At 61.3% G+C, this 55,902-nt stretch carries 58 protein-coding genes and 6 pseudogenes (1 of these 64 only partly in view); 19 read left to right on the top strand and 45 right to left on the bottom strand.

The window, feature by feature from the left end:
• Both mepK and JCM21793_RS00010 read right to left on the bottom strand, forming a co-directional pair.
• A partial coding sequence (gene mepK / locus JCM21793_RS00005) for a peptidoglycan L,D-endopeptidase MepK (RefSeq protein ID WP_025029066.1) occupies window positions 1-760 on the bottom strand: 760 nt, incomplete at its 3' end.
• Between the two features lie 280 nt (window positions 761-1,040).
• Window positions 1,041-2,549, bottom strand: a complete 1,509-nt coding sequence (locus JCM21793_RS00010) for a sigma-54-dependent transcriptional regulator (protein WP_025029067.1) — start codon at window positions 2,547-2,549, stop codon at window positions 1,041-1,043.
• Between the two features lie 154 nt (window positions 2,550-2,703).
• Here JCM21793_RS00010 and JCM21793_RS00015 point away from each other — a divergent pair, with 154 nt between their 5' ends.
• The 12 genes and pseudogenes from JCM21793_RS00015 to JCM21793_RS23265 all read left to right on the top strand — a co-directional run bounded on the left by JCM21793_RS00015 (window position 2,704) and on the right by JCM21793_RS23265 (window position 14,291).
• On the top strand, window positions 2,704-4,563 hold the full coding sequence (locus JCM21793_RS00015; protein WP_007008583.1) for a M3 family oligoendopeptidase: 1,860 nt from the start codon (window positions 2,704-2,706) through the stop codon (window positions 4,561-4,563).
• A 154-nt stretch (window positions 4,564-4,717) separates the two neighbouring features.
• Window positions 4,718-4,861: pseudogene (locus tag JCM21793_RS31360) on the top strand (aminodeoxychorismate synthase component I); the annotation flags it as partial.
• Window positions 4,862-4,929: 68 nt separating this feature from the next.
• A pseudogene (locus JCM21793_RS23260) lies at window positions 4,930-5,712 on the top strand (aminodeoxychorismate synthase component I); the annotation flags it as partial.
• Window positions 5,713-5,725: 13 nt separating this feature from the next.
• The gene (locus tag JCM21793_RS00025; protein ID WP_025029068.1) at window positions 5,726-6,010 is read left to right on the top strand and encodes a YciI family protein; all 285 of its coding nucleotides are present in this window, start codon (window positions 5,726-5,728) and stop codon (window positions 6,008-6,010) included.
• 94 nt (window positions 6,011-6,104) lie between these two features.
• On the top strand, window positions 6,105-7,550 hold the full coding sequence (locus JCM21793_RS00030) for a homospermidine synthase (RefSeq protein ID WP_025029069.1): 1,446 nt from the start codon (window positions 6,105-6,107) through the stop codon (window positions 7,548-7,550).
• 142 nt (window positions 7,551-7,692) lie between these two features.
• On the top strand, window positions 7,693-8,076 hold the full coding sequence (locus JCM21793_RS00035) for an Omp10 family outer membrane lipoprotein (protein WP_025029070.1): 384 nt from the start codon (window positions 7,693-7,695) through the stop codon (window positions 8,074-8,076).
• A gap of 149 nt (window positions 8,077-8,225) precedes the next feature.
• A complete protein-coding gene (locus JCM21793_RS00040) occupies window positions 8,226-9,479 on the top strand; it encodes a phenylacetate--CoA ligase family protein (RefSeq protein ID WP_025029071.1) in 1,254 nt (417 codons plus the stop codon).
• Between the two features lie 191 nt (window positions 9,480-9,670).
• Window positions 9,671-10,666, top strand: a complete 996-nt coding sequence (locus JCM21793_RS00045; protein ID WP_007008589.1) for a DctP family TRAP transporter solute-binding subunit — start codon at window positions 9,671-9,673, stop codon at window positions 10,664-10,666.
• Between the two features lie 103 nt (window positions 10,667-10,769).
• Complete coding sequence (locus JCM21793_RS00050) at window positions 10,770-11,465, top strand: TRAP transporter small permease (protein WP_007008590.1); 696 nt, start codon at window positions 10,770-10,772, stop codon at window positions 11,463-11,465.
• 5 nt (window positions 11,466-11,470) lie between these two features.
• Window positions 11,471-13,087: a TRAP transporter large permease gene (locus JCM21793_RS00055; RefSeq protein ID WP_007008591.1), complete on the top strand. Its 1,617-nt coding sequence runs from the start codon at window positions 11,471-11,473 to the stop codon at window positions 13,085-13,087.
• Between the two features lie 246 nt (window positions 13,088-13,333).
• Window positions 13,334-14,008: a GNAT family N-acetyltransferase gene (locus tag JCM21793_RS00060; protein WP_025029072.1), complete on the top strand. Its 675-nt coding sequence runs from the start codon at window positions 13,334-13,336 to the stop codon at window positions 14,006-14,008.
• A gap of 34 nt (window positions 14,009-14,042) precedes the next feature.
• The gene (locus tag JCM21793_RS23265) at window positions 14,043-14,291 is read left to right on the top strand and encodes a hypothetical protein (RefSeq protein ID WP_025029073.1); all 249 of its coding nucleotides are present in this window, start codon (window positions 14,043-14,045) and stop codon (window positions 14,289-14,291) included.
• Here the strand turns inward: JCM21793_RS23265 and JCM21793_RS00070 are convergent.
• From JCM21793_RS00070 to JCM21793_RS00085, 4 genes and pseudogenes are all read right to left on the bottom strand, one after another.
• Window positions 14,260-15,348, bottom strand: a complete 1,089-nt coding sequence (locus JCM21793_RS00070; protein ID WP_025029074.1) for a nickel/cobalt transporter — start codon at window positions 15,346-15,348, stop codon at window positions 14,260-14,262. The genes JCM21793_RS23265 and JCM21793_RS00070 overlap by 32 nt on opposite strands.
• A gap of 3 nt (window positions 15,349-15,351) precedes the next feature.
• Window positions 15,352-16,017, bottom strand: coding sequence for a DUF1007 family protein (locus tag JCM21793_RS00075; RefSeq protein WP_025029075.1), 666 nt, complete (start codon window positions 16,015-16,017; stop codon window positions 15,352-15,354).
• Window positions 16,018-16,087: 70 nt separating this feature from the next.
• Window positions 16,088-16,988 (bottom strand): annotated as a pseudogene (locus JCM21793_RS23270) (LysR family transcriptional regulator).
• An 11-nt stretch (window positions 16,989-16,999) separates the two neighbouring features.
• On the bottom strand, window positions 17,000-18,187 hold the full coding sequence (locus tag JCM21793_RS00085) for an amidase (protein WP_025029076.1): 1,188 nt from the start codon (window positions 18,185-18,187) through the stop codon (window positions 17,000-17,002).
• Window positions 18,188-18,734: 547 nt separating this feature from the next.
• Here JCM21793_RS00085 and odc2 point away from each other — a divergent pair.
• Both odc2 and JCM21793_RS00095 read left to right on the top strand, forming a co-directional pair.
• Window positions 18,735-19,867 (top strand): annotated as a pseudogene (gene odc2, locus JCM21793_RS23275) (ornithine/lysine decarboxylase).
• 65 nt (window positions 19,868-19,932) lie between these two features.
• On the top strand, window positions 19,933-20,496 hold the full coding sequence (locus tag JCM21793_RS00095) for a GNAT family N-acetyltransferase (RefSeq protein ID WP_025029077.1): 564 nt from the start codon (window positions 19,933-19,935) through the stop codon (window positions 20,494-20,496).
• An 88-nt stretch (window positions 20,497-20,584) separates the two neighbouring features.
• Here JCM21793_RS00095 and JCM21793_RS00100 read toward each other — a convergent pair whose 3' ends face one another.
• The 39 genes and pseudogenes from JCM21793_RS00100 to JCM21793_RS00290 all read right to left on the bottom strand — a co-directional run bounded on the left by JCM21793_RS00100 (window position 20,585) and on the right by JCM21793_RS00290 (window position 52,099).
• Window positions 20,585-20,866 carry an SCP2 sterol-binding domain-containing protein gene (locus JCM21793_RS00100; protein WP_007008599.1) on the bottom strand — a complete coding sequence of 94 codons (282 nt, stop codon included), beginning with the start codon at window positions 20,864-20,866 and terminating at the stop codon, window positions 20,585-20,587.
• 127 nt (window positions 20,867-20,993) lie between these two features.
• A complete protein-coding gene (locus JCM21793_RS00105; RefSeq protein ID WP_244423463.1) occupies window positions 20,994-21,668 on the bottom strand; it encodes a MarR family winged helix-turn-helix transcriptional regulator in 675 nt (224 codons plus the stop codon).
• Between the two features lie 414 nt (window positions 21,669-22,082).
• Window positions 22,083-22,598, bottom strand: a complete 516-nt coding sequence (locus JCM21793_RS00110) for a hypothetical protein (protein WP_025029078.1) — start codon at window positions 22,596-22,598, stop codon at window positions 22,083-22,085.
• Window positions 22,595-22,960: a hypothetical protein gene (locus JCM21793_RS00115; RefSeq protein WP_370671619.1), complete on the bottom strand. Its 366-nt coding sequence runs from the start codon at window positions 22,958-22,960 to the stop codon at window positions 22,595-22,597. The genes JCM21793_RS00110 and JCM21793_RS00115 overlap by 4 nt, the downstream gene beginning before the upstream one ends.
• Before the next feature lie 70 nt (window positions 22,961-23,030).
• On the bottom strand, window positions 23,031-23,576 hold the full coding sequence (locus JCM21793_RS00120) for a rod-binding protein (protein ID WP_025029080.1): 546 nt from the start codon (window positions 23,574-23,576) through the stop codon (window positions 23,031-23,033).
• A gap of 60 nt (window positions 23,577-23,636) precedes the next feature.
• Window positions 23,637-24,026, bottom strand: coding sequence for a hypothetical protein (locus tag JCM21793_RS00125; RefSeq protein ID WP_007008604.1), 390 nt, complete (start codon window positions 24,024-24,026; stop codon window positions 23,637-23,639).
• 2 nt (window positions 24,027-24,028) lie between these two features.
• Window positions 24,029-24,775 carry a flagellar biosynthetic protein FliR gene (gene fliR, locus JCM21793_RS00130; RefSeq protein WP_025029081.1) on the bottom strand — a complete coding sequence of 249 codons (747 nt, stop codon included), beginning with the start codon at window positions 24,773-24,775 and terminating at the stop codon, window positions 24,029-24,031.
• 48 nt (window positions 24,776-24,823) lie between these two features.
• A complete protein-coding gene (flhA, locus tag JCM21793_RS00135) occupies window positions 24,824-26,911 on the bottom strand; it encodes a flagellar biosynthesis protein FlhA (RefSeq protein ID WP_007008606.1) in 2,088 nt (695 codons plus the stop codon).
• Window positions 26,912-27,009: 98 nt separating this feature from the next.
• Window positions 27,010-27,276 carry a flagellar biosynthesis protein FliQ gene (gene fliQ, locus JCM21793_RS00140; protein WP_007008607.1) on the bottom strand — a complete coding sequence of 89 codons (267 nt, stop codon included), beginning with the start codon at window positions 27,274-27,276 and terminating at the stop codon, window positions 27,010-27,012.
• Window positions 27,277-27,279: 3 nt separating this feature from the next.
• On the bottom strand, window positions 27,280-27,678 hold the full coding sequence (gene flgD / locus JCM21793_RS00145; RefSeq protein WP_007008608.1) for a flagellar hook assembly protein FlgD: 399 nt from the start codon (window positions 27,676-27,678) through the stop codon (window positions 27,280-27,282).
• Window positions 27,679-27,681: 3 nt separating this feature from the next.
• Window positions 27,682-28,119, bottom strand: coding sequence for a flagellar biosynthesis repressor FlbT (gene flbT / locus JCM21793_RS00150; protein ID WP_025029082.1), 438 nt, complete (start codon window positions 28,117-28,119; stop codon window positions 27,682-27,684).
• Complete coding sequence (flaF, locus tag JCM21793_RS00155) at window positions 28,116-28,466, bottom strand: flagellar biosynthesis regulator FlaF (protein WP_007008610.1); 351 nt, start codon at window positions 28,464-28,466, stop codon at window positions 28,116-28,118. The genes flbT and flaF overlap by 4 nt, the downstream gene beginning before the upstream one ends.
• A gap of 32 nt (window positions 28,467-28,498) precedes the next feature.
• Window positions 28,499-29,548: a flagellar hook-associated family protein gene (locus JCM21793_RS00160; RefSeq protein WP_025029083.1), complete on the bottom strand. Its 1,050-nt coding sequence runs from the start codon at window positions 29,546-29,548 to the stop codon at window positions 28,499-28,501.
• A gap of 11 nt (window positions 29,549-29,559) precedes the next feature.
• Entirely contained in the window at window positions 29,560-31,020 is a 1,461-nt protein-coding gene (flgK, locus tag JCM21793_RS00165) for a flagellar hook-associated protein FlgK (protein WP_025029084.1), read from the bottom strand.
• Window positions 31,021-31,057: 37 nt separating this feature from the next.
• Window positions 31,058-32,314, bottom strand: a complete 1,257-nt coding sequence (locus tag JCM21793_RS00170; protein ID WP_007008613.1) for a flagellar hook protein FlgE — start codon at window positions 32,312-32,314, stop codon at window positions 31,058-31,060.
• Between the two features lie 100 nt (window positions 32,315-32,414).
• Window positions 32,415-33,089, bottom strand: coding sequence for a response regulator transcription factor (locus tag JCM21793_RS00175; protein ID WP_007008614.1), 675 nt, complete (start codon window positions 33,087-33,089; stop codon window positions 32,415-32,417).
• Between the two features lie 138 nt (window positions 33,090-33,227).
• On the bottom strand, window positions 33,228-33,782 hold the full coding sequence (locus JCM21793_RS00180; protein ID WP_025029085.1) for a transglycosylase SLT domain-containing protein: 555 nt from the start codon (window positions 33,780-33,782) through the stop codon (window positions 33,228-33,230).
• On the bottom strand, window positions 33,754-34,452 hold the full coding sequence (gene fliK / locus JCM21793_RS29430; protein WP_162175201.1) for a flagellar hook-length control protein FliK: 699 nt from the start codon (window positions 34,450-34,452) through the stop codon (window positions 33,754-33,756). Before fliK ends, JCM21793_RS00180 begins: the two co-directional genes overlap by 29 nt.
• Before the next feature lie 194 nt (window positions 34,453-34,646).
• Entirely contained in the window at window positions 34,647-35,030 is a 384-nt protein-coding gene (locus JCM21793_RS29435; protein WP_162175202.1) for a hypothetical protein, read from the bottom strand.
• Complete coding sequence (locus JCM21793_RS00195; RefSeq protein ID WP_025029087.1) at window positions 35,027-36,307, bottom strand: MotC family chemotaxis protein; 1,281 nt, start codon at window positions 36,305-36,307, stop codon at window positions 35,027-35,029. The genes JCM21793_RS29435 and JCM21793_RS00195 overlap by 4 nt, the downstream gene beginning before the upstream one ends.
• Window positions 36,304-37,638, bottom strand: a complete 1,335-nt coding sequence (locus tag JCM21793_RS00200) for a MotB family protein (protein ID WP_025029088.1) — start codon at window positions 37,636-37,638, stop codon at window positions 36,304-36,306. The genes JCM21793_RS00195 and JCM21793_RS00200 overlap by 4 nt, the downstream gene beginning before the upstream one ends.
• Complete coding sequence (locus tag JCM21793_RS29860) at window positions 37,635-38,024, bottom strand: hypothetical protein (protein WP_244439592.1); 390 nt, start codon at window positions 38,022-38,024, stop codon at window positions 37,635-37,637. Before JCM21793_RS29860 ends, JCM21793_RS00200 begins: the two co-directional genes overlap by 4 nt.
• Before the next feature lie 256 nt (window positions 38,025-38,280).
• Window positions 38,281-39,921, bottom strand: coding sequence for a flagellar basal-body MS-ring/collar protein FliF (gene fliF / locus JCM21793_RS00210; protein ID WP_007008621.1), 1,641 nt, complete (start codon window positions 39,919-39,921; stop codon window positions 38,281-38,283).
• Window positions 39,922-40,039: 118 nt separating this feature from the next.
• On the bottom strand, window positions 40,040-40,909 hold the full coding sequence (locus JCM21793_RS00215) for a flagellin N-terminal helical domain-containing protein (RefSeq protein ID WP_025029089.1): 870 nt from the start codon (window positions 40,907-40,909) through the stop codon (window positions 40,040-40,042).
• A gap of 203 nt (window positions 40,910-41,112) precedes the next feature.
• A complete protein-coding gene (locus JCM21793_RS00220) occupies window positions 41,113-41,982 on the bottom strand; it encodes a flagellin N-terminal helical domain-containing protein (protein ID WP_007008624.1) in 870 nt (289 codons plus the stop codon).
• Between the two features lie 203 nt (window positions 41,983-42,185).
• Entirely contained in the window at window positions 42,186-42,923 is a 738-nt protein-coding gene (gene fliP, locus JCM21793_RS00225; RefSeq protein ID WP_025029090.1) for a flagellar type III secretion system pore protein FliP, read from the bottom strand.
• Complete coding sequence (locus JCM21793_RS00230) at window positions 42,920-43,423, bottom strand: flagellar basal body-associated FliL family protein (RefSeq protein WP_025029091.1); 504 nt, start codon at window positions 43,421-43,423, stop codon at window positions 42,920-42,922. The genes fliP and JCM21793_RS00230 overlap by 4 nt, the downstream gene beginning before the upstream one ends.
• A gap of 24 nt (window positions 43,424-43,447) precedes the next feature.
• Window positions 43,448-44,152, bottom strand: a complete 705-nt coding sequence (gene flgH, locus JCM21793_RS00235) for a flagellar basal body L-ring protein FlgH (protein WP_007008627.1) — start codon at window positions 44,150-44,152, stop codon at window positions 43,448-43,450.
• A complete protein-coding gene (locus JCM21793_RS00240) occupies window positions 44,149-44,661 on the bottom strand; it encodes a MotE family protein (RefSeq protein WP_025029092.1) in 513 nt (170 codons plus the stop codon). Before JCM21793_RS00240 ends, flgH begins: the two co-directional genes overlap by 4 nt.
• Window positions 44,662-44,670: 9 nt before the next feature.
• On the bottom strand, window positions 44,671-45,774 hold the full coding sequence (locus JCM21793_RS00245; protein WP_025029093.1) for a flagellar basal body P-ring protein FlgI: 1,104 nt from the start codon (window positions 45,772-45,774) through the stop codon (window positions 44,671-44,673).
• Window positions 45,771-46,238, bottom strand: a complete 468-nt coding sequence (gene flgA / locus JCM21793_RS00250; protein WP_007008630.1) for a flagellar basal body P-ring formation chaperone FlgA — start codon at window positions 46,236-46,238, stop codon at window positions 45,771-45,773. Before flgA ends, JCM21793_RS00245 begins: the two co-directional genes overlap by 4 nt.
• A gap of 6 nt (window positions 46,239-46,244) precedes the next feature.
• Window positions 46,245-47,033 carry a flagellar basal-body rod protein FlgG gene (gene flgG / locus JCM21793_RS00255; protein WP_007008631.1) on the bottom strand — a complete coding sequence of 263 codons (789 nt, stop codon included), beginning with the start codon at window positions 47,031-47,033 and terminating at the stop codon, window positions 46,245-46,247.
• A 12-nt stretch (window positions 47,034-47,045) separates the two neighbouring features.
• Complete coding sequence (gene fliE / locus JCM21793_RS00260; protein WP_025029094.1) at window positions 47,046-47,354, bottom strand: flagellar hook-basal body complex protein FliE; 309 nt, start codon at window positions 47,352-47,354, stop codon at window positions 47,046-47,048.
• The gene (gene flgC, locus JCM21793_RS00265) at window positions 47,351-47,770 is read right to left on the bottom strand and encodes a flagellar basal body rod protein FlgC (RefSeq protein ID WP_007008633.1); all 420 of its coding nucleotides are present in this window, start codon (window positions 47,768-47,770) and stop codon (window positions 47,351-47,353) included. The genes fliE and flgC overlap by 4 nt, the downstream gene beginning before the upstream one ends.
• A 3-nt stretch (window positions 47,771-47,773) precedes the next feature.
• Complete coding sequence (gene flgB / locus JCM21793_RS00270; RefSeq protein WP_007008634.1) at window positions 47,774-48,151, bottom strand: flagellar basal body rod protein FlgB; 378 nt, start codon at window positions 48,149-48,151, stop codon at window positions 47,774-47,776.
• A gap of 218 nt (window positions 48,152-48,369) precedes the next feature.
• A complete protein-coding gene (locus tag JCM21793_RS23285; RefSeq protein ID WP_244439593.1) occupies window positions 48,370-48,858 on the bottom strand; it encodes a hypothetical protein in 489 nt (162 codons plus the stop codon).
• Window positions 48,855-50,253 (bottom strand): annotated as a pseudogene (gene fliI / locus JCM21793_RS23290) (flagellar protein export ATPase FliI). Before fliI ends, JCM21793_RS23285 begins: the two are co-directional and overlap by 4 nt.
• Window positions 50,250-50,966 (bottom strand): flagellar basal-body rod protein FlgF, encoded by a 717-nt coding sequence (gene flgF / locus JCM21793_RS00285; RefSeq protein ID WP_007008637.1) that lies wholly within the window; start codon window positions 50,964-50,966, stop codon window positions 50,250-50,252. Before flgF ends, fliI begins: the two are co-directional and overlap by 4 nt.
• An 8-nt stretch (window positions 50,967-50,974) precedes the next feature.
• On the bottom strand, window positions 50,975-52,099 hold the full coding sequence (locus JCM21793_RS00290) for a DUF1217 domain-containing protein (RefSeq protein WP_025029095.1): 1,125 nt from the start codon (window positions 52,097-52,099) through the stop codon (window positions 50,975-50,977).
• A 144-nt stretch (window positions 52,100-52,243) separates the two neighbouring features.
• Here JCM21793_RS00290 and motA point away from each other — a divergent pair, with 144 nt between their 5' ends.
• The 5 genes and pseudogenes from motA to flhB form a co-directional block, all read left to right on the top strand.
• A complete protein-coding gene (gene motA, locus JCM21793_RS00295; RefSeq protein WP_007008638.1) occupies window positions 52,244-53,116 on the top strand; it encodes a flagellar motor stator protein MotA in 873 nt (290 codons plus the stop codon).
• 31 nt (window positions 53,117-53,147) lie between these two features.
• Complete coding sequence (locus JCM21793_RS00300; protein ID WP_007008639.1) at window positions 53,148-54,086, top strand: FliM/FliN family flagellar motor switch protein; 939 nt, start codon at window positions 53,148-53,150, stop codon at window positions 54,084-54,086.
• Window positions 54,087-54,111: 25 nt separating this feature from the next.
• Complete coding sequence (fliN, locus tag JCM21793_RS00305) at window positions 54,112-54,498, top strand: flagellar motor switch protein FliN (protein ID WP_025029096.1); 387 nt, start codon at window positions 54,112-54,114, stop codon at window positions 54,496-54,498.
• 39 nt (window positions 54,499-54,537) lie between these two features.
• Window positions 54,538-55,548: a FliG C-terminal domain-containing protein gene (locus JCM21793_RS00310; protein WP_007008641.1), complete on the top strand. Its 1,011-nt coding sequence runs from the start codon at window positions 54,538-54,540 to the stop codon at window positions 55,546-55,548.
• Between the two features lie 81 nt (window positions 55,549-55,629).
• Window positions 55,630-55,902: pseudogene (gene flhB / locus JCM21793_RS23295) on the top strand (flagellar biosynthesis protein FlhB) (it continues 795 nt past the right edge of the window).

Raw genomic sequence — 55,902 nt, forward strand, 5'->3', positions numbered from 1 at the left:
CCGGCTGCCGCGCTGCAACCGTCGTGGTCTCGGCGGTATCCTCTTCCTCGTCGGCACCACCACCGAAGAGCGCGGCCAGGAGACCGCGGCCATTGCCGCCGCCGCCATTGTCACGCGCAACCTGAATGGAGCCGCCGTTGCGCTTGCGCGATTCGTAGGCGGCAACCGCCTGCTTGTATCCCGGCAGAGGTTTGCCATCGGTCGGAACATGCATGGTCTTGCCGTCGGGGAACACGGCCATAAGCTGCTTGCGGCTCATGCGCGGCCAGTGGCGCACACCGCCGACATCAATGTGAATGAAGGGCGAGCCCGAACGCGGGTAATAACCGACGCCGCCGGCTTCGTACTTCAGTGCAGCGTTGCGCAGGCTGGCAAGCTTGACGCCTGGAATGTAGAAGTCGATCGCCTTGCCAAGCATGTGCTGGCTCTTCTTTGCGACACCGTTGGAACGGCTGCGAAGCATGGCGTTGGTCTTGGGCGAGCGGTAGGCGGAAACGACGTGGATGTAATCGCGTGCACCGGTGGCGCGATAGACCTCCCAAAGCAGGTCGAGAACCTTGGGGTCCATATTGGTCGGTTCGTTCTGTCGCCAGTCACGCAGGAAGCGGTTGACCTGTTTGAGGCCGCTCTGGATGTAGCGCCCGTTCCGCTTGTAGGTGATCTCGGCGCGTTCCTTCGTGTGGATGAAGTAAAGCTTCAGGGTGCGTGTTTCGGCGTGAGCAGCGGGCGCGGCTGCGACCAGCGCGCCGACTGCAAGCATCAAACCGGCGAGGAGCCTCACGCGTACAAGCGCAGGCAAGCGCCATCCAAGAACGTGAACGTCGTTTTGTCTCAAGATCCGTGGCCTTACAGGCTGGTGTTTGTCCCCCGAGCCTCAGGCCCGGACTGTGTGGTTCCCACCTTCCGATTATTCTATTTAATGGTTAATTCGATCTTATTAAAGGAGGAATGCGCGAAGAGGATGGCGATATCGTGGCAAAACGTGACAAGCCGCCGCAGGGTAAATGCGGGGTTAATGTCTGGACTGTGTCCCCGGCGCCTCAGTCGTCTTTCGCGCGCGGGCGTTCTGCCGGATCGATGCCCATATCCTTGAGTTTTCGATAAAGCGTGGAGCGTCCAATGCCCAGGCGCCGCGCGATTTCACTCATCTGGCCACGGTAGTGATCGAGGGCAAACCGGATCACATCGCTTTCGATGTCCTCCAGCGGGCGTACATTCCCGTCTTCGTCCAGTGTGGCAACGCTTCCCGGCAGGTCTTGAACCGGAGGCGCTTCCCGATGGGGAAGGTCACGACGGTCTGTCGGGGGCTCTGCCGCAGGGCCATCCTCGGTCGGTATTGTTCCTGTCTGGGCCTCGTATGGATCAATGCCTTCGACCTGAGCGAAGATCTGCGGGAAGTCGGCTGTGTCGAGCACGGTCGTTTCACAAAGCACGACTGCCCGAAAGACGGCGTTTTCCAGTTGCCGAATGTTGCCGGGCCAGTCGTAGCTTTCCAGAAGCGCGAGCGCTCTTCGCGATATGCCGGTGATCCGGTTTGAAGCGCTGTCGCTGAAGCGGGCAATGAATGCCTGCACCAGAAGAGGAATGTCATCCCTTCTGTCGCGCAGCGGCGGCACCATGATCGGGAAGACATTGAGGCGGTAGAACAGGTCTTCACGAAACCGGCCTTCTTTGACGCGCTCAATCAGGTTCTGGTTGGTGGCCGAGATCAGGCGGATGTCGACCTTCTGTGTCCCGCGCCCGCCGACCGTGTCGACTTCGCCCTGCTGTACGGCACGCAGGAGCTTGACCTGTACGTCGAGGGGAAGGTCGCCGATCTCGTCCAGGAAAAGGGTTCCCGTATCGGCCTCGGCGAATTTGCCGATGCGCTTTTCCGTTGCGCCGGTGAAGGCCCCTTTTTCGTGGCCGAAGAGAATGCTCTCCACCAGCGTATCGGGGATCGCGCCGCAGTTGACGGTGACGAAAGGCTTTCGGCGGCGCCGGCTTTCGCTCTGGATCGCGCGGGCGATAACCTCCTTGCCGACACCGGATTCACCTTCGATCAGGATGGGTATGTCACTGGCGGCTGCCTTCTGGCCCAGCATGATGATCCGTGCCATGGACGGGCTGTTGGTGACCAGATCATCGAAAGAGGATGCCTCGGCCGGTTTGCCGCCACGGCGCTGGCGGGTCTCCATGGCGCTGACCCTGAGGGCGTTTTTTATGGCTGCACCAAGTCGGGCCGGGGCAACGGGCTTGACGATGAAATCGAAGGCGCCGGCGCGCATGGCTTCGACCGCCGTGTCGATGCTGCCGCGCGATGTCTGCACGATCACCGGAATGTCCGAGCCCTCACCGCGAAGGCGTTCGAGCATTTCGAGCCCGCTCATCTGCGGCATGACGAGGTCGAGCACAATGGTACGCGGGGCCTGCTCGGCGCGTTCCAGCACACCCAGCGCCTCCTGACCGTTCTCTGCAAGAAGCGGCGTGTGACCGAGTTTCTCCACTGCAGCCTGAAGAAGGCGGCGCTGGACCGGGTCATCGTCGACTATGAGAACGGCTTCGGACATGTCGCAATTATGCAATGGCGTTACGATATCGCGCGCAGTTTTCCGGCGCGGGCTGGATCAAAATGGCATAGGCTTCTAAACAAGGTTCAAGAATCCCGGTGAACGAAACCTTTCGGCACCGTGGACGGACAGCGATTTCGGCAACGAGGATTACATGGCCAACAACACTGACAGGGCCCGTCGCCCTGCGGCAACGGATGCGGCGCTAGCGGCTGAAAACGCGTTTTCGGAACTCGGCAATCTGCCGGAGTGGAATCTCGCCGATCTGTATCCGGCAATCGAGTCACCCGAACTGAAGCGCGATCTCGATCGTGCCGCCGCGGAAGCGGCCGGTTTCGAAACCGCCTGGAAGGGCAAGCTTGCGGACGAGGCTGCCAGGGGGCCGGAAGGCAGGCTGGGCGAAGCGGTTGAAGCCTATGAAGGCATTGAGGAACTGATGGGCCGCATCGTCTCCTATGCGGGGCTTCTTTATGCGGGCGATACGTCAGATCCGAAGCGTGCCAAGCTTTATGGCGACGTGCAGGAGAAACTCACGGATGCAAGCGCACATCTCATCTTCTTCACGCTGGAGCTGAACAAGATCGAAGACGCAGTGCTCGACGCAGCGCTGGAAGCCGATCCAAGGCTTGCGCACTACAGGCCCTGGGTGCTCGATATCCGCCGCGACAAACCCTACGAACTCGAAGACCGGGTCGAGCAGCTTTTCCACGAAAAGTCGGTGACCGGGCGTGGCGCCTGGAACCGCCTGTTCGACGAGACCATGACCAGTCTGCGCTTCACGGTGGACGGAGAGGAACTGGCGCTGGAGCAGACGCTCAACCTGTTGCAGGATGCGGATGGTGAGAAGCGCCACCGGGCGGCGCAGGCGCTGGCCGATACTTTCTCGAAGAACCTGCGCACATTCACGCTGATTACCAACACACTGGCCAAGGACAAGGAAATCTCCGACCGCTGGCGCGGGTTCGAGGACATTGCCGATTCCCGCCACCTGGCAAACCGCGTGGAACGGCCGGTCGTGGATGCACTGGCGGAAGCCGTGCGAACAGCCTATCCGAGGCTATCGCATCGCTACTACGCCATGAAGGCCAGGTGGCTGGGCATGGATGTGCTGAACCACTGGGACCGCAACGCGCCGCTGCCGGAGACACCGCAGGCGGTGATCGGCTGGGACGAGGCGAAGAATACGGTGCTCGACGCCTATGCCGCGTTTGATCCGCGAATGGCAGAAATCGCGGGCCGCTTCTTCGATCACAACTGGATCGACGCGCCAGTGCGTCCGGGTAAGTCGCCGGGGGCGTTTGCTCACCCGACCGTGCCCTCCGCGCATCCCTATCTGCTCCTGAACTATCTCGGCAAACCGCGTGACGTGATGACGCTGGCGCATGAGATGGGGCATGGCATTCACCAGGTGCTGGCCGGAAAACAGGGCGCGCTTATGGCGCCGACGCCGCTCACGCTTGCCGAAACGGCCTCGGTTTTCGGCGAAATGCTCACCTTCCGCTCGCTGCTCGACCGAACGACCGAAAAACGCGAACGCAAGGCCATGCTGGCGCAGAAGGTGGAGGACATGCTCAACACCGTGGTGCGCCAGATCGCCTTTTATGAGTTCGAGCGCAAGGTGCATGCGAAGCGCCGCAGCGATGGTGAACTGACCTCCGATCAGATCGGCGAATTGTGGCTCGACGTGCAGAAGGCGTGTCTCGGTCCGTCGGTGAAGCTGCGCGAGGGATATGAGACGTTCTGGGCCTATATCCCGCACTTCATCCACTCGCCTTTCTATGTTTATGCCTATGCCTTCGGCGACTGTCTGGTGAACTCGCTCTTCGCCGTTTACCAGCAGGCTCCGGAGGGGTTCCAGGAACGGTATTTCGCCATGCTGGAGGCCGGTGGCACGAAGCATCATTCTGAGCTTCTGGCGCCTTTCGGCCTCGATGCGAGCGACCCGGATTTCTGGGGCAGGGGGCTTTCGGTGATCGAGGGGCTGATAGACGAGCTTGAAACGCTCGACGGCTAGGACAGGTTTCTCAGACGCGATGCCCGTCGATATTCGGGGCCAGGTTCTGATCCGCGACGACGCGGCCGGTCGGGAGCTTTGCTTCTCCCGACCGCGCGCTCTTCTGACCGCGAGAGATGCCGAGACGTTCGAGATCATGCTCGACCGGGCAGAGAGGGCGCGGCGCGACGGTTTCTGGCTTGCCGGATACATGGCCTATGAGGCCGGTTATCTGCTGGAGCCGAAGCTCAGACCGCTTCTGCCTGGGGGACGGCGTGGCCCACTCCTTTGCTTCGGCGTCTTCGACCTCCGGAGGATCGCCCGGTTTCCAGACCGGCGGTGGCGGATGCTGCGCTCGTCGATGCGAAACCGGCATGGAACGGCTCCGACTATGAACGCCGTTTTGAATGTCTGCACGGGCATCTGCGGGCAGGCGACTGCTACCAGGCGAATTTGACCTTCCCCATCCAGGCCAGGTGGCACGGGGAGCCTGCGGGGCTGTTCGATGCGCTCGGCGCACGCCAGCCCGTGCGGTATGGGGCGCTGGTCGAGCTCGGCTGGCCGGTGATCGTTTCCCGTTCGCCGGAACTGTTTTTCCAGGTTTCGCGAGACGGCTGGATCGAGACCCTGCCGATGAAAGGCACGGTGCCGCGCGGTGCGACGCCCGAAGAGGATGCGGCGCAGAAGGCGTTTTTGCGCAACGATCCGAAGAACCAGGCGGAAAACCGCATGATTGTCGATCTCCTGCGCAACGACATTTCCCGCATCAGCGAGGTGGGAACGCTGGAGGTGCCCGAGCTTTTCCATGTGGAAACCTATCCCACGGTTCATCAGATGGTGAGCCGGGTCCGCGCGAGGATCAGACCAGCGACGGGTCTGCGTGAAATCTTCGCGGCACTCTTTCCCTGCGGCTCGGTGACGGGGGCGCCGAAAATCCGCGCCATGGAGATCCTGCGGGAACTGGAGACCGGCCCCCGCGAAGCCTATTGCGGTGCGATCGGCTGGGCGGCGCCCGACGGTACGATGCGGTTTAACGTGGCGATCCGTACGGTTTCGCTCTTTGCCGACGGGGAAGCAATCTACAATGTGGGTGGTGGCGTGGTGTTCGATTCCACAGCCGATGGCGAATATGAGGAAGCGCTGCTCAAGGCGCGCTTTGCGATGATCTAAAAAGGGACCGGTGATGTTTATCGTTTCGTTGCGCTATGTGGTGCCGATCGAGGATGTCGAGCCGCATATGGAAGGGCATATGGCCTGGCTCGAGAAATACTACGCGAGTGGGACATTCATTGCTTCGGGGCGCAAGGTGCCGAGGACGGGCGGTGTCATTCTCGCGCGCGGCGACCGCGAAGCCCTCGAAGCCTGTCTGTCGGAAGACCCTTTTGCGGTGTATGGCATCGCCGAAGTCGAGATCACCGAATGCGCCATTTCACGCACGGCGGAAGGGCTTGACGCACTTAGGCAATAGCAGGGCCTTTGCGGACCGGAACCGTATTTGCGCTTTATTCTGACACGCTTCTGTGTTTTGGAGGCTCAATCGTTCTGTTTTGGAGAGGCGCGTAATGGCTGACAGGAAATGGCCCATCCATGGTGAAATCACCGGCCCGATCGTGATGATCGGCTTCGGCTCAATCGGGCGCGGAACGCTGCCGTTGATCGAGCGCCATTTCAGGTTCGACAAATCGCGCATGGTTGTGGTGGATCCGAACGATGCGGATCGCAAGCTGCTCGACGAACGGGGCATCCGTTATGTGCAGGCGCATGTCACGAAGGACAACTACAAGGACCTGCTCAAGCCACTCCTGACGGATGGCGAGGGGCAGGGCTTCTGCGTAAACCTATCGGTCGACACGTCTTCGCTCGACCTGATGAAACTGTGCCGCAAGCTTGGCGTGCTCTATATCGACACGGTGGTGGAGCCCTGGCTCGGCTTCTATTTCGATGGCAAGGCTGACAATGCCTCGCGCACCAACTATGCGCTGCGCGAGACGGTGCGCCGGGAAAAGGCCAAGAATCCGGGCGGCACCACAGCCGTTTCCACCTGCGGCGCCAACCCCGGCATGGTGTCCTGGTTCGTCAAGCAGGCGCTGGTGAACCTGGCGACCGACCTGGGGCTCGACTTCGATGAGCCGGGTGTCGAGGACCGCGAAGGCTGGGCCAAGCTGATGAAGAAGTGCGGTGTGAAGGGCATTCACATTGCCGAACGCGATACGCAGCGGACCAAGAAGCCGAAGCCCATGAACGTGTTCTGGAACACCTGGTCGGTGGAAGGTTTTATCGCTGAAGGATTACAGCCGGCCGAACTCGGCTGGGGCACACATGAGACATGGAAACCCCGGAACGCGCGCAAGCAGAAGAAGGGCAACAAGGCGGCGATCTTTCTGGAGCAGCCGGGTGCCAACACGCGGGTGCGCAGCTGGTGCCCGACGCCGGGGCCGCAATATGGCTTCCTTGTTACCCACAATGAGTCGATCTCCATCGCGGATTTTTTCACCGTACGTGACGGGAAGGGCAAGGTCGTCTACCGGCCGACCTGTCACTACGCCTATCATCCCTGCAACGATGCGGTGCTTTCGCTGCACGAAATGTTCGGTGCCGAAGGCAAGGCGCAGCCCGAGCAGCACGTTCTTGACGAGAACGAGCTGGTGGACGGGATGGATGAACTCGGCGTGCTGCTCTACGGGCACCGGAAGAACGCCTACTGGTTCGGTTCGCAGCTCACGCTGGAAGAGGCGCGCGAACTGGCGCCTTATCAGAACGCTACAGGTCTTCAGGTGACCTCCGCCGTGCTTGCGGGAATGGTGTGGGCGCTGGAGAATCCCGAAGCCGGTATCGTCGAGGCCGATGAGGTGGACTATCGCCGCTGTCTTGAGGTGCAGTTGCCATATCTGGGGCCTGTGAAGGGCTACTACACGGACTGGACGCCGCTCGAGGGCAGGCCTGGGCTTTTCCCCGAGGACATAGACGAATCCGATCCGTGGCAGTTCCGCAACATTCTCGTGCGTTGAGCGGGGATGCGCGCGCTGCGCTTGCAATGACGTCGAAATCGGGCAATTGAAATGGGTATTGCCCGGCCCTGATGGGGGCGGGCCGTTTCCAAGGCGGTGCGCTGTCGGTGCAGTACCGTAGGCGCAACAGGAGGCCAGAACCATGAAGACAGGCAAAATTCTGACGCTCACAACGGTTTTCTCGGCGCTAGCGCTGGCTGGTTGCCAGACGGGTATGCCCGATGGCGGAGGACAGCGCGCTGCGCGCCAGACGGGGGTCGAAGGGCAGTGGATGGGCACGGACGGCGTTGCGGTGTCGACACTGCATGGCGGTCGTTTCAGCTCGCGTGCGGTGGAGACCGGCGAAGTGCTGACCGAGGGCTCCTATTCGCATCGCGATGCGACCACGATCGAGCTCTCCTTCTATTCGCTCAAGAGCCAGCAGCAGACGGCCGCGACATGTCTTCTCGCATCCAGCGATCAGATGAACTGTACGCTGGCAAACGGCACCAATTTCGTCCTCACGCGCGCGGCGCGCGTCTCCTGATCCATGGCGCGATGATGGCAGGTCGTACAGGAAGCTTCCTGCCCCTGTTGCGTTTTTCAACGCCGGCTCTCTCATGCATGACCTTGGTCGGTCTTGCTCCCTGGGTGTGATTGTTGCGATAACATGCTCAAAACCCTTTGGGAGGAGCCATGTCACCGCATTTCGACGCGCTGGAAATTCGTGATCCGGCGGAGCGTGAGCGTGACCTGTTTTCGGTCCTACCGCATTTTTTGAGCGGCGCCGTGGCCAAGGCGGAGGGGCTGGCGGCCTGGCTTTCCGGGTACGATCTGTCCAAAATTGTTGATCGTGCGGCGCTTGCGCGGCTGCCGGTCCTGCGCAAACCGGAGCTCCTGGAACTACAGCAGGCGAAGCCGCCTTTCGGTGGCTTTGTCGATCCAGACGCGCTCGAGGGAGCGCGTGTCTTCATGTCACCGGGGCCGATCTGGGAAATTCAGGGGGCGGGCGCCGATCCCTGGCAGGCGGCACGCGCCTTTTTTGCTGCCGGCGTTCGGCCCGGTGCGCGCGTTCACAACGCGTTTGCCTATCATATGACGCCGGGCGGTTTCGTGCTGGACACGGGCGCGCGGGCGCTCGGATGCAGCGTGTTTCCCGCGGGCACCGGCAATACCGACATGCAGGTGGAGGCGGCCGAAGCCTTCCGGCCGGATGTCTATGCCGGCACGCCGGATTTTCTGAAGATCATGCTCGAACGGGCGGATCGTGATGGCAGGGACCTGTCATCATTCCGGATCGGTCTGGTTTCGGGAGGGGCGCTGTTTCCTTCACTGCGTGAGGAATACCGCGCACGGGGCATAAATGTACTGCAGTGTTACGCCACCGCCGAGTTTGGCGTGATCGCTTATGAATCGACCGGGCCTGACGGTGCACCGCTGCCGGGCATGGTGGTCAACGAAAACCTGATCGTCGAGATCGTGCGGCCGGGCACGGACGATCCGGTGCCGGAGGGAGAGGTGGGTGAGGTTGTGGTGACCTCGCTTAACCCGGCTTATCCGCTGGTGCGGCTTGGAACCGGCGATCTATCCGCAGTGCTGCGGGAAAAGAGCCCATGCGGCCGTACCAATATGCGTATCAGGGGCTGGATGGGACGTGCCGACCAGCGAACCAAGGTCAAGGGCATGTTTGTCGATCCCAAGCAGATCGCGGAGTTGACGCGCAGACACGGCGAGATTGAACGCGCCCGGCTTGTGGTGACCCGCGATGGCGCGAGCGACGCCATGGCCCTGCATGTCGAGACAATCACCGGCACCGCTCCGGACACGACCGCGATCGAGACCACGCTGCGCGAAGTCACGAGGGTCGGCGGGCGCGTGGTGCTGGCTGAGCCGGGCAGCCTGCCGCGCGATGGCAAGGTGATCGCCGACGAGCGGGAATATTCAGACTAAAGCATAAGGGAGAAAAGCGGGCCGCAATTCGCGTCTCGCTTGATTTCACGCCACCCGTATCACAGGATATGGTTGCAATGTCGCTGGACGCTGGTGATCGTCCGCGCCGTGCCAGAAAAGAAACAGGCGGTGACAGGCCGCGATTGTTCGTCCGCAGCGTGATGCGGGCTGTGCAGAGTGGAGGAGACCCCATGCGACTTTTGATCGGTGCCGTCTCGGCGCTTTCCCTGACCGTGCTTGCAGGTCAGGCCCAAGCCCAGTGCGACGATGGAGAAATGGTTATCAAGTTCAGCCACGTGGTTGCCGAAAAAGGCCATCCCAAGGGCGATGCAGCGACGCTTCTGGCGGAACGGGTGAATGACGAGATGAACGGAACCGCCTGTATGGAGGTGTTTCCGAACTCGACGCTTTATGACGACGACAAGGTGATGGAGGCCCTGCTTCTGGGCGACGTGCAGCTTGCCGCACCTTCGCTGGCGAAATTTGAGGCCTATACGCTCAAATACCGCCTGTTCGACCTTCCGTTCCTCTTTCCCACACTTGATGCGGTGAACAAGTTCACCACCTCGGATGATGGTCAGGGCCTGCTGACAGTGATGGAAGACGAAGGCTATACCGGCCTTGGTTTCTGGTCGTCGGGTCTCAAGCAGTTTTCTGCCGGCAAACCGCTTATGGAGCCGCAGGATGCGGCGGGGCTGAAGTTCCGCGTGCAGACCTCTGACGTCGCCGTGGCCATGATCGAAGCTATGGGCGCATCTGCGCAGAAACTTGCTTTCAAGGAAGTTTACGGTGCACTGCAGACCGGTGTCGTGGATGGCCAGGAAAACAGCTGGTGCAACATCTACACCCAGAAATTCTTTGAGGTGCAGGACGGGATCACGGAGACCAACCACCAGCTTCTTGCCTATCTTCTCGTGACCTCGACAGAATGGCTGGAAGGTCTTGATCCGGCAGTGCGGGACCAGTTCGTCTCCATTGTCCAGGAGGTGACGGAGACAGCCAACGCCAATGTTGCCGACCAGGAAGGAACCTGCCGACAGAACATACTCGACGCCGGTGGCACGATCCGTGAGCTGAGCGCTGAGCAGCGCGCGACCTGGGTCGAAACCATGAAGCCCGTCTGGGCGAAATTCGAAGGTGATATCGGCAAGGAACTGATTGATTCGGCCGCCGCAAGCGGCTCCTGAGCTTTCAGTCTTTCCCGACGCGGCGTCTCCCCTCGTCGCGTCATGCAGGGCCGTCCGCTGCGTGCGGGCGGTCTTGTGGCAGGTGATCTTCGGGAGGGAAATCATGGTTCTGATATGGCCGGCGCTCGGGCTTGCGGCAATCGTGGCCGCCATGTTCCTCCTGGAACGGCGTTTTCCCGATGCGGTCGGGCGGTTTGAAGAAAACGTGCTTGCCATTCTTCTGGCAGCCATCACGTTCGTCTCTTTCACGCAGGTTGTCGCCCGATACGGTTTCAACAGCGGTTGGGGCGGTGCGCTGGAGTTTACGCGCATCCTGTTTGCCTGGATGATCCTGTTCGGGATGAGCTATGGCGTGAAGAACGGGATTCATCTGGGTGTCGATGCCTTTATCAGGCTGCTTCCTTCACGGCTCTTCAAAGCGGTGGCGATCTTTGGTGCTGTCTGTGTCTTCCTCTACGCTTTCATTCTTCTCTATGCAGGCTGGATGACGCTGGTGGGCGCCGATGTATCCACCAACTGGCGCCAGACCGGCGCCATCGGCTACTGGAAATTCATGTTTGACCGGGGCACCGGGCTCGATGATCTGCGGTATCCGCTGTGGATGCAGGAGGCGTTCGGTCTGCAGGATCGTGTGCAGCGCTGGGTGGCCTATCTCATGCTGCCCGTCGGCCTGGCACTCCTCGCGTTTCGCGCCCTACAGGGCGTGGTGGGGATCGCCAGGGGTGAGCGCGACCTGATCATTGCCGGCCACGAGGCGGAGGACCTCGTCGCTGAAAACAAAGATGCCCTGAAGGAGTAGCGGCGATGGAACCAGCCATTCTCTTCGTCCTTGTTCTGCTCCTGCTGTTTCTTGGGGTGCCGGTGGCGGTGGCTCTCGGGCTCTCGTCGCTCATCATCATCGCCTTCTTCTCCAGCGATTCCATCTCTTCCGTCGCGCTGCAGCTTTTCACTGCCTCGCAGAACTACACGCTTCTGGCGATCCCGTTCTTCATTCTGGCTTCGGCCTTCATGTCGACGGGCGGCGTGGCGCGGCGCATCATCCGGTTCGCCATCGCTTCCGTCGGCCATTTTCGCGGCGGTCTGGCAATGGCGTCTGTGCTGGCCTGCATGATGTTCGCGGCCCTTTCCGGCTCATCGCCGGCAACGGTGGTTGCCATCGGCACCATCGCCATCGCGGGCATGCGGCAGGTGGGCTACTCCAAGGAATTCGCGGCCGGCATCATCGCCAATGCCGGCACTCTCGGCATTCTGATACCGCCATCCATCGTGATGGTTGTCTATTCGGCGGCGACGGACGTCTCGGTCGGGCGCATGTTTCTGGCCGGTGTGGTGCCCGGGATCGTCGCCGGACTGATGCTGATGGTTGCCATCTATGTGATGGCACGGGTGCGCAACCTGCCGGCGGAAGAGTGGAAAGGGTTTCACGAGATCGTCGCGGGCGGCAAGGAGGCCGGCTGGGGGCTATTTCTGATCATCATCATTCTTGGCGGGATCTATGGCGGGGTGTTCACGCCCACGGAGGCGGCGGCTGTTGCCGCTGTCTATTCCTTCGCGGTGGCGCTGTTCGTCTACCGCGACATGGGGCCGATGAAGGATGAGCGGTGGGTGAAGGAGGACGACGGCAGGCGCGCGCGGGTGGGGTTTTCCGCCACTGTCTATGCACTCGCGTTTTTCTTTGTCTGGATGATCCTCAGCTTCTTTCTGACCGCCGACTGGGAAGGGGTCACCTTTGAGGGGCGCACGCTTACGGGGCTCGTCCTGTCTCTGGTTGCCATGGTGGCTTACGCGCTGTGGCGCGGCGGGGGCGGGGTGGCGGCGCTGCCGGGGCTGCTCGCTGCAAGCCTGCCGATCTGGCGGCGCAATCTGAGCCTGATGGGCCGAAATTTCCTGCGCGCCTTCTTCAATGAAGAGACGCGCAAGGTGACCGTGGATGCCGCACGCACCACGGTGATGCTGATGTTCATCATCGTCAACGCGCTGCTTTTCGCGCATGTGCTCACGGCCGAGCGCATTCCCCAGGCGATCACCGGTCTGATGGTCGATGCGGGGTTCACCTGGTTTACCTTCCTGATTGCCGTGAACCTGCTTCTGCTCTTGGGCGGGCAGTTCATGGAACCCTCGGGCCTGCTTCTGATCGTTGCGCCGGTGGTGTTTCCCATCGCCATGGAACTGGGTGTCGACCCGGTCCATCTTGGCATCATCATGGTGGTGAACATGGAAATCGGCATGATCACGCCGCCGATCGGGCTCAATCTGTTCGTGACGAGCGGCATAACCGGCATGAGCCTGATCCAGGTGGTGCGCGCGGCGGCGCCCTTCGTACTGGTTCTGTTTATCTTCCTGATACTGGTTACCTATATGCCGATTATGTCAACATGGCTGCCATACAGCCTTATGGGGCCTGAGATCGTGACGAGATAGATGCTTTTTGAGGCTTTTCGTTAAGTAAACGTTAACGATTTGATGGTTAGGCTTCCGATTGTCGGATCGGCTTTCCTCCTCCCAAGCACGGTTCGAAACGGGGCGGCCGACCAGTGGCCGCCCCGTCCGTTTCTGCCACCCTTCTCCAATCATTTCTCTGGCGCAGGTCTGCATGCGGTGCTGGGCCTTTTCGGGCATGTGCGGCCGTGCTTTGCAGAGCGGTAGACAAGGCTGGAGAACACCCCTATGCAGACCGACCTTAAAAACTGGACAGCCCGACCGCGCCCGGCGCGCCAGGCTCTGGAGGGGCGCACGGTCCGGCTTGAGCCACTCGATCCTGCGCGCCACGGCGATGGTCTTTATGCCGTTTCCAGCGTTGTCGACGCGGGAGAGCGGTTTCGCTGGCTGGCCGAATATCCGCCGGAAAGCAGGCAGGCATTCACAGCGTGGCTCGAGAAGGCGGCCACCAGCGCGGACCCGTTCTTCTATGCCGTGATCGACAGGGAGACGGGACAGGTCGGCGGCCGGCAGGCGCTGATGCGCATCGACCCCGCAAATGGTGTTATCGAGGCGGGGAGCATCTATTGGGGGCCGGGGATTTCGCGCACCGTACGGGCAACCGAGGCGCTCTATCTCTTCGCACGCCACATCTTCGATGATCTGGGTTATCGGCGCTTCGAGTGGAAGTGCAACAATGCCAACCTGCCATCACGCCGGGCAGCCGAGCGTTTCGGCTTCACGTATGAAGGTGTTTTTCGCCAGCACATGGTGGTGAAGGGGGAGAGCCGTGACACTGCCTGGTTCTCGATACTCGACAGCGAATGGCCTGCGGTAAAAAGTGCATTTGACGCATGGCTTGATCCGGCCAATTTCGATAAGGAGGGCCGTCAAAAGAAACGGCTGGAAGCTTTCAGGGTGTAACCCTGAAGTGCGGCGAACGGACAGGCAGGATCACTTGTCGGAAAATCGCAATGCGGCGATCGCAGCCGCGCTCATCCTCATCGGCTTTGGTCTTGTGGCCTATCTGATGCCACGCATCATGCTGGCAATCGGCGCTTATTCGCCCTGGATCGCGGGCGGGGTCGCGGTGCTGTTCGTGCTGGCGTTCTTCATGGTTTTCTGGTTGCGCCCGCGCTCAGCGGAAGCGCAACAACTGACACGCCCTTCCAGTGTCACGCCGCAAGGCTTGCGGCAAGGAGGGTGAGGCCCAGAACCATGACAAGGGCAGCGCCGCCGATCTCTATCGCGTTGTGAATGCGGTTGCTCGCACGATTGCCGCCTGACAGCGCCACCGCCCAGTTCTTTGCCGTCACCGCAAGTGTTGCCAGAACCGAAACGGTGATTGCCGTTCCAATCGACATGGCGACCACCGACAGAATGCCGCCAAGCCAGAGGCTGTTGAGAAACGCGAAGGTGAGCACGATCAGTGCGCCGGAGCAGGGACGTATGCCCACGGCGGCGATGGCAGAGCCTGCGGTTTTCCAGTCAAAACGCTCACCCGTCAGCATGGCGGGATCTGGCGCATGTGCGTGACCGCAGCTGGGGCAGACCTCGCCGGGACCGTGATCATGCGAATGTTCGTGCCGGTGCCCGTGCCCGTGCCCGTGGTGATGGTCATGTCCACACGCGTGTTCATCCGGATGGTGATGGTCGTGATGGTGTGTGTGCTCATGGACATGCGCTGCCGAAAGGCTGTGCATGGGCTGCGGAGCGGGCGCGCTGGTGCGCATCAGGCCCGAGGTTTTGCGCCACAGGAGCCAGGCGCCGAAAGCCGCGATCAGGCCGAAGCTGACGGTTTCCAGAAACCAGGCGGCGTCGGTCATGGAGATCGAGGTGCCACGCAGCGCAAGGAACACGACACTCATCAGGACGATGGCGGTCAGCCCCTGGAGAAGAGCGGAAGCGAAGGAAAGGATGACGCCGCGGCGCAGCGCCACCTCGTTTGCCAGCATGTAGGAAGAGATGACTGCCTTGCCGTGTCCCGGCCCGGCTGCGTGGAAAACGCCATAGGCGAAGGAAAGACCGATCAGGACCCAGAGCCTGCTGCCATCCTCGCGCATCGCCTTCAGTGCACCGGTCAGCGTACGGTAGAAGGCCTGTTGCTGGGTGTTGATCCATTGCAGGGTGCCGGCAAAAGGGCCGGCCGGGGTGATAGCCGGTTCGGCAGCGCCGATGCCGAGCGAGCTTTGCGCCATCGCCGCGCCCGCGGCGATAAGAGTGATTGCTGCAGCGGCAATGACGACACGGCGGGATGGGAGCATGGGTCAGCTATCCTTGCTGCAGGTTAACTCCAGGCGGGTCGCAAAAATCTTACTCATGTCATTGCCGGTCGGATCGTCGAAGAAGGCGTCCGTCAGGGTCTGCTGGTTCTGGGCGATCGCTTCATCGGGGTCCGGACGGACAACGCTGCTGGTGCAGCCTGCCGGGAGACTGTTGACGGTCATGTAGCTGTCTTCGATAAAGTCGATGGCTGTGTAGAATGTGGGGTCGTAGACGCCGAAGGCGATCTTGCCTGTAAGGGGGAGAGGCGTTTCGGGCTTCGATTCGAACAGGATGATGAGCTGATTGTCGACAAAATCGGCAATGAGCCGCTCGGGTGCCTGCATGGGCACATCCTTGCCGTCCCGGGTGACAAGCTGGAAGTAATTGAAGTCTGCAAGCGACCCGTGAACCACGCTCGCCACCTCGTCCAGCTCTGCCTGGTCGAGCGCGAGGTCCTGGTTCTTGTCGAATTCGACAAGAACCGTGCTGGAAAACAGGTCGTCGAAGCGCCAGACATGGTGCAGGGAGGCAACGTTTCCATTGCCATCCGTGTTCACGTCAAGCCTGGCTTCGGCGAAGACGTGGGGGTGGGCGAAGGCAGGCGCCGCAAAAGTCAGAGCGAGAAGGGATATCCCGGCTCTGAGCATGAAATTTGTCCGAATCGCCATGTACAATCGTCCCGCTCCCATCTGGCTTGTGCTGTTTTCTACACGAACCGGGCGGAAATTGGACGATATGTTACTTGATTGGGTAATTTTCTTTCAGCCATTGCGCGAGATAGTCCACCAGGGCGCGGACCTTTGCAGGCAGGTATCGGCGGTGTGGGTAGATGGCGTAAATCCCGGCGCCATCGAAACTGTTTTCCTCAAGCAGAGACACGAGACGGCCGGCGCTGATTTCGGGGTCCGCGATGAAGTCGGGCAGGATCGCAAAGCCAAGGCCCGATAGCGCCGCAGCGCGGGCTGCCATGGGGCTGTTGACCTCCAGGCGCCCGGTCACGGGGACATTGACGGTGGTTCCGTCATCCAGCCTGAATGGCCAGTTCTGGCGGTAACGGCTGTTTGTGTCGACGATGCAGGTAGGTGGGTGAGATCCTGTGGGCTTCTGGGCTCTCCGTGAAGGGAGATCAGATCGGGTGAGGCGCAAAGCGCCACGCGGAAGGGGGCCAGACGTTTGGCGATGAGCGAAGAGTCGGCCAGCTTGGTGATGCGAATAGCAAGATCGAACCCTTCCTCGACGAGATCCACGAAACGGTCGTCGAGATTGATCTCGAGCGTGACATCGGGGTGTGCCCCGGCAAAATCGATCAGGGACTGGCCGATTGGCGCGTCCGCGAATGTGCGGGGTGCGGAAAGCTTGATCCTGCCGCGCACGTCTCCGGAGGAATCGCGCACCGCTTCGGCGAGGTCCTCGACGTCGCGCAGGAGCTCGACGGCGCGGGCGAAATAGGTGTGGCCGGCCTCCGTCAGGGACAATTGCCGCGTGGTGCGGTTGAGCAGGAGCGCGCCGAGTTCATCTTCCAGTTCGCGGACATATTTCGACAGAAGCGCTTTCGACTTTCCCACTTTGCGGGCGGCGGCGGAAAAGCCTCCGCTTCGACAACATCGACGAATGCGCGCATACGGCTGAGTGTATCCAAGGGAGTTTCCTTCAGCTTCCGGAGAGGATATCGGCGGCAAGGCGGATGAGCTGCCGGTCGCTGCCGGCGGGTCCGAGAAGCGAGATGCCGAAGGGGGCACCATGCACCTGGCCGAGGGGGATTGTGATCTCCGGCCAGCCAAGCAGGCCGGCGATGGCGGTGAGTTTGAGTGCAAGGCCTCGGTAGCGGTCGAGCTCTTCCTGGGTTGCGCTTTTCAGTGGCGCAGCGGTTGGCTGGGTCGGCATGACCAGCACCATGTCGTGGTCGAAGAGCGCGGCGAAATCCTGCTGAAAGCGCCGGCGTTCCGCGCGGGCCCCGGCAACGGTTGCAGCGCTGATGCGGCTTCCAAACTCAAAGCGCTCCCTGACACCGGGGCCAAGTTCCGGTTTTGCACTGCGGATAAAATCGCCATGCACCTCCCAGGCCTCAAAAGTCTGGATGATGCGGAAGCATTCAAAAAGCTGTTCCGGGGAACCAGGTAGCGCGAGGAAGGCGGCCTCCCGGTCGAAATGATGGACGACGGTTGAAAGCATTGTGCCGTAGACGGCGCGCTCCTTCTCTCCGAAGAGGAGCGCTTCGAATTCCGGGATCCGGACGGGGCGTGCGAGGTCATCGTCATACGGGTCGTCGCCAAGCAGCACTTCGCCGACACGGGCATAAGTTGCGGCGTCGCGTGCGAACCAGCCGAACGTGTCGAAAGAGGGGGCAAGCGGCATGGCGCCGTCGAGCGGGATGCGCCCATGGGTGGTGCGGAGGCCGATCAGGCCGCAATAGGAGGCTGGCGCACGGATCGAACCATTGGTGTCGGAGCCTGCTGCAATGTCGGCCAGTCCACCGGCGACGGCAGCCGCCGAACCGGAAGACGAACCGCCGGTGAAACGCTGGGGCGCGGCGCGATTGACCGGAGCCGGGTAATGGGCGTTCTGCCCGATCATGGAGAAGGTCAGTTCGTCTGTCTGGGTCTTGCCGATGAACCGCGCGCCCGCGTCGAGCAGACTCTGGATCGGCGGTGTGGTGCCCGGGGCGCAGGAATGGATTTCGGCCCGACGTGGATTGCCGCCACCGGTCGGATAGCCGGCAACGTCGAAAATGTCCTTCACGCCAAGCGTCAGGCCTGCCAGCGGACCCTCGCCCGAGGTCGGGGGAGGAGCGTCTGGATAGTCGAGGAAAGCGTTCAGCGTATCGCGCATCTTCATCATCTTCGTTTTCCTCGTCGATCCCAGAGCGACAAAGGTCGGCATTCGCGCTCTTTTTTTCAAGCGCATAAAATTTTTCATTGATTGTGACAGTCGTTGCGACTATATCCGCGCTGCCCAAAGTCGCACGTGCCTGTGGGTGTCCGCCGGACCTCGAATATGGCGAGGAAACCGGTACGGTACCTGGACCTAACCGCTCCAGTCGGTCTGATGGCCAACCATCAAACCGAGGACATCTTGAAGCAACGACGGTGCGGGCCTTTCTGGTGTCTGCCGGCTGTCCAAAAGCCGGGGTTACTGAAGAGGCACACCTTCATTGCCGGCAGTGCGGTTGGGGTCTCCCATCCAAAGCTGAGGCAGACAAAGCGCATCTTCGCCGCGTGGCGGGAATGCATCGTAGCGCGTTGTCGCATGAACTGGTTCCGGTGCTCTCCACCTGCCGGCTCCCGTGTGCGCATGCCGCGCCCTTTGTCCACCGCGGAAGCGAGGTTCGCTTTCGCAGTTTCGAAGCTTCGGTAACGCGGCCCGGATGCCGCGATTGGAGAGACACATGGCCACCCAGCGCATTCTCGACTTCCTCGCCACCCGACGTCCCGACGGCCCCTGCCTCGTCGTCGACCTCGATGTTGTGCGTGACAATTACTGCGCCTTCGAAAAGGCACTGCCCGATTCCCGGATCTACTACGCTGTGAAGGCCAATCCTGCGCCGGAAATCCTGCGCCTTCTCGCTCAGCTCGGCTCCAGCTTCGACACCGCTTCCGTGGCGGAAATCGAGATGGCGCTGAATGCGGGCGCGACCGCAGATCGCATCTCCTACGGGAATACGATCAAGAAGGAGCGCGACATCGCGCGTGCCTACGAGCTTGGCATTCGCCTGTTTGCCGTCGACTGCGAGGAAGAGGTGGAGAAGATCGCACGTGTTGCCCCCGGTTCACGCGTGTTCTGCCGCGTCCTGACGGATGGTGCCGGGGCTGAATGGCCGCTCTCACGCAAATTCGGCTGTGTTCCGGCCATGGCGGTCGATGTTCTGCGCCATGCCCGAACGCTCGGCTCGATCCTTATGGCGTTTCCTTCCATGTCGGCTCGCAACAGACCGACCTTGATGCATGGGACCGTGCGCTGGCGGATGCCCGTGGTGTCTTCGGTGCGCTGGCGGATGAGGGCATCGTGCTGCGCATGGTCAACATGGGCGGCGGCTTCCCGACGCGGTATCTTCGTGACGTTCCGGCTGCCCAGGCATACGGTCAGGCGATCTTCTCGGCGCTGCGCAAGCATTTTGGCAACCGAATTCCCGAGACCATCATTGAGCCGGGCCGCGGCATGGTAGGCAATGCCGGCGTGATCAAGTCGGAAGTCGTCCTGATCTCCAAGAAGGCCGACAACGATAATGTGCGCTGGGTTTATCTCGACATCGGCAAGTTCGGCGGTCTGGCCGAGACCATGGACGAGGCGATCCGCTACCCGCTTGTGACGCGTCACGATGGCAGCGAAACGGCACCGTGCGTGCTGGCCGGTCCGACCTGCGATTCCGCTGACGTGATGTATGAGAAGACGCCCTATCCGCTGCCGCTGTCGCTGACCATTGGCGATGAAGTGCTGATCGAAGGTACGGGCGCCTACACCACGACCTACGCATCGGTGGCCTTCAACGGATTTGAGCCGCTTCGATCCTATGTGATCTGACAGTGAAACGGGTTGCCCGCGCAAACCTGCGCGGGCCGGATTTCTCGGATTTCGGGATCGAGGCCATGAACCAGGCTGTTGTCGGTGGCGCACCAGCGCACGCCTTTTCTATTCTTTGTGAAACCGCGCGGGACTTGGCTGAGCGCGAGGCTCTGCTCGACCGTGTCATGGGACCGAAGCGCAGGCTGAAATCATCGGAGAAGCTGCGCCGTGGCCGTTTGCCGGCCGAAGGGCTGGCTTTCGTGGCGCGTGACGAGGCAGGATATCTGATCGGCTCTGTCCGGCTTTGGAACGTGCGCCTGGGCGCAGAGGGGGCAAACGCGCTCCTTCTCGGGCCGCTTGCGGTGGAGGCTGCGCTTTCGGGACGTGGCGTCGGGGCTGCGCTGATGCGCCATGCAATCGCCGAGGCGCGTCGACTGGAGCACACAGCGATCCTGCTGGTTGGCGATGCTGCTTACTATGAGCGGTTTGGCTTCTCATCGGAGCTGACGGGTGCGCTTGCCATGCCCGGGCCCTATGAGACGGATCGGTTTCTGGCGCTCGAACTCCGGCCCGGTGCGCTCGCAAACGCATCCGGAACGCTCTGTGCCAGCGGTCGCACCGGGATCACCCGGAATCTGGTTGCGTAAAACGAAAGGGCGGACCGCTCTCGTATCGCGATCCGCCCGTATATGCCTGTCCCGGGGGGGTATGAACGCCCCGTTTGTCAAGCGCCGGTTACAGAACCTGACTGAGCTGCATGGCGACCGACATATCGCCGTCGACCTTGAGCTTGCCCTGCATGAAGGCAGCGGTTGGGTCGAGATCGCCTGCGATCATCGCTTCAAGATCGTCCTTCGACAGGCTGATAACGCAATCGGCGTCACTGTCTTCAGTGGAAACCGTGTTTCCGTCGATGACGACGACGCCGTCATTGCCGCAGTCGAATTTCACTGACCGGCCGAAACCCGAGTCTGCCACGCGTGCCTTCACTTTCTCGGCGATTGCGTCCATCCCCATGCATATTCTCCCTGTAAACGCATCTGCGTTGTGTTGTCGTGCAATTGGCTTCACCCGTGCGAGGCACGCGTTGCCGATGGCCGACACTAGACGTTAGTTGACGTTTACGTCAACGTCTTTGTTGGCTTTAACGACGCGGGATCGGGGTTCTCTTCTTGCCGGCAAGCAGACGGTCGAGGAGTGCGATCAGAGCGTCTCGGTTCTCTTCTCCGCCCAGTCTTTCAATGATCCGCTTCTCGTGCTGCGCCCACAGCTTGGATATCTCGGCGATAAAATCCGAGCCCTTCGCGGTGAGGTGAAGCGAGTGCGAGCGGCGGTCAATGTCACCCTTGCGGCGCTCGGCGAGGCCGCGGGTTTCCAGGCAATCCATAAGTGCAACGAAATTCGCGCGTTTGATGCCGAGCTGCTCCGCTACTTCGGTCTGCTTTTGACCGGGGTTGGTGGCGATCAGGGAAAGCACTGCAAATTCCGTTGGCCGCAGCTTTACGCAGGCGAACGATTTCTGAAAATCCTGAAACACGGCAAGCTGAGCGCGGCGCAGCTTGTACCCGATGGCTGTCGCCAGAAGCGGTAAGCAGTGGCTGTTTGCATTTGTATCAAAGACATCAAGATAATCTTTGTCCGGTGTCCGGGCGGAAATATCGACCGAGGGCTGGGTCATCGTCACTGTAAATCTCCAAACTATACTCTTTCGGCCCGCGCAAATCGCAGCGTCGAAACAGCGCTCCGCGTCTCTACCGAAAAATGGCGAGATAAATGCAGTAGCGAAAGACTGTTTGCATACGTTGGCCGTATAAGGCAACGCCTTATATCCACATTAAACAAATCGATTTTGGACAGGAATGAGGCGTAGAGATACAAAAGTTCTCAGAAAGCAGGTTTTATTCGCCTTCTATTTCTCGATATAATCTTTATGGGAGATATTTTTTCAAACATCCAAATTTATATTTTTATAAATATGCAAACGATTATCGGGCCTGACCATTTTGCTCGGTTTATGGTCCGGGTCGGAGCGTAAACCCGATGGTCAACGAGAGCCAGGAAGATGAAAGCGGAGGCGTGAGTGCCTGAAATTCGGGTCGCTTCCCCATTTCGTGTAAGCGTTGACCGGCCCTAAAACGTCGGACCGAAAAGTGGACTCCGGATTTTGGATTGTTTCGATGCTCCATCAATAGATTAGATCGTCCTTTGTGCGTCCCGACGGACGCACGGCGATCTAGTGAGCGTTCTTCTGCGGTGCGGGTGCCGCGTCGGCTGGCCCAAGGCGGCTGCGCGCGGTCTTGTCACGGATCTCGGCCTTCGAGAGATAGTCGGCCTGTTCGATGAAAACTTCATGGATGAGCTTTTCGCCCACACGTTTGTTGATACTCTCGCGCAGGCCGTCGCGGAAGGCGGCGACATCGAACCCATTCTCGCTGGCGTAGTCGATCGCCGGATTCGCATAGAGATGGGAGTAGATTTCATCCACCAGCATCGTCTCCACCGGAATGCTCAGGGCAGGCAGCTTCTTGGAATCGACCGAGTAGGAGAGGCGGGTCAGAAAGTAGCCGTCCACCGTCCCGGCCTTGATGACCGGCACCGATATGACATCGGTGCTCACATAGTCGAGACCGCCGAAGAATGCAGGCGGTGGCTCGGCACTGATCTTGGCCTGTGAGAACTGGAACGAATAAAGCATCGTTCCGACCGTCACGGCGCAGATCCAGAGGGCGGCGAAGACGAACTTGATCATGCTGGCGAGGCCTGCCCGAATTCCTGCTGAGAGTAGGTGCCGTCCGTCTGGGCGCGCTGGATGGCGTCCTGAAGCAGATCGGCGACCTCATTCACTGCGCCCATATGCGCGCGGATGGTGGCTTCGTTGTCGGCGAGCTTGTCGCGCAGGCGGATAAGGGCGTCGCGGTGCGCACTGGCAAGACCGCCCTCGTTGGCTCCTTTGAGCGCGCGGGTGAGCTCGTAGAGGTGGCGGCTCTTGCGTGCATTGGAAGCCTTGAGGTCGAAGGCAGGATCATTGCGGATCGCAGCCGTCTCGGCATCGATGGTCTCCTCAATGCGGCGCATGATTGCCAGGGCGCTTGCGCCGCCGTGCTGGCTCATAGCCAGAGAGGCATTTTCGGAGTGGGCTGCGGAGGTCATATCATACATGGTTTCGTTCCGTTTCTGAACTTCAGCTCTCTTCGTCGCGGCTGGACGACGGTGCAGTGTTTACGCCCAGCGTTTTCGCGGCGTGTCGCTCGATTTCCTCGACCATGGCGGTGGAAAGAAGTGTTCGCCTGCCGATCGCCTCCTGTTCGGGCGTCTGAGAGACGGCGCCCACGGGCACTGGCTTTTCGTTTTCAACCGTGTAGTCGCGCAGGACGTTGCGGGCGATGCCGATGCCGCCTTTTTCAGCCAGCGTCTCGCTTAACTGCTGTGCCAGCATGGAGCGCCACATTTCGCCGGCAAGGCCCTCGCCGTAAACGGCGGAGGTTTCCTCGGGCAGAAGCGATTGCATGAAGTTCTGCAGCACCATCGCCTCGAACTTCTTTTCGACATCGGAGGGGGCGTTCACGCTGACCTTCGTGGTGCCGACGGGCTGGTTGTCGAACACTGCCGAGAAGCTGGCGGTCGCACCCGACTTTGCCTGGAGCCGCTCTCTGGCGGCTGCGGCTTTGGCGGGGTCGGCGGCGCGCGCCACGTTCAGGACAATGTCGCCGGGAGGCGATATCGCCAAGGCGTCCTCCATCGTTCGTGTCTGTGAGGGACATATTCACAGAACAAGCTTGTGGGAGGCTTAAGCTCCGTTTGTCCTGCGGCGTTCGATAAACTCCAGACGCTCCTTGTCGGCGGCGCTGCGTTCTTCGAGATCAGCGGCTTCGCGGTAGGCGCGGGCGAGCGCGTTGCTGCGTGCATCCGCCTGCATGATGCTCTGGGCCTCCTGCCGGGCGCGATCGGCACTTGTGCGGCTGCGCTCGAGCGCGCTGGCAACACGGCGGTGGTAGAGCTCGGGAAACAATGCGGTCATGGCGGTGCCGCTGTCGAGCGTTTCGGTGATGGTTCTTGCCTCGTCCCGAGCGGCAGCGGCTTCGGCCATGTGCGCGGCGTGCTGTGCCTGATGGAAATCCTTGAGGCGTTGCATCACCAGAACCAGTTTCTGCAGGCGCTTCTGGCGGGGTGTCGGCATCGCTAGCGCCCTTCGAAGATCGGGAAGAAGCCCTCGGCAAAGAGCCCGAGGAGCGAGGGAATGGCGAAGTAGAGAAGAATGGTGCCACCGGCGATCACGAAAGGCAGGGAGATGAAGTAGATCGGAATCTGCGGCGTGAGCTTGTTGATGAAGCCGATGGCGAGGTTCACCAGGATGGCATAGGCCAGGAACGGGCTGCCAAGCCGGATCATCACGAAGAATGCGTCGGACAGCGTGTCGGTGATGTCGGTCAGTGCCGCCTGCGGATCGAACAGGCTTTCGATCGGGGCAAGCTCGTAGGAGACCACAAGTGCGCGAATGATCTGATGGTGGAAATCGAGAACGAAAAGCAGCATCAGGGCTGACAGCGAAATGAGTGCGGTCAGGGGCGGCTGTGCTTCCGCCTCCTCAATGGCGGTACCGCCTGCCGCCATGCCGAAGCCGGAAAACATCGCCATGGATGTGCCGATGAACTGAAGCGACAGCACGTAGAGACGCGCAATGAGGCCGATCAGCGCTCCTATGGCCAGTTCCGAGGCAATGAGCAGGAACAGTGGACCAGGCTCACTGGAGACATGCGGCGTGATCAGGTCCCACAGATGTGCGAGCATGGCGAGTGTTGCCGCCACCGCCACGAACAGGCGCACCTGCATCGGCACGCGCACGCTCGAAAGCCCCGGCATAAACAGGAAGCATCCGCCGATGCGGCAAAAGGCGAGAAAGGCTGCCAGAAGCGGGGTTTCGAGCATGGCGTCAGGCCACCGCCGCGGTCACTTTCAGGAGGCGGGCGACGCGCATCAGGAAATCGAACCCAATACGCTGAGTTCGACGCCCTTTGCCATCTCAACATGGCTTAGCACCGGCAGCGTCGGGAAAAGCCGTTCGGTGATCATGCGTACATAGGGGCGCGCCTCCGGCGCGGTGACAAGCACAAAGCGTTCGCCGGCATCAAGATGCTTGCGGATGGCGGTGCTCGCTTCCTGACCAAACTCCTCGAGCTGACGTGGGTCGATGTCGAACTCGCGGATTTCGCCCTTGGCATCGCGCTTGAGTGCCTGGTGAAAGGCGAGGTCCCATCGGCCGCCGAGCCGCAGCACCTTGAGTGTGTTGCCCTCGGTCAGGTCGCCGCAGATCTGCTGTGCCATGCGAATGCGCACATGCTCCACGATCTGCTCCGTGCGGCGGATATGCGGCGCGATCTCGGCGATGGCCTCGATGATAAGGTGCAGGTTGCGGATCGACACGCGCTCGGCCAGGAGCAGCTTCAGCACCGCCTGCAGGCCCGGATAGGTGATGTGCGAGGAGCAGATTTCGTCGGCAAGCTTACGATATTCGGGGTCGAGCCGCTCAATGAGCGCCTTCATGTCCTTGTAGGAGAGGAGCTGCGGCAGGTTGTTGCGGATCACTTCGCTCAGATGGGTGAGCAGCACAGACATGTTGTCGGCGAAGGCGTAGCGCTCGCGTTTCAGGTCGTCAGCGAACATTTCCGGTACCGAGAAGGCGCGCATGCCAAAGGCGGGTTCCTTGACCTCCTCGCCGGGGATGTCGGGCATGCGGTTGTTGCCGACCAGAACGAGCAGTTCTCCCACGCGCATCTGGTATTCGGTAACCACCGTGCCATGGATCTTGATGCGGTAGCTCTTTGGCGGGATCGAATAATCGTCGGTCAGCCGCACCTCGGGCACCACGAAACCGTATTGCGCGGCGAATTTCTTGCGCATCTTGCCCATCCGGTAGGCGAGTTCCTGATGCGATGCCAGAAGCCGCGTCGAAAGCTGTTTGCCGATGAGAAGCTCGATCTCTGCGGTTTTCAGCGATGATTTGACGGAGTTGCGTTCTTCCTCTTCCTGAGAAAGCTGCTCCTGTCTCTGTGCCTCGTTGTGCTTCTCCTGCCTTTGGCGCGCCCGCCGTGGCAGCGCATAGCCGATCCCGGCCATGGCGCCGGCCAATGCCACAAAGGGCAGGAAGGGGAGACCGGGTACAAGGCCGAGCACGGTCAGGAGCATCGCGGCAACGAAGAGCGCGCGCGGATAGGCGCTGAGCTGCCCGAACACGGCCTGATCGGCGGAACCGCGCGTGCCGCCCTTGGAGACCAGAAGGCCGGCCGCCAGTGACACGATGAGAGCCGGAATCTGCGAGACAAGGCCGTCGCCCACGGAAAGTTTGGTGAAGACATCCGCCGCTTCGCCGATGCTCATGTCGTGGCGCGCGTAGCCGATGGCAATGCCGCCGACGATGTTGATGGCGGTGATGATGAGGCCGGCGATGGCATCGCCGCGTACGAATTTGGAGGCGCCGTCCATGGCGCCGAAGAAGGAGCTTTCCTCTTCCAGTTCGGCGCGCCGGCGCTGGGCTTCCTTATCGTCGATCGTACCGGCGGAAAGATCGGCATCGATGGACATCTGCTTGCCGGGAATGGCGTCGAGGGTGAAGCGGGCGCCAACCTCGGCTATACGCGTCGAACCCTTGGTGATGACGACGAAGTTCACCACCACCAGGATCATGAAGACGATCAGGCCGATGACGAAATCGCCGCTCATCACCATGCGCGAGAAACCACCGATCACGTAGCCTGCCGCGTTCGCCCCCTCATGTCCTTCCGAAAGGATCACGCGCGTCGTGGCGATGTTGAGCGAAAGGCGCAGCATCGTCGCAATGAGCAGGATTGTGGGGAAAGAGGAGAAATCCAGTGGCCTCTGAATCCACAGCGCGACCATCAGGATCAGCACCGAAAGCGCGATCGAAAACGCGAGGCCGACGTCGATCAGAAAGGCCGGGATGGGCAGGAAGAGCACCGCCAGAATGATGACAATGCCGACGGCAAAGCCGATGTCGCGGCCGTGTTTTCTGGTCTCTGCGCCCGTGATTGCTTCGCTCAACGCCATGCCGGTCTTCCCACTCGATTCAGGACGCGTTTGCACGCCCGCGCGCTGACGCTAGCGCGTCAAGCTTGCGCGAAAGAGGAGAGTGGCGCGGGAAGAGGTCAGAAGCCGCCTTCGATGCGCTGAAAGATGACGTTGCTGAAACCGGAAATCTGCGAGGCGACGAAGGGTGCCGAAAAGGCAACCGCAACGAGGATTGCCACGATCTTGGGAACGAAGGTGAGGGTGATTTCCTGCACCTGTGTCAGCGCCTGCACAAGCGCGATGCCGACGCCGACCACCATGGCGACGATGACCGCGGGGCTGGAGGCCACCAAGACGGTCCAGATCGCATACTGGACGATATCGAGGGCGTCGGCTTCGTTCATTGTCTAACGGATTATGACGCCGGGTCCGACGGGGATCTTGTCGCCGCTTTCCAGAATGGCCATGACACCATCGCTGTAAAGACGGACTTCAGCGACCTTGCCGGTGGTCTCGCCATCGGCGGACGTGATCTCGCGGCCAACTAGGCTGCCGGCCTGCGCAAGTGCGGACGCCTGCAGGATCTGGTCAAGCTTGGCATTGGCCTGCACCGACTGCTCCACCTGCGAGAACGTGGCGAGCTGCGCCACATAATCGGTGGATTCCATCGGGCTCGTGGGATCCTGGTTTTTCATCTCGGCCACCAGCAGGCGAAGGAATGCCTGATAGTCCACCGTCTGCGGTGCGGCGACCTGCTGCGTTCCGTTGCCGTAGGTCTTTGCGCCCGATGCTGCTTCAACGTTCATGGCTTACTTTCCTGCAACGGCGGCGACCGGCTGGCTCTCCGCCGCTCCTGTTTTCTGGATCATGATTTCGTCTTCGACAGGATAGAGCGCACGAATTTCCTTCAGCGCGTCATAAACCTGGCCGTTGGCCACAAGCTCCTCGACATGCTTCAGCCCGGCACGAATGCGCTCACTGGTGAAGCTGTTGAGGAGCCTGGGCAGGAGTTGACTGAAGAGACGGCGCGCGTCGTCTGCATTGTCCGGCGTGATCAGCATGATCTGTACCGTGAAATACAGCTGCCGCAGCGGCGTCCGTGCCTCTTCTGCCTGGAGAACATGGTTCTCAAGCAGGAACTGGACATTGTTCAGAAACTCCAGCGTGACCTTTCGATCGGTCTTGATGACCGCGCCGTTGACGTAGATCTTCTCGTTCGCCTTGAGTGATATTTTTAACGTGCTCATTGCTGAATGCCGTCGCGGATGATCTGCGACACCTCGATCAGCCCATCAAGGTTCTGCGATCTTCCCTGACGAACCTCTTCGCCTTCCCGCAAAAGCCATAAACCGATGGAAATCAGATTGGCCCTGAGCTCCTTGGGAAGCTCGTTTTCCGGATTGCCGAGATCGTCGATGAAGGCAGTCCAGACGCGGATCATGAAATGGATTGCCTCGACGGCTTCCTGCGAGTTCACACCCTTTTCGCGCGCGGCCTGGAGGAGATCGATTGAACGGCTTAGAACCTGTTCCTCCCGATCTCGGGCGTCGGCGAGCGAGTCTGTCTGAACTTCGCTGTAGGAAAACTGGTACATGTGCTTCCCGTTCGTTTGGTTCCGGCTGTCTGTTATCGCAGATAGTTCAAGAGGCTGAGTTGCTGGAGCCGGGCTGTCAGTGCGTATGAGGCATCGAGCTGCGCTCTCAGATCGTTGACCCGTGTCGCCGCCTCATAAGGATCGATGCCTTCGCTGTCCTTGATGAGGGTCTTGAACAGATCGACCTGAGATGAAATACGCGCGCTCGCGTCCGAGACGCGGTTTTCGACGATGCCGGCCTCGGCCTGCGCACCGGCGATGTCAGCGATCGCTTCTCCCACAAGCGTGAGCGACCTGTCGTACAGGACGTTACGGGCCTCCTCGCCGAGCGGCCCGCTGAGCAGATCGGAGATCGTGGCCGCGACCATGGCCAGTTTGCGTATACCGGTTTCATTTGCCGTGAGCGAGGTTTCGGCGGTCTCGTTCAGGGTGATGCGGCTGGTGATTTTCTGGTTGGATGCGCTCGACCAGTTGGTCTCCCATCCCGGTCCGATGAACTGGGATTCCACATAGTTTGTCAGGAAGTCATCCATATCGACCGCGCTGATGTTTGCAGCCGCCGGATCATTCTGTGTGAAACCGAATTTTGCCACGAATGCCGCATCGAAGGCGGCTTTGGCCGGGGAGGCAGGATCGTGAAAATCTGCCACCGGCTTCACGTCCGTGTTGATGCCCGCAAACAGATACTCGCCGTTCAGATTGCTGTTGAGGATGCCGGTCATCGTCTTGAGCACGCGTTCGGCTTCACCCCGCGAAACGGAGACCTGGTCGATGTCCGATTTCGCCGCGGTCAGCGAGGCAAGGAGACTTTGCCCCATATCGCCAAGCTGGGTCATTGCGTTCTGCGTTGCCGAAAGACGATTTGCTGCGATTGCGTTGGCGTCGATCAGCCCGTTCAGACGATCGATGTTGCGGTTCATCGACAGGTTGCGGCCAGCGTGTGCGCCAAGGGCGATGCCGACGTCCGAGTGGCGTCCGGTCTGCGATTCCTTCAGGCTCTCGGCAAGCTCGGCCTGCATGCGCATGGTCTGGTAGCGCAGCGTCTGCGACATGGCCAGCGACGAGATGAAGGAGGTTTTCATGTTCGGTCTCTCTACCGGGTTGCCTGCAGCAAGGTGGACAGCATTTCGTCTATCACCGAGATCAGCCGCGCTGATGCCTCATAGGCGTTTTCGAGATCGAGCAGCAGTGCCATCTCGTTGTCGACATTCACGCCGGTTGCGTTGGAGAGTGCGGTTGCCGTGCGCACGGCGAGCGCTTCCTTGCCTTCCGCACCGCTTGCAGCCTGTTTGCGGTTTGCTTCCAGCCAGCTGACGGAATCGAACGAAAAGGCCGTTACGCTGCGGTTCGTGTCGAGACCGGCCAGCGGGTCGAACGTCATGGGTTCGTCAAGGCGTTCGGAGTAGCGCAGGAGCAGATCCGAGAATGAAGCCGCGCCGGTTGTGTTGTGCAGATAGGCCGCGCCATTGGCACCGCCATCCCTTAACAGTGACGGGTCGCCACCTGCATTCTTGTCGAACGCAGCGTTCACGCGGATCGCACCGGCCAGGCCGTCAATCAGGGTGCCCGCCGGCGGGATGCCGGGCCCGCCGGCCCAGCTGAACAGGCCGGCCATATCCGGGAGTGTGCCGCTCGGATCGGTCTCCGCAAATGCCGTGATCAGGCCGCGTGCAACCTCGTCGAGCTGGCGCTGCATCTGCAGCGCGGTCTCGTCGCGCAACTGAAGGGAAGCTGCGATGGAGCCCTTTGCGCTGGTGTTGCCACCAACACCCGGCACCAGGGGCACGCCGTCGACATAGACCGAATTGCCGGTCGTTCCCGGACCATAGCTCGTGTTCGGGGTGAATGTGACGGGCCGGGGAATTGTCTCGAACAGCGTTGCTCCGTCAGCGGTGACAATCACCATGTCGTTTCCGGAGCGCGTCGTGGTCGAGATGGCCACATATTCCGAAATCTTCTTGAGGAGTGCATCCCGGCGATCCAGCGCATCCGAAACGTCGCGCCCGGAACGTGTCCCGTTCACGACCTCCGTATTGACGGTCTCGAACTCGCCCAGAAGATAGTTGAGGTCATCCACGGCCGTTGCGATGTCGCGATCGGCATCGGCTCTGAAGTTTTGCACTGCGCCCGCACCGTCATTGAGCGAACGCACCACCTGATGTGCCGCCTGCACCGCGCTTTCGGCGAGTGTTGCGTTGGAGGGGGTGCCTGCATAGAGCTGCAGCGCCTCCTGCAACTTGCTGATGGCGGTAGCAGGCGCGTTCGCGTCCTCGACGCCATTGACTGTCAGGCGCATCGTATCGAGCCCGCCGGACATGGCCTTCTGGCCCTGCCATGCGGAAATTGCGAAGAGATTTTGCCGGAAGAGAACTTCATCGGCGGCGCGTCGGATCTGGACGACGCGCGCGCCGGGAGCCATGCTGGACAGAAGCGCGCTGCGATGCGCGTAGTCCGGGTTGCTGGCTTCCGAAACGTTGCGAGAGACGACAGAGGTCTGGCGCGAGGTGTTGAAAAGCGCCGTCTGCGCGATGTTCAGTGCAGATGTCAGTGACATTTACGTTCTTCCACTCCCCCGTTCCGGAAACCCACGCTTATCGCTTCAGATTGACCAGGAGTTCCATCAGCTCGGAACCGGTCTGGAATGACTTGGAATTGGCCGTGTAGTTGCGCTGAGCCTCGATCATGTCCGTAAGCTCTGTGGCGATGTCCACATTGGACCGCTCCACCGCGCCCGGCGTTACCTTTCCAAGGCCGCCGCTTCCCGAGAAGCCCAGTTGCACACCGCCCGAGTCTGCACTTTCGGAAAAGACGTTGCCGGTGATGACCTTCAACTGGTCCGGGCTCTGCACGGTCGCGAGCGGAATGCGGTAGAGTGCGCGCCGCGATCCGTCCGCATATTGAGCGAAGACTGTGCCGTCCTCCGAAATCTCGACGCTGTCGATGGCGTAGGGTGCGCTTCCGTCTACCTTGCCGGTGACCGAGAAGTCCGTGTCGAGCTGCGTCATGTCCGACATATCAATCGTCAGCGTGTCGCCGCCTGGTACGGTCAGGGAGATGTCCGTCGGGCTGCCGCCGGCGAGTTTGCCGTTGGTCGGGTCGAAGGTGAGCGTGGTCGTGGCCAGCGGCGGGTTGGCATAGGGGAACGACGTATCAGGCGCGGCATCCGCGCGGTCGTAGACGGTGACTTCCCAGGTGTCCGCGCCGGTCTTTGTCATGTAGACGTCGAGCAACTGCTTGCCGCCGAGATTGTCGTAGGCCACGAGCGATGTCTTGTGCGTGTACTGTGCCGTGGCTGCGTTGGCGGACGGCAGGTCCGCAGCGGCGACCACATCTGAGCCTGCCGGGAGGTTGGCCGTGAGCGAGCCATTGCGCGATGGCGTCGCCACCAGCTCCGACTGCGCGATCGTCACGGTTTCAAGACCCGCATACCCGTTTGCGGTGACAGCGGGAACGCCATTGGCGTAGCTGTACCCCATGAGCTTGTAGCCAGCGGCATTGACGAGTTCGCCGTCAGCGTTCGGCACGAAAGAGCCGGCACGGGTGAGGAATGGCTGACCGTTGGTGCCCTGGACGACGAAGAAGCCGTTGCCTTCGATGGCAAGGTCCGTTCCCGACGTGGTGTATTGCAGCGGGCCGGACTTGGAAATTTCATAGCGGATCGATGTCGTGACACCGCCCGAATTGTACGAGCCGCCAGAGGACGGCAGGACAAGCGAGGAAAATTCGGCCTTCGCGCGCTTGTAACCGTTGGTGCTGGAATTGGCGATGTTGTCGGCAACGGTGGACAATCGGTTGGATTGTGCCGCCATGCCGGAAACGCCGGTACGCATCATGCCATAAAGGCCCATCGGAAGTCTCCTCGTAGTCTGCGCCGATCACGGCCAAGGTAGGAGACGTGACTTGCGTGAAACTGGTGGTGGCGTGTTCTGAAGGAAAAAAGCCGGCGGATTATGTATCCGCCAGCCGATAGCCGAGGTAGCGTTTGGAATCGATCGGGTCGAAACCGAGTTTTTCGCGCAGTTTCTTGCGCAGTTTGCTGATGTGGCTTTCGACCACATTCTCTTCGACGTCCTCGTCGAAGATGCCGTAGATGGCATTGAAGATCTGGGTCTTCGTGACCCGGCGCGTCGGGTTGCTCGCCAGATATTCCAGGATGCGACGTTCGCGGCGCGGCAGGGGAAGTGGTTGCCCCTCGATTTCCGGATCGCGTCCGTCAAAGTAGATGCGCATGGCACCGATTTCGGTAAATGTCGCGGCTTCCTGCTGGGCCCGGCGGCGGATCGCCGTGATGCGTGCCAGAATTTCGCGGATGTGCACCGGTTTGCGCACGACATCGTCGACACCCCACTCGAACATGCGCAGTGTGTCATCGAGCGAATTGCGTTCGCTGAGTGCGATCAGCGGTGCTGCCGAACGTTCGCGAATGCGCTGGGCGCGAATGTCGCCCTCTTCGCACTGGCCGAGCAGGAAAGCACTGACGGCCTTCAGTTCTTCGTCGGCGACCGTTTCGACCCATTCGCCGAATTCATCCGGTGCGAAGCCCGCGCTCGCAACCCCCTCACGATTGAAAAGTGAGTGATAACCTTCAGTCACCAGCTCACGCTCGTCTATCACGACAATCAACGGCCCGCCCTCCGAATCAACTTATGTATCAAGTGGTAACTGGTCGGGCGAATCGCACACAACCATGAAATCTCAGGAGTCAATATTGGGGAGTCGCTGTATGGATGCTTTTCAGCTCAAGGAAATCAATAAATTCAATTAATGGTTGCAGAAACTGCGTGCCTCGGGTGTCCACGCACCGAAGCCCGTTGTGACCATGTTGGTGATCACCCGGCAGACATAGCGCTTCTGCGCCGGATCGTTGTCAGGGCCGGCGTGATAGCGTGCCACGGCCATTGACCAGGAGCCGTGCCGCCGCTTTAGCTGAACCAGAAACCGGGCCGCGTAGTCGACATTCTGACGCGGGTCCAGCATGGATCCTAGATTTCGAAATTGATCGCCATGGTAGTGGTGGTTGATCTGCATGCATCCAAGATCAATGAGTTTCTTGCCCTCGCCGCGTGCCCGCTCGAAGGTGCGGATCGCTTCACCCGCGCTGCGGGCGAAGACGGCCTTGCCTTCAATGTTGAGAGCGTAAGGCTGCAGGCTTCCCTTCACGCCGGTCTCCGTGAGCCCGACAGCGTAGAGAATACCGGGCGGAACCTCATAGCGTTCCGCCGCGCGGAGGATTTCGCCCTCGCAGGCGTTGCCAGCTGCCTGCGCGTCTCCCGCGAGCATGAAGAGGCTAAATATAAAGGCCGTTCTGCGCCGCATCGGCGGTATCCTGCGCCTGTCTTCCGTCGCGGCCAGCCTGCTCTCGGGGTGAGCGTTCCCCGCCAGCTCCGCGTGAGGGGTCGCCTTCGCCCCGGCCATCGCTCATGGACTGGAACGCCCCATCGCGTGTGTTGCCGCCGGTTGCGGTGTTGCTTTGACCACTGGACGCGGACTGCTGCACCGTGACCCGGTCAATATCGTAGCCGAGCGAGCGCAGCGCCTTGACGATGGAATCGCTGTCGGTGCTGAGACGATGGCGCGCTTCGGTGTTTTCCACCTGCAGGTCCACGGTCAGTTGCTCTCCAACGATGCGCAGCCGGGCTGTCACCATCCCGAGTTCGGCCGGCTGGAGCTGAATCTTCAACGTCTGCACCATGCGCCCGGCCTCGCCCTGCTGACCGGTTTGCAGATGTGCGGCTTCGCTGGTGCCGGCGCGCGGGGCAAGAGGTGTCTGCTCGCCGCCGGCCACAGGGGCGGGTGCGGGTGCGCGCTGGATGGAAACCACGCGGATTTCAGGTTGCTGGTGCTGCTGGGCGTTGTCACGCAGCAACCCATCGCTACTGTTGCCGCCAGCGACACGCTGCGTCGCCTCGGGTTTTCCAGAATGGCCAGGCTGCTGCTCGACGGCTCCTGCGGCCGGCTTTTCGGCTGCGGAGGCATTTGCTTTCACTGCCGCCTGTGCGGTTTCGGGAGCGGGGCGTTCAGGCCTGCCCGGGGCTGCCGTAGCCGTGCGCTCCCGGGGCCGTTCATTTGCCTGGGGTGACGGCTGCCCGGCTGCAGCGTGAGGTGCAGCTGCAGCATGTTCTGAGGCTGGAGGGGCAGCGTTTGGCGCTCCATTGGCCTGCGCGGCCCTGCTTTCACCGTTCAGCGCCTGTTTGCCGTCGTCCTCAACCGCTTCAGGATCTGCAGCCACGGGTGTTGGCCTGACGCCGGCTTCAGGCGAGGTGGCGCGCATCTGATCGGAGGGATGGTCTTCCGGAAGCGAAATTTCAATGCCGTCGGCCGGCTGCTCTTCGTCGCGCGGGGCCCCTCCTGCCCACCCATTCGATGCGGCAGGGTCCAGCGTATCGGGTGCCAGCCTGTTTCTTCGTCTCCGGCTTTTCTCTCCGGGTCGCCCTTTGCTTTCTGGTTTTCCTGGAGGGCTTCCTCGAACGCGGGGGAACCAGCCTCGCCGGCGGCGCGCTTCTGCAAACCTGTGTCCAGTGACTGTGGGCCGGTCGGCAAACTCCGGCTGATAGCGGCGTTCATTGCGCGGTTTCCTCTTCAAGCAGTGCATCGATATCTTCGAGCTTGCTGCGCATTTCTTTCAGGTACCCATCGGCTTCCTCGTTCACCGGATCGCCGGGGAATACCAGGTCGTCGGTGCCCGGCGATGCGGGCGCGGTGGCGTTTTGTTCGTTCTTGACGATGCCGTTGTCCTCAATCGCTGCCTCCTCGGGAAGACCTGCCTCTGCAGGCGTCGGCTCGGGGGGCGGGGATACCGCAGACGTGTGACGGGGTTCATCCAGCACCGCCTTTGCAATGGCGGTTGCTGCGTCGAGCAGTTCCCGGTCGGCACTGGAGAGCCGGTCGCGTTCGATGCCGTTGAGCGCGGCAAGAACATCGTCGACATTATCCGAACTGACGGAAGCCATATTCGCGTAGAGAACGGCCCGTGGGTCGCTGTCACCGTCTGCGCCCTCGCTATGGGCCATGGCCTTTTGTGAGGCGAAGGCAAGGAGCCGCTCATAACCCTCAATGGCACTCTTGCGTGCGAGCCGCAGGTAGACGATTCGTGCCTGCTCGCTGGACATCTGCGCCGTAACGTCATCGACCATGCCCGGATCGACGGTTTCGTGCAGTTCCACGACGGCGGCCACGAAGGTGTCGACAAACTGCGTTGCGTAGGGTGAGCGCAGGAAACGCCGGACATATTGTTCGGACGCGCGGGCAAGCCGCTCGGTATCCCCGAGGGCGGCAGCCAAGGGGATGCTTCTGCGCAGGGCCGCCTCCTCTATCAGCGTGCCTGGACTGAGAAGCCTGGCTTCGTCAAGCATCCTGACCGCGAAAAGAGGGTTGTCCCTTGCCGTCACCGTCGCGCTGACGAGGGCGACAGGTGGCCCCACTTCCGGCGGGAGGCTCTTGGGATCGATCTCCTGGAGCACGGACCGGGCAGCGGCGAAGTCGCCCAGCGCATAGCGCACGATCGCATTGCCGAGCCGGCTTTCATCTGCATTCAGCGAAAGCTTCGAGAACAGGAGCTCCAGCGTCTTGGGATTGCCGCCGCTGAGACCATAGATGAGCAGCGCCTGCAGGTTCCGGGGGTCGGAAAAATCGTCCGGTGCGGCTTTGCGCATGCGGTTGTCGATGATGCCCAGGAGCTTCTGCTGCATGGGCAGGGCCGCATGATCGCCGTCTGCAATCCGATCCTGAACCCGCTGGAGCGAGCGGACCATCTGATAGGGCTGCATGGAAGCCGCCTCGGCACCGGCATCGAGAAACAAGCCGGTCACCAGAATGGCGGCAAGTCTCGCAACTGCCTTCATCGCGGCACTTCCAGAAGAATTTCGATGCGGCGGTTTGCGCTGGCATAGGGATCTTCCGGCACCTTCAGCCTGCGGTCGGCGAAGCCGGCCACCTGCTCAATGCGCATTTCATCCAGCCCGCCGCGCACGAGCATGTAATAGGCGGCCTGCGCGCGCGCGCTGGACAGGCGCCAGTTGTCATAAGTTTCGCTGCGGAAGGGGCGCCCGTCGGTGTGGCCGCGCACGCTGACCTTTCCGATCTGCTCGCTCAATGTCTGGCCGATTTTGTCCATGGCGAGAACGAGTTCACGCTGAGGCACTGCCGATCCCACCGGGAACATGCCATTTTCAAGATCGTCGGTGATGGACACTAGAACGCCCTCATCCGTTGCGACGACCGAAATCGAGCTTTCAAGCGGCGTGCCCGCAAACTGCGCGGCGAGTTGAGCGCGGATCTGCTCGGCCAACTGCTCGCCGCGTTTTACAGCGTCCTCAGAGGCGGGCTGCGGCATTGCCTCCTGCGTGCTCGCCATTTCCGGTTCGGCCGGAGGAACTTCTTCCTGTGGCCTGGGCTCTTCCCGTTCAACCGGTTTCATGGGCTCCACTTCGGGAACGGGTTCCAGTGCTATGGCCGTTCCCGCGTCAGTTTCCGGGGCCTCCCTGGACACGGCGGGTGGGGCATTCTCGCCATTGGTTGGGAGGTCGACATCGCTTCCCGCGGGGTTTTCGCGTGCATTATCGGGGTCACCCTGAACGCCGATCTGTGGCCGTGCGACCTGCTGTGACCAGAAATCCGGGGCGAACGGATCGCGATAGGATTCACCGCCGGAGGCGCCCGAGGACGGGCCCGCGACCTGCGCGCCGCCATCGCCCCTGTCTGACACATTCTGCATCGTGTCGGTGTTGGAAGCGATTTCTGCGAGAACGGCATAGGGATCGGAGAACAGATTTTCGTCTGAAAGCTTCTGCATATCCGAGCGGCCGACAGCGTTCTCGAAACTCATTGGTCCGGATGTCTGATCCTGGTTCTGCGATGGAGCACCGGGAGCATCGTCCTCGACATCGTTCGGTGCGCTGTCGACCGGGTCACCATCAACATCTTCAAGCCCTTTGCTGCTTGTGTTGCGGTCGATGAGCTGCACGGGGTTGAAATAGCTCGCAAGCGCGGTTTTCGTATCGTCGTCGGTTGCGTTGATCAGCCACATAACCAGAAAGAAGCACATCATGGCGGTCATGAAATCCGCGAATGCGATCTTCCATGCACCACCGTGATGGCCCTCGTCTTCGCCGCCGCCGCCGCGACGAACGATAATGATCTCGGATGCCCGATCCTCGTTTTCGGCCACGCTCATGAGATCAATCCTGCAAGTGCTTCCGACCACTCGGTGAGCCGGGTTTCAAAAAGCTCTTCATCAACCGAGATGCTGATGTCGAAGCCGGGCGCTTCCGCGAAATCCACATGACGAGCCTCTTCGCCGAGCCCCGCCTTCAGGCTTTCCCACAACACCGGTGAGCCGCTCACGCGGATGCGCAGCGTCTCGCGGTCGTCGATGGCGCTGCGTATCACGCGTTCCAGTTCGGCAATCGATCGCTTCTGCAGGTCATCCGTCAGAACACCGCCTAGGATACGTGCCGTGGCCTGCGTGGTGAGGGCGACGAGCTGATCCTCCAGAGCGGCAAAACGGGTGTTGATCGTCTGCCCAGCAGCCTCACCGAGCTGCCTGCGTAACGCTTCCATTTCTTCGGCGTGTCGCTGACGCTCCTGTTCGAGAGCTGGGCATGTTCATACGCGAGCCTCTCCGCTAGCACGGCTTCCGCCGCCGCGATCCTCTCGTCAACCTGTGTCTGCAGGGGCCGAACGGCTTCCTTCGCTGGCGGCTCCCCGGTCTCGAGAAGCGCATCGAAACGGCTGGGGGCTGCAGCGCGCGGGGGTGCGGGCGGGGAAGGGGTGCCGAAATCCGGCAGAACGTCGATCAGCGACAGAGCGGGGGGCATCAGCCGGCCTCCGCCTCAGCACGCGCCCATTTGCGCAAGATGTGTGCGGTGCGCTCTTCATTGAGGTCGACCATCCGCGCCAGTCGTTCCTGCGGCGCGGGACGGATCTTGAGACGATGGGTCCCGTATGTGTCGTCTTCCTCGAACTCGGGGTCGGAATAAGCGCCGTCCATGAGACGGGCCTGCTCTTCCTCGTGGTTGGGCAAGGCGCGCTGCGCCTCACCGGAAGCCGGATCCTGAGCGATCGCGGGGCGCATGAGGTTGGTGCCGATTGGCTTCAGGCCGAACCAGGTGACAAGGAAAGCCACGAGAATGAAGGCGGCAGCGTTGATCAGCGTGCCCGTATGCTGCCCGACGGCATCGAGAATTCCAGGCTCCGGCATCGGTGTGCCGTCGAGACCGTCGATAAACTCCACCGAGGAGACGTTGATCACGTCGCCACGGGTTTCGTTGAAGCCGGTGGCGGAAGCAACAACATTCTGGATATCGGCAATGCGTTCACCGATCTGCTCGGGTGTTGCATTGGGCCCGAGGATCTCCATGATCCGAGCCTGATTGACGACCACGGCGATCGACATCTTGTCGACGCTATACCCATTGCTGGTGGTGGCGATGCGTTTGGTGTTCAGTTCGTAGTTGGTGGTTTCCTCACGGCGTTCGCTCTCTTCGGAGGACTTCGGACCGGCCGTCGCAGCGGTATCGTCCTCGGGAAGATTCTGAGCCACGGAGGTCGGCTGAATGGCTGTCTCGCGATTCGCACTGTCGCTGGAGCGAACCACCTGGACCGACCGCTCCACCCGTGATTTCGGGTCGTAAATGACCTCCTCGATCTGGCGGGCGTCGGTGTTGACGTCGGCCTTGACGCTGGCACGGAAATTGTCGGGCCCAAGATAGGGAGCCAATGCGCGGCGGATGTTCTGCTCGATCTGGTTTTCGACCGTGCGTTCCACCCCGATGGAGCGCTGTGCGGTGCTGTTGGAGGGATCGTCGCCGGCGGCCAGCAGTGTACCCGTGGAATCAAGCACGGTCACCTTTTCCGCGTCGAGGCCGGGCACGGCTGCCGAGACGAGGTAGCGGATGGAAGACGCTGCATTGGTGGCGTCGAGACTGGACGCGCGAATGACGACGGACGCCGAAGGCTGGCGTTCCTCGGTGCGGAACGTGCCGCGTTCCTGCATGACGATGTGAACCCGTGCGGCCTTGATGCCGGCGAGCGACTGGATGGTACGGGCAATCTCGCCTTCCAGTGCCCGAACGCGCGTGACTTGCTGCATGAAGGTGGTCAGGCCGAGAGAACCGACATTGTCGAAGAGTTCGTAGCCTGCATTGGTGCTGCTCGGCAGGCCCTTTTCCGCAAGTAGCATGCGCGCCTGGGCTGTCTTGCCGGCAGGAACCAGAACCGCGGTGCCATCGGAAATCACGTCGAAGCCGATGCCGGCTTCACCCAGCACGAGGCCTATCTGATTGACGTCGGACCGCTCGAGCCCGACATAGAGCGTTTCGTAGGCGGGCCTGTTGAGATAGGCCGCGCCGGCAACGATGACGGCCATGACCAGTGCCAGCATGCCGCCCAGAAGGGCGAGCCGGCGGGGGCCGAGGCTTTTCAGGTTTTCAACGACGGTCTGAATCTGCTCAGGCAACGCCCAATGCTCCCATACGAATTCTGACCGGGAGACTAGACGCCGAAGCTTGTGCGAAAATGAAATGAGGCCGCAATGCGGCCCCATTCGATACCTGGTGTTTTTGTAAACGCTGGCTCTACTTGAACAGGGCCAGAATGCTCTGCGCGTTCTGATTGGCGATGGCCAGGGCCTGAATACCGAGCTGCTGCTGCACCTGGAGTGCCTGTAGTCGTGTCGATTCCTCGTTCATGTCAGCGTCGACGAGCTGTCCGACGCCGCGCTCAATGGAATCCATCAAATTGGAAACGAAGTCCTTCTGCAGATCGAGGCGAGTCTTTGCGGCACCGAGATCGGCAGCGGCGTTTGACATGCCCGACAGGGCCGTTTCCACATCGGTCAGATAGCCGTCGATATCGGCATCCGCGCCATTGGTGACGATGTCGATCAGCATGATGTCGTCCGCCAGCCCGCCCGGCAGACCGCCGGCGGCGAAAAGCTTCACGCTGGCAATGTCGATCTGGATCGTGCCGACCGTGACCGTGCCTGCTGAAGAGCGGTTGTAGGCGGAGACGACTTCCATATTGCCTGTATCGTCCGTTGCCAGAATGTTGGTGCCTGCATAGCTTGCGCCGGTGGCAGCGCTCTTGATGTGGTCAAGCAGGATTTCGATTTCGGCCTGGATCTTGCCTTGGTTTTCCGCGCTTGCGCCGCGTGCCGTCACCAGTTTGGATTTGATCGCGTCGACCGCTTCCAGAACGTTGTTCATGGCGGTGTAGGAGGTGTCGATCTTGCCGGCGCCGAGGCCGAGCGCGTCCTGCACGGCGGATAACGCCTTGTTGTCGGAACGCATGGTTGTAGCGATGGACCAATAGGCCGCATTGTCGCTCGCTTCAGCGACGCGGTAGCCGGTGGAGATCCGGCCCTGAACGACGTCCATGGACTTGTTGGTCGCTTTCAGGCTCTGCAATGCCACCATTGCAGAAGTGTTGGTCATGATGCTGGCCACGTGATCACCCCTTTGTTCAGCCGCCCCTGATGCACCGCGTGATGGCGCCGGGTATGGTTAACAATAGGTAGAAGCACATGGTTAACAGCCGATTAACGGACGTTAACTGTTATTGGCAAGATCAAAAAAATAGACGGGCCGCTCGTGTGAGCGGCCCGTCCATTGTGGTGGGATGCCGACGCTCGCGCGCCGGGATCAACCTTTTAGCGGAACAGCGACAGGATGTTCTGCGAGTTGGAGTTGGCGATCGACAGCGCCTGAATGCCCAGCTGCTGCTGGACCTGCAGGGCCGACAGACGGGCCGACTCTTCGTTCATGTCCGCATCGACCAGCTGGCCAACACCACGCTCGATGGCGTCGGAGAGCTTGCCAACGAAGTCTTTCTGCAGGTCCACGCGCGACTTGGCGGCACCGAGCTCGGCAGCCTGATCAGCGAGGGCGGCGAGAGCCGTCTCGACGGTGCCAAGTGCGGTGTCGACTGCGGCGTCGGCAACCTGGCCGCCCGAAGCATCGAACAGGGCTGCCGCAACGACGTTCGCCGCGCTACCAGCGGTGCCGGCTGCGTCGAGCACCAGAACGTCGGCACCCGTCAGCGTGACTTCGTCGATGGAGACGGTCGTGCCGGTACGGTTGTAGGATGCGACGATGTTCACATCGGCGTTGTCCTGGATGATGTTGGAACCGGCATAGTTGGAGTTGCCGACAACCGAGGTGATGTGCTCCTGGAGCGCGTTGATTTCGCCCTGGATCTTCTGCTGGTCTTCCTGCGAAGCACCGCGTGCCGTGACAAGCTTCTGCTTGATCTTGTCGACGGTGTCGATGACTTCATTGATACCCGTGTAGGCCGTGTCGACTTTACCGGCACCGAGACCCAGAGCATCCTGAACGCTGGACAGGGCCTTGTTGTCGGACTTCATCGAAGTCGCGATCGACCAGTAAGCTGCGTTGTCGGCAGCTTCGCCCACGCGCAGGCCCGTCGAAATGCGGGACTGGGTGGTAGCCATGTTCTTGGAGATGTTGTTGAGGGTCTGCAGCGCCGTCATTGCCGACGCGTTGGTCATAAGACTTGCCATGGGATAAACGCCCCTGAAATACAAAACATACGAGGGACATACCGGGCTCACCGGTATGACGGAGCGGCATCATGCCCTTGATCCCGTTGGAAGATCTGTCCGCCATGCTTGAGGGCATTTATCGCGGGAAAGTCCTACCAAAAGGATAATGGGCCGGCTTAATTTCGGGGGATGTGACTTTTTTCGGATAGACGCCGTCAAGCTTACACGAATGAGCGAACAAGGCTGCCGACGAGCAGGTTCCAGCCGTCGATCAGGACGAAGAACAATATCTTGAACGGAAGAGACACGACCGTCGGTGGCAGCATCATCATGCCCATCGACATGGTGATGGTCGCGACGATGAGATCAATGACGAGGAAGGGCAGCACGATCAGGAAACCGATCTCGAAACCGCGCCTGATTTCCGAAATCATGAACGCGGGCACCAGCACCCGCAGGTCTGCTGTTTCCACCGTTGCGTCGATGTCGATGTTGCCGCGTTCGGCTGCGAGATCGGCAAAGAGAGCGAAATCCTTCTCGCGGACGTTGTTTACCATGAAGCCGCGGAACGGCTCGGCGATACGCTGCACCGCATCCTCTTCGCTGATTTCATTGTTCATCAGCGGGCGTATTCCTTCCGCCCAGGCACGGTCGAAGGTCGGGGCCATGACATAGAAGGTCATGAACAATGACAGGCTGATCAGGATCAGGTTGGCCGGTGTGGTCGGCAGACCCATGCCCGCGCGCAGGATCGAGAAGGCGATCACGAAGCGGGTAAAGCTCGTGACCATGATCAGGATACCGGGTGCAACGGAAAGAACCGTCAGCAGACCGAACAGCTGGATGATCGTGCCGATGGTTGAGCCATCGGCACCTGTCAGCGCGCCAAGGTCGATGGATTGAGCTGCCGCAGCGGATGGAAACAGCGCGCTGGCGGCCAGAAGAGCAAGTCGTCTCATTCGAACAGCAGGGCCCTGAACAGGATTTGTTTGACCGCGCCTTCGCTGCGGATACTGGCGCGCTCTGCAAGATCGGAGCGCAGGTGCTGGAGACCGCTGGCCGTTTCCACCTGACGCAGTTTCACCGTGCGCAGATAGGCGAACAGGTCCTGATGGATGGCGGCTGCAACCACGGGATCGGGTTCGCCTTCAAAGACGAGGGAGAGCTCGGCCCGGACCCAGATCTCGCTTGGCTCGGCCAGATTGGTGGTGATCGGCTCCATCATGAAAATGCCGGGTTGCGTGGGCGCCGCAGCGTCCTCTTCCATGGCGTGTTCGGCAGTTGTGGTTTCGGTCGCGGCGGCGGCAGCTTCCTCGGGGCCGCCCGATCTGCTCTGCAGATAGCCGCCGGCGAACCATGCAGCCCCGGCGGCAAGCGCCGACATGACCAGCAGCATCGCCAGCTGGACCACGAGGGACGGCCCTTTTTTCTCTTGTGGTTGCTGTTCAAGCAGCGCCATGCGTCTTCTGGCTCCGGCGTCGGGTTAGAATGGAAGCACCTGGTCGAGGAACTGCTGGCCGTAGGGCGGCTGCTGAACCTCGCTGATCCGTCCGCGTCCACCGTAGGAGATGCGCGCCTCGGCAATGCGCTCGTAGGAGATCATGTTCTGCGGGTCGATGTCGCTCGGCCGAACGATGCCCTCGATGGTGAGAATGCGCAGCTCTGCGTTGACGCGCACTTCCTGGGTGCCGCGAATGCGCAGGTTTCCGTTGGACATCACCTGTGTGACCACGGCCGCCACAAGAAGACGGATGTTTTCCGAGCGTTCTGTCTGTCCGCCCCCTGCGGTCGACGTGCCGGAGCCGATCTTGCCTTCTGCTGCGGCGGAAGAGCCCGCGCCGCCGATCGAATAGGAGCCGGAAAGGCCAAGACTGCGCGCCGCATCGCGGGAGCGCTCGGATTCGTTCTTGAAACGCGCCTTGTCGTTGATCGAGATTTCGACGGTCAGAATGTCGCCGACATTGAGCGCGCGCGGATCGGTGAAGAGCCGACTCTGCTTGTCGTCCCAAAGAGAATAACGCGTGAGCGCCGGGGCGGGGCGTTTTGGATAGTTGTAGGCCGCCATCACTTCTGGATCGATTGTGGCACCGACCTGAGTCATGGCCGGTTCCTTTCCGATCTCCTTCAGCGACTGTGAGCAGCCGGCGACGAAGGCCAGTGGCAGGAGAAATACGGGCCGGAACGTCATGTCGGGTCCTCCGGACGCGCGGCGCTGGCGATGATGGTCGTCAGTGTCGCTGCGGACTTGCTGTTCATTTCATTGAGGATGATGCCGGCCGTGCGCGGTTCGAGCTTCATCAGGATCGCGGCGGCAAGCTCCACACGGACTTCCGCAAGGCGCTCGGCGGCAGCGTCGGGCCGCATGGAGGCGTAGATCTCCACAATGCCGGCCTCTGCCTGCGCCAGGAAGACGTTGCGGCGCTGAAGCCAGCCTTCATAGTCGGCGCGCTTCTGCTCAAGCGCGGCAATGCGTTCGTCCACTTCGCCCCTGAGCTTCTTCAGTTCCATGGCCTGGAGCGCATAGCGGCGGTCCCGCGCGGCGTCGGCAATATTGGCGCAGAAACGTTCCACCTCGTCCGGTTTCATGCTGGCAGGATTGTCTGCCGCCAGCGCATGGAGCGGCGCGATTTGTGTGGCGAAAACGAGACCGGCGAACGCGGCGGAGGCGGTTTTCTTCAATTGGGTCCGGCGTGACATACGGCGCACCTATTGCAGCACGAGTTCGGCCTGAAGCGCACCGGCGGACTTGATGCCCTGCAGGATGGCAATGATGCCATCGGGCTTCACGCCCAGCCGATTGAGGCCGGAAACGAGGGTTTGCAGATTGGGACCGTCCAGCAGGGCCACATTGGCATCGGGCTGGTCGGCTTCGATTTCGGTAAACGGTTCGATCGCAGTCTCACCGCGCGAGAATGGCTCTGGCTGGACCACGCGCGGTGTCTCTGTGATGCGCACGGTGAGCGTGCCGTGGCTTATGGCAACGCGGGAGATGCGGACGTCATTGCCGATGACCACGGTGCCGGTGCGTTCGTCGACCACAACGCGGGCTGGGCCGTCGGACTCCACCATCAGGTTTTCGATTTCGGCGTAGAAGCGGGCGTAAGAGATGCCCTTCGGCCGGCGGATGCGGATCGTGCGGGCATCCTCTTCCTGGGCGAGCCGGGCACCGAAACGCGAGCCGGTATAGGTGTTGATCGCATCCGCAACGCGCACGGCTGTTGAGAAATCCGCATTGCGCAACTGCAGGACGAGGCTTGCGCTGTCGGACATGGACGCCTCGACCTTGCGTTCGATGATGGCGCCATTGGGCACGCGGCCCGAGGTCGGCACGCCCTGCGTCAATGTTTCTGCCTGCCCCTGGGCGCTGAAGCCGGAAACGATGACGGACCCCTGTGCCACGGCGTAAATCTCGCCATCGGCAGCGCGAAGGGGGGTCATCACCAGTGTACCGCCGGCGAGCGATGTCGCGTCGCCCAGCGAGGAGACGCTGACGTCGATCCGTGCGCCCGACTGCACGAAGGGCGGGAGGTTTGCGGTGACGATGACGGCGGCAACGTTTTTTGCGCGGGCGCGACCGCCTTCCGACGCGATGCCGAGATTTTCAAGCATCGCGCGCATGGACTGTTCGGTGAAGGGCGAGTTGCGCAGGCTGTCGCCGCTGCCCTGCAGACCGATCACCAGGCCGTAGCCGACAAGCTGGTTGTCGCGTGCGGCCTGCAGCATCGCAATGTCCTTGATGCGCGATGCGGCGCCGGCCGGCAGGGCCAGCGTCAGCGCCATCAGGACTGAAAGGAAAAGGCGAGACATCATATGGCACCGACCTGAACGCTTCCATCAGCCAGCACCACACCCGTGAAGGTGCGGCCGCTCTCGATGTTGCGCAACCGGATCATGTCGCCGGCGGCACCCGCCTGAAGCGGAACCGCGCGCAGGGAAATGACGAGGGGACCTTCGCTGAAGGTCACGGTGACGGGGCTGCCGGTTTCCACCAGATAGGCCTCGCGCACATAGCTGATGGGGATGAGACGGCCTGGAAGCAGCGTGCGCCGGGCAACCTTGCCGTCAATGTCTTCCAGCATCCGCGCAATCGCCGTGTTGCCTCGTGGCGGGCGGCGCAGAACCACCTCGTCGAGCGCGTCGACGGAGATGGTTTCGCCGGGATAGATGACGCGGGTGGACACCACCGCCTGCTCCAGCGCCGCAGCCGGAAGGCCGGTCGCAACAAAGCTGGCCAGTGCGAGGATGAGCGCGGAGAGGAGGGTGTGCCGCTTCATGCGAACCTACCGGATCGACTGGGTGACGGTTGCAGCCATTTCATCGGCCGCGCGGATGACCTTCGAGTTCATCTCGTAAGCGCGCTGTGCCGAGATCAGCTCTGTGATTTCCTTCACGGGGTCCACATTGGAGCCTTCGAGATAGCCCTGCTCGATGACGGCGAAGCCCGGATCGCCCGGCACGCCCTGAATGGCGGCTCCGGAAGCGGGAGTCTCACGGAACAGATTGTCGCCAATCGGGTCGAGACCGGCTTCATTGGCGAAGTTGGCAAGCGTGAGCTGGCCCAGATCCTGAAGCTCTGCCTGCCCGTCGATCCGTGCAAAAACCTGTCCGGTCTTGTTGATCACGACCTCCACGGCATCTTCGGGAATGACGATTGCCGGGTTCACGTTGTAGCCCTGGGTGGTGACGAGCTGGCCTGTTGCATTGGTGTTGAAGGAGCCGGCGCGCGTATAGAGCGGCTCGCCATCAGTGCCTTCGATCTCGAACCAGCCCTTGCCGACCAGCGCGACATCCAGCTTGTTGCCGGTGTTGTTCATCGGCCCCTGGATATGCAGGTTGCGGACAGCCGCGGCCTTGACGCCGAGGCCCACATTTGCACCCTCCGGCACGATGGCCTGGTTGGCGCGGCTGGGAACGCCCTGCATGCGCTCGGTCTGATAGAGCAGGTCCGAGAACTCGGCGCGGGCGCGCTTGAAGCCGGTCGTGTTGATGTTGGCGATGTTGTTGGCGATGACTTCAAGATTGAGCTGTTGGGCGCTCATGCCGGTGGCGGCGATCGACAGGGCTTTCATGAATCAGGCTCCTCAGATGGCCATGCGGCTGATGTCGAGATAGGCGGTGACGAGCTTGTCGCGGACGGCGATCGCCGCCTGCAGCGCCTGCTCGGCACTCATGACGGCATCCACCACTTCGCGGGTTTCGGCTTCGCCCTGAAGTGCCTTCAGCGAAACGCCCTCGGCGTGGTTGAGCCTTGCCATGGTGTTGGCGGCTGCTTCGCCCAGCATGGCGCTGAAGGCTTCTCCGTTTTCGGAGGCGGGGGCCTGGCGTGCCGGCTGGACACCGGTGGCTTGCGTCAGTGTCGAAGGGGCAATGCTGCCGACTGGAGGAATCATGACTGGCTCCGCATCAAATCAATGGTCATGGAAATGAGTTCGCGCGCCTGCTTGATGACCTGCAGGTTCGCTTCGTAGCCGCGATTGGCCTCGCGCATGTCGGCCATCTCGATCAGCACGTTCACATTCGGCATCTTGACGTAGCCGCGCTCGTCTGCCGCCTCGTGGCCGGGGTTGAACTCAAGGGTGAACTCGGTGGGATCGCGGGCGACCGATCCGACCTCGACGACGCTGCCGCCGATATTGCGGTCGAGCTCGGCGACGAAGCTGATCGTCTTGCGGCGATAGGGGTCTCCGCCCGGAATGTCGCTGGTGGACTTGGCGTTCGCCAGGTTTTCCGAAACCACCTGCATGCGCTCGGACTGTGCCTGCAGGCCGGATGCGGCGACTTTCAGGGATGCGGAAAGCGGGTCCACGGATTATCCTCTCGACGTGTTCATGAGCATGCGGTGAAAGGCCTTGACGATGGCCGTGTTGAGCTCGAACGAGCGGCGAACCTCACCTGCATTGGCCAGTTCGTCTTCCATTTTCACCGTGTTCTCCGAGGGCAGGACTGCCGGGTCCTCGGTGCTTCCGACGGCGAAGGAAGCGTTGGTCGCGCCAAATTGCAGATGGTTCGGATTGGTGCTCTTCAAAGCCACCCGCGAGCCGTTCAGAACATTTTCGAACGGCTCGACCTCAAGCGCCCTGTAGCCGGGCGTGTTGATGTTGGCGACATTGCTCGCCACCGTCGTCTGACGGACGGAAAGCCATTTCGCCTGCTGGGTGGCGAGATCGAACAGGTTGACGGGCTGCATGAGGCAGGTCTCTCAGTCTATGCAAACATCCTGAATGGCACTTTAGGCAGCCAGTCTTGTGCGGGCCTTACGTCCCGTCTTCGGCAGATAGCTTGATCACCAGTTCGCGCGTCGTGATCATTTCCCACTGCCCGTTTTTCCAGACGATCTGGCGACGCGACTGCCATCCGGCAGGCGTGAGCCGCGCTGGACCAGCCAGTAGCCGTCTTCATCTTCGATCATGCGCGCCCCCCGACCGCGTGCACCAGGCGGAAGCCCGGCTCATCGCCAGGGAAGGGTTGATCCTCGAGCGCCCCGGTCGGTGTGCGGCCAACCGTGCCGGTGGAGGTGTAGTCGACCTGTGGCAGCGGGATTATCTGGGAGGGAATGCGTGCGCCAACCAAGGCAGGCAGAGCCTCGCGTGACGGCCCCTGCGGGGAGGGGCGGCCGGCAAATGTCATGGGGCGAACGCCAAACTGTTCCTGATTGAAGAAGATATACCAGGGAAACATGGCACAGACGGCGGCAAGCCCGAGGCCACCGAGCATGATCATCCAGTCACTCCGGCTGCTGCTCGGCTTGTGCAGGGCGCTCGCCTTTTGAAGGCGACGCGGAAGAAATGCGGATCGTCGGGAAGGCGGAGGAGCCTCGACAACGGGTACGGCGGTCGGGTTCGGTTCGGTTCGCCGCCCGTCCGGCAGTTCAAGACTGGCCAGTTTCAGCGTCATTGTACCGGTTCTCCGGCTTTCAGTTTCATCGCCAGATCCGTGAAGGGATCAGTCGAACGTGGATCGTTCGGCGACTGGGTGAGGGCATCGTAGATCAGCGGTATCTGACGCACGGCCTGATCCAGCTCGGCATCGTTTCCGGGCTGGTACGCGCCGAGCAGGCGAATGTCGCGTGTGTCCTCAAAACGGGCGATCATGGAGCGTAGCCGGGTTACGAGGCGTTTTTCGTCGGGTTTCCAGGCGCGATCGGCAAGGCGCGAGATAGAGGCCAGCGGATTGACGGGTGGAAAGCGTCCCTGTTCTGCAATGGCGCGGTCGAGCACGACATGACCGTCGAGAATGCCACGTACGGCGTCGGCAACCGGGTCGTTGTGATCGTCGCCGTCGACAAGGACGGACAGTATTGCGGTGATGGAGCCGCGGCCGGTTTCGCCGGGCCCCGGCGCGTTCGAGCAGGCGTGGCAGTTCCGTGAACACCGAGGCAGGATAGCCGCGCGCCACGGGTGGCTCGCCGGCGCCGATTGAGACCTCGCGCAGGGCATGGGCAAAGCGCGTGATGGAATCGAGAATGAGCAGTACCCTGTCACCGCGATCGCGAAAGTACTCCGCGACGCTCATGGCCGTATCCGGCGCGCGCCGGCGCATCATGGCGCTTTCGTCACTGGTAGCGACCACAGCCACTGATTTGGCCATGCCCTGCGGTCCGATCGTGTCTTCGAGGAATTCACGGACCTCACGCCCGCGTTCTCCCACCAGCGCGATCACCACCGTGTCGAACGCATCCGCGTTGGCCAGCATGGATAGAAGCGTGGACTTGCCGACACCGGAACCGGCGAAAACACCGAGCCGCTGCCCATGGCAAAGCGGGGTGAAGATGTCGATGACCCGAACGCCCGTTCGGAACGCTTCTGAAACCCGCTGCCGCTGCATGGCCGGCGGCGTGACGGGGGCGAAGCCTGAGGCCGGAGGTGCGCCAGTGGGAGCGGGTTTCCCATCGGCGGGCCGGCCAAGGGCGTCGACGACCCTGCCGCGCCACGACGGGGCGGGCGCGAGATCGAGTTGTCCACGGTTGAACACGGCTTCGCCGAGACCGACGGAGCCGGCTTCTTCGTAAGGCGCGACGAGAACACCATCCTGCGTGATGCGCACCACTTCGCCCGCGCCGGCAATGCCGCCCTTGCGATTGCGCCGCGATACCAGGTCTCCGAGCCTTGCCGTTTCCGACAGGCCGCGCACGCTATAATGCGTGGGAGAAACTTCGCTGACGCGCCCGCCATGCCGGACGAGAAAACGCTCATCGCCCGCGATGCGCCGATGGGCTTCTTCCAGTGCCGTGAGCACGGTTTCCCTCGGCGGTGGGGCTGGCACTGCGGGTTCTGTCACGGCTTCACTCATGCGCCCAGCAGTTTGATGGCATCTTTCAGCGCGGTGTCGCTATCGCTCATCAGCGCCGAGACGTGTTCAAAGGTGCGCTGCACCTCAATGAGGTTCATCATTTCGAGAACCGGATTGACGTTGGCTTCTTCCACGAAACCCTGGGCCACGCCGACATCCGGCTGGTCGATCACCGGCTGCGCATCATTGGCAACGAAGCCGGAGTTGCCGAACCGCGCATAGTCCTGCGAGGGAGCGAAGGCGTAGAGGCCAATGGCGCCGACCAACTGGCCATTCTGGCGCAGCGTGCCGTCGGCGCTTGCCTCCGGCGGTCCGGCAAGGGGATCGAGCAGCAGCGGCGCGCCGCCGGCGTCGAGCACCGGGTGCCCGTCTATGCTGACCAGTTCGCCGGTCTCGCGCATGGTGAAGCGCCCGTCACGCGTGACGACGGTCCCGGCCGGTGTCTCCAGCGCGAACCAGGCATCGCCCTGTACTGCGAAGTCGAAAGGGTTTTTCGTTTCACGCAGGCCGCCTGCATGGATGGCGATGCTGGGCGTGCCGGGTGCGGCAAAGGAAACCGAATCCGGACCGTCGCCATTGACCATGTCGCGGAAATTCACCGATGTGGCGCGAAAGCCGACCGTACCGGCATTTGCGACGTTGTCGGCCAGTGTCCCAAGGCGCTTTTCAAGCGCCACCTGGGAGGAAAGGGCGACGTAGAGTCCGGTCTGCATTGGGTCTCTTACCTCTTCAACTGCGCAATGGTGAAAAGCATGTCGGTGGAGATGCCGAACTCCGCCGGCTGACTGAACAGCGCGGCGATGGAGGTCTGCTGGGAGCTGGTCGGGTTTTCAAGCTCCCACATGGTGGTGAAGCGCTTCAGAAAGTCCTCCAGCTTCTCCGGATCCCGAAAATCCGCGATGTCAATGCGCTCCCTGATCATCTCGACCTGCTTGTCGATGTCGGCCTGGGCCAGCGCTGGGGGGAAACCGAGCGCGGTGCGCACCACCTGGGCGATGGCCTTGTCAGCGAGCAGTTCATAGTAGGAGCGGAATTCGGGGGCCTTGCGCTGGAAATAGAGCGCCAGCCGCACGCCCTCGTTCTCCCTGCCTGCATCTTCTTCAAGCGTCTGGCGCACATAGCGTTCGACGGCGAGGTTGTTTGCGATGTTGTAGGTGGTCGCGTCTTCGCCGTAGCGGGCGAAATTGAAGGCTTCCGCGAGTGCCCTGTAGCGCTTGTCTTCGGTCTGGTTCGCAGGGCTTTCGGGATCATCGATACCACCCTCCAGAATCGAACGCAGGAATTTGAGGTCGATCACTTCGTCCACCTCGAACCCATGCGCCATGAGCGCGAAGGTCAGCATGTCCTGGTCGCCCATGAGATCATCGACGGATTTGATGTCGGGTATTTTCGCCAGGTAGTTGTTGATGCTGCCGATCAGTGCGGGATCGTTTGGTGCCGTGCCGTTCTTGATCGCGCGTGTAAGATATTTGTCGACCGTTCCCTTCTGGGCCGGGTTGTAGTTGGTGGTGTCGACGCCGCCGGCCGCAAAATTATAGGTGCGGGCAAATTCGACATAGCGCTTGTCGGTCAGCTTGTTGGCGAAGCTGTCGGGGTCGCTGATGCCCTCCTCCAGAACCTTCACCATGAACGCCTTGGCGTAGGCCATGTCGTCCAGCCCGTGTGCTTTCATGGCATAGCGAAAGAGGCGGTCGTCGTTGACGAACTCCTCAATGGAGGTCACCCGACCGATGTTCTCCTGATAATATTCGGTCTCGCGCTGCACCATGGGCTGCGACTGCACGCGCTCCAGCGACCGCGATAGGTCGCGGTTGATGAGGTTGTAGCTCGTGAACGTGTTGATCAAGGCGCACCCTCCGCCATCTTCGGTTGCGCAACCCTAGTTCGCCTATCTTGCGCGAGGCTTTCGCGTGGACTTCCGGCATTCAAGCCTCACGCAAGCCACGACGGCTACACATGACGAAAGGCCTAAAAAGTAATGGCGGTATAGATGGGTATTCTTGTCGGACTGGTGGTAACGCTCGGCTGCGTGATCGGCGGCTATATGGCAATGGGCGGGCATGTGGACGTGCTTTTCCAGCCGTGGGAAGTGGTGATCATCTGCGGCGCGGCATTCGGCACGTTTCTGGTCGCCAACCCCATGTCGACCGTGAAGGACGCCGGCAAGGCCTGTGTGGAGGCTTTCAAGGGCGCGGTTCCGAAGGAAACCGAGTATCTGGAGACACTCGGTGTCCTGCACAGCCTGATGCGGGAACTGCGATCCAAGTCTCGCAGCGAGGTTGAAGCCCATATCGACAACCCGGAAGAATCCGCGATCTTTCAGACTTATCCGACGATCCTGAAAAACACGGATCTTACCAATTTTATCTGCGATTACTGCCGTATCATCATTATCGGCAATGCCCGGCCCTTCGAGATCGAAGCGTTGATGGATGAAGAAATCCAGACCATCCGGCGTGACAAGCTGAAGTCATACAATGCACTTGTCGCCGTCTCCGAAGGACTGCCGGCGCTCGGTATCGTGGCTGCCGTGCTGGGCGTCATCAAGGCCATGGGCGCGATCAACGAGTCGCCCGAGATACTGGGTGGCCTGGTCGGTGCCGCGCTTGTGGGTACCTTCCTCGGCATCTTCATGTCCTATGCCGTGGTCGGCCCGATCGCGACCAAGATCAAGATCGTGCGCGAAAAGAAGAACCGGCTCTACGTCATCGTGAAGCAGACGCTGCTTGCCTACATGAACGGCTCGCTGCCGCAGGTGGCGCTTGAGTTCGGCCGCAAGACCATTTCCGCTTATGACCGGCCGACGATCGATGCGGTCGAGCAGAGCACCATGAATGCCGGTGGCGAAAAGCAGGCCGCGTGATGCAGCAGGATCAACGGAGTAACAGTCGATCATGGCGCTGACGGAAGACCCAGAACTGATGCGTGCGCTGGTCGTGGAGCGGCTGGTGGGCGCCACCGGAGATCCGCGAAAGGTGGTCGAGGCTGCGCGCTCCTGTGCGACACGGGCCCTGCCGCGCGTGATGGAAAGCCTGGAAGAGAAGCTGCCGACACCGATTGCGGTGGATCTGGTTGATGTGGAGATCGTGCGGCTTGCGGACCTGAAGCCCCAGCCCGATTGCTGCGATGCGCTGGTGGTCGTTCCCGGAGAAGTTTCCGGAGACGCGCTGACCATGCGGCTCGACCCCACGGCCATTTCCCTGCTCGTCGGTGCGATGTTCGGCGGCAATCCCGAGTTGCCGGCGGTTCCGGTCGAGCGCCCGCCTTCTGCCATCGAGCGCGATGTGGCGGCCCATGCTTTCGAGCTCTTCGCAAAGGCTCTGAACGGAAAAGGTGCCCGTTCTCTTGGCCTGCGGCTGCAGATGCCCACGGTGCTGGCGGGTGCGGATTTCCGCCGCTTCGTCGTGCGTGACGGTCCGGGTGTGCGGATACGGTTTGCCGTTGGCGGGGAAGAGCAGGGCGGCCTTTTGACCGCATGGATGCCGCAGCGGCTGCTGCTTGAAACACGCGACACCGAGGCGGAAGACAAGCGCCAGCAGAATGCGAAGGCGGCCGACTGGCACAACCGGTTCAGCGATGAGGTCATGCGCTCGAATGTGCGCCTCAAAGCAACCATCCCGCTGATGCGCATGGCGCTTGGACAACTCGCGTCGCTTCACGAAGGTCAGGTGATCGAGTTTGGCGACGGCGCGCAGCCTGAGGCGCGGCTCGCCGTGCGCGACAAGACGGTGTTCACCTGTGACTTCGGCAAGGCCGGACATCACTACACGGTGCGGATCAAACAGCCCTTCGACGCCCGCAAGGATGTCGTCGAGGGACTTCTGGCGCAATGATGTGCCGGAAAGGCGGTGAAGGAGAATGACGATGACGAATGCCGAGCCTGAGCCGCAGGAAAACGGCGAGGAAGAGCTCAACAAGGCGATTGAGGAACTCAAGGACGTTCTTCACGAGGATGGTCCCGGGGCGCGTGAAAGGGTCGATTCCTTTTCGGGAAATCCAGACCTGGTCATGAGCATCCCGGTTGAGGTTCAGATTGTACTGGGCAGCGCCGAGATGCCGGTATCGCAGCTCATGGCCTTGAAGAAGGGTTCGACGGTGTCACTCAACCGGCGTGTCGGCGAACCGGTGGAGATCGTGGTGAACGGTCGACGCATCGCACGGGGCGAGATCACGCTGGTCGATGACGATCCGTCACGTTTCGGTGTGAAACTGACTGAGATCGCCGGCAAGGCATCTGCTGAATAACGCGCATAACGGATTGCAGATAGAAAGGTCGGATCGGTCATGACTGAAGCTCTGGCTCTGACACAGGCACAGAAGGCAGCCACCATTCTCGTGGCCATGGGCAAGCCCTCGGCGGGGCGGCTCTTGAAGTTCTTCAAGCAGGACGAACTCAAGGCGCTCATGGAAGGGGCGCGCCTGCTGCGGACAATTCCGCAGGCGGAGCTGGAGAAAGTGGTCAGTGAGTTTGAAAACGAGTTCACTGAAGGCGCCGGCCTGCTGGATTCTGCGGACAGCATCGACACGATCCTCAATGAAACCCTTTCCGAAGAAGAGATGAACCTTCTCATGGGGCGCAATGCGCCGGCTGCCAGCGAGGCAGAGGAGGTCTGGGCGGAACTTGAGAAGCTGCCTGCTGAGGAATTGATCGAACTGATCTCTGCGGAGCACCCGCAGGTTATCGCGGCCATTCTAAGTGGTATCTCTTCGTCTATCGCGGCCAAGGTTCTGGTGAGCCTGGACAAGAACCTGCGGACCTCCGTCGTCAGCCGCATGGCCGCGACGGGTGAAATGCCGGTGCAGGCGAAGAAGCTTATCGAAAACCGCATGAGCGACCTTTTGCGCAACATGCGCGCGGGCAAGGATTCCGCTGTCGGACTCGCACGTGTCGCCTCGCTGCTGAACGAACTCGACAAGGATCAGGCGGACGAGGTCATTCACGATCTGGAGCTGACAGGCACAAGCGACGTGAAGGCGATCCGCTCGCAGCTTTTCAGCTTCGAGGAGATCGTGCTGCTCGATCAGAAGGCGCGTGTTGCGCTGTTCGACGGTTTGTCCAGCGAGCTTGTCACGCTGGCACTTCGAAACGCGCCGGAGGATACCGTGGAGGCTGTCCTCTCCGCACTGGGCCAGCGCACGCGCCGCATGATCGAAGCCGAGCTCAGCACCGGTTCGGAGGACGTGCAGGAGGCCGACATCATGCAGGCCCGCAGACGCATCTCCGCGAGTGCGGTTCAGCTCGCACAGCAGGGTAGTTTTGTCCTGCCCAGCATGCAGCAGCAGGAAGCCGCCTGACGCTTTCAGAAGGAGAAACCCGGCGCGCGGCGATCCCGGTGCCGGGCAGCCACATCTTCAATCGTCTGAGCGAAGGTCCTGATGGCGGAAGGTGCCGACAAGGAAAGCAAGACAGAAGAGGCCACGGAAAAGAAGATCCGTGACTCTATCGACAAGGGTCAGCTGCCTTTTTCCAAGGAGGCACCGGTTTTTGCATCCTTTCTTGCCATTCTGACATTCACAATCTTCTTCGCGCAGGACAGCGCGGTGCGGCTTGGCAGCTTCCTTTCCATCTTTCTTGAGCGGGCGGATGGCTGGTCGCTTGAAACACGCTCCGATGCGATGGCGATCTACCAGCTCGTTTTCATGGAGATC

Origin of the sequence: Nitratireductor aquibiodomus NL21 = JCM 21793, from assembly GCF_000615975.1 — a bacterium.
Lineage (GTDB): Bacteria > Pseudomonadota > Alphaproteobacteria > Rhizobiales > Rhizobiaceae > Nitratireductor > Nitratireductor aquibiodomus.

Coding starts and splice junctions, on each gene's coding strand:
- JCM21793_RS00010 (WP_025029067.1), bottom strand. CDS start 2,549: ATGTCCGAAGCCGTTCTCATAGTCGACGATGACCCGGTCCAGCGCCGC.
- JCM21793_RS00015 (WP_007008583.1), top strand. CDS start 2,704: ATGGCCAACAACACTGACAGGGCCCGTCGCCCTGCGGCAACGGATGCG.
- JCM21793_RS00025 (WP_025029068.1), top strand. CDS start 5,726: ATGTTTATCGTTTCGTTGCGCTATGTGGTGCCGATCGAGGATGTCGAG.
- JCM21793_RS00030 (WP_025029069.1), top strand. CDS start 6,105: ATGGCTGACAGGAAATGGCCCATCCATGGTGAAATCACCGGCCCGATC.
- JCM21793_RS00035 (WP_025029070.1), top strand. CDS start 7,693: ATGAAGACAGGCAAAATTCTGACGCTCACAACGGTTTTCTCGGCGCTA.
- JCM21793_RS00040 (WP_025029071.1), top strand. CDS start 8,226: ATGTCACCGCATTTCGACGCGCTGGAAATTCGTGATCCGGCGGAGCGT.
- JCM21793_RS00045 (WP_007008589.1), top strand. CDS start 9,671: ATGCGACTTTTGATCGGTGCCGTCTCGGCGCTTTCCCTGACCGTGCTT.
- JCM21793_RS00050 (WP_007008590.1), top strand. CDS start 10,770: ATGGTTCTGATATGGCCGGCGCTCGGGCTTGCGGCAATCGTGGCCGCC.
- JCM21793_RS00055 (WP_007008591.1), top strand. CDS start 11,471: ATGGAACCAGCCATTCTCTTCGTCCTTGTTCTGCTCCTGCTGTTTCTT.
- JCM21793_RS00060 (WP_025029072.1), top strand. CDS start 13,334: ATGCAGACCGACCTTAAAAACTGGACAGCCCGACCGCGCCCGGCGCGC.
- JCM21793_RS00070 (WP_025029074.1), bottom strand. CDS start 15,348: ATGCTCCCATCCCGCCGTGTCGTCATTGCCGCTGCAGCAATCACTCTT.
- JCM21793_RS00075 (WP_025029075.1), bottom strand. CDS start 16,017: ATGGCGATTCGGACAAATTTCATGCTCAGAGCCGGGATATCCCTTCTC.
- JCM21793_RS00085 (WP_025029076.1), bottom strand. CDS start 18,187: ATGATGAAGATGCGCGATACGCTGAACGCTTTCCTCGACTATCCAGAC.
- JCM21793_RS00095 (WP_025029077.1), top strand. CDS start 19,933: ATGAACCAGGCTGTTGTCGGTGGCGCACCAGCGCACGCCTTTTCTATT.
- JCM21793_RS00100 (WP_007008599.1), bottom strand. CDS start 20,866: ATGGGGATGGACGCAATCGCCGAGAAAGTGAAGGCACGCGTGGCAGAC.
- JCM21793_RS00110 (WP_025029078.1), bottom strand. CDS start 22,598: ATGATCAAGTTCGTCTTCGCCGCCCTCTGGATCTGCGCCGTGACGGTC.
- JCM21793_RS00115 (WP_370671619.1), bottom strand. CDS start 22,960: ATGAGCCAGCACGGCGGCGCAAGCGCCCTGGCAATCATGCGCCGCATT.
- JCM21793_RS00125 (WP_007008604.1), bottom strand. CDS start 24,026: ATGCCGACACCCCGCCAGAAGCGCCTGCAGAAACTGGTTCTGGTGATG.
- fliR (WP_025029081.1), bottom strand. CDS start 24,775: ATGCTCGAAACCCCGCTTCTGGCAGCCTTTCTCGCCTTTTGCCGCATC.
- flhA (WP_007008606.1), bottom strand. CDS start 26,911: ATGGCGTTGAGCGAAGCAATCACGGGCGCAGAGACCAGAAAACACGGC.
- fliQ (WP_007008607.1), bottom strand. CDS start 27,276: ATGAACGAAGCCGACGCCCTCGATATCGTCCAGTATGCGATCTGGACC.
- flgD (WP_007008608.1), bottom strand. CDS start 27,678: ATGAACGTTGAAGCAGCATCGGGCGCAAAGACCTACGGCAACGGAACG.
- flbT (WP_025029082.1), bottom strand. CDS start 28,119: ATGAGCACGTTAAAAATATCACTCAAGGCGAACGAGAAGATCTACGTC.
- flaF (WP_007008610.1), bottom strand. CDS start 28,466: ATGTACCAGTTTTCCTACAGCGAAGTTCAGACAGACTCGCTCGCCGAC.
- JCM21793_RS00160 (WP_025029083.1), bottom strand. CDS start 29,548: ATGAAAACCTCCTTCATCTCGTCGCTGGCCATGTCGCAGACGCTGCGC.
- flgK (WP_025029084.1), bottom strand. CDS start 31,020: ATGTCACTGACATCTGCACTGAACATCGCGCAGACGGCGCTTTTCAAC.
- JCM21793_RS00170 (WP_007008613.1), bottom strand. CDS start 32,314: ATGGGCCTTTATGGCATGATGCGTACCGGCGTTTCCGGCATGGCGGCA.
- JCM21793_RS00180 (WP_025029085.1), bottom strand. CDS start 33,782: ATGCGGCGCAGAACGGCCTTTATATTTAGCCTCTTCATGCTCGCGGGA.
- JCM21793_RS29435 (WP_162175202.1), bottom strand. CDS start 35,030: ATGAACGCCGCTATCAGCCGGAGTTTGCCGACCGGCCCACAGTCACTG.
- JCM21793_RS00195 (WP_025029087.1), bottom strand. CDS start 36,307: ATGAAGGCAGTTGCGAGACTTGCCGCCATTCTGGTGACCGGCTTGTTT.
- JCM21793_RS00200 (WP_025029088.1), bottom strand. CDS start 37,638: ATGAGCGTGGCCGAAAACGAGGATCGGGCATCCGAGATCATTATCGTT.
- JCM21793_RS29860 (WP_244439592.1), bottom strand. CDS start 38,024: ATGGAAGCGTTACGCAGGCAGCTCGGTGAGGCTGCTGGGCAGACGATC.
- JCM21793_RS00220 (WP_007008624.1), bottom strand. CDS start 41,982: ATGGCAAGTCTTATGACCAACGCGTCGGCAATGACGGCGCTGCAGACC.
- fliP (WP_025029090.1), bottom strand. CDS start 42,923: ATGAGACGACTTGCTCTTCTGGCCGCCAGCGCGCTGTTTCCATCCGCT.
- JCM21793_RS00230 (WP_025029091.1), bottom strand. CDS start 43,423: ATGGCGCTGCTTGAACAGCAACCACAAGAGAAAAAAGGGCCGTCCCTC.
- flgH (WP_007008627.1), bottom strand. CDS start 44,152: ATGACGTTCCGGCCCGTATTTCTCCTGCCACTGGCCTTCGTCGCCGGC.
- JCM21793_RS00240 (WP_025029092.1), bottom strand. CDS start 44,661: ATGTCACGCCGGACCCAATTGAAGAAAACCGCCTCCGCCGCGTTCGCC.
- JCM21793_RS00245 (WP_025029093.1), bottom strand. CDS start 45,774: ATGATGTCTCGCCTTTTCCTTTCAGTCCTGATGGCGCTGACGCTGGCC.
- flgA (WP_007008630.1), bottom strand. CDS start 46,238: ATGAAGCGGCACACCCTCCTCTCCGCGCTCATCCTCGCACTGGCCAGC.
- flgG (WP_007008631.1), bottom strand. CDS start 47,033: ATGAAAGCCCTGTCGATCGCCGCCACCGGCATGAGCGCCCAACAGCTC.
- fliE (WP_025029094.1), bottom strand. CDS start 47,354: ATGATTCCTCCAGTCGGCAGCATTGCCCCTTCGACACTGACGCAAGCC.
- flgB (WP_007008634.1), bottom strand. CDS start 48,151: ATGCAGCCCGTCAACCTGTTCGATCTCGCCACCCAGCAGGCGAAATGG.
- JCM21793_RS23285 (WP_244439593.1), bottom strand. CDS start 48,858: ATGACGCTGAAACTGGCCAGTCTTGAACTGCCGGACGGGCGGCGAACC.
- flgF (WP_007008637.1), bottom strand. CDS start 50,966: ATGCAGACCGGACTCTACGTCGCCCTTTCCTCCCAGGTGGCGCTTGAA.
- motA (WP_007008638.1), top strand. CDS start 52,244: ATGGGTATTCTTGTCGGACTGGTGGTAACGCTCGGCTGCGTGATCGGC.
- JCM21793_RS00300 (WP_007008639.1), top strand. CDS start 53,148: ATGGCGCTGACGGAAGACCCAGAACTGATGCGTGCGCTGGTCGTGGAG.
- fliN (WP_025029096.1), top strand. CDS start 54,112: ATGACGATGACGAATGCCGAGCCTGAGCCGCAGGAAAACGGCGAGGAA.
- JCM21793_RS00310 (WP_007008641.1), top strand. CDS start 54,538: ATGACTGAAGCTCTGGCTCTGACACAGGCACAGAAGGCAGCCACCATT.